Genomic DNA, 57,671 nt, shown 5'->3' on the forward strand with positions numbered 1-57,671 from the left:
TTCCTGCATAGTAGGGAAGCCATTTTGGGTCAAGGCTTATCGTTGGCTGCTGAACTGCCGAAAAAGGTACCTGCATACCCGAGCCAAGCTTGGCTACGGCAAATAATATGGCGAATATTATAAAAATGACAATCAAATCCGCCCAGCCAAATTTATTTTTTTGTTTTCCATTTGAGAAAATATTGAGTCGCATAGTGAACAGCCCCTTTTAAAAGCAAAATAAAAACTCCTGTCAAATGAGCAGGAGTGGTACCATTTTCTCTATATAGGGGGATAGGGGATCATTTCAGTCTAAGAAGGCTTAAAGGGCAGACTGAAAATAGACAGACCTAATCCGCAATAAAGGAATGGTAAATGTCCTACTTAGTATTAAAATAAATGAATTCCATAATCGACTGTGACTACTGTCCATTTACAGTTTTCCCTCCTTTTTTAATAAATATAAAAAGCCCCATAGGTTGGTCCTTTGGGGCATGAGTTCATAACAAAAACACCATTCCCCCGAGTTGAGCTTTGGCACTATACAACGTAAAGGAAATCCCTTAGCCACCTTAAGAAAAGCCTTAATCCGACAATTCCTGTTCTACCCATTGGCATCTTTCGATATTTCCGGGCAGTGGCCTTTGTTTGTATAGGAGCCTCACCTAACGAGGACCTATTCATTTATCATTAGAATGGTATCGTTATTAATTCCGTTTGTCAATTATATTTTTAAAATTAATGATTAAAAAAATTAGAGGATGCCCCAAAACAAAGTGTCAGACCCCGCAACATACAATATATAACTGAATTTATATATTGTATGTTGAAGTCAGACCGTTTTGGGACACCCTCTAAAGGGTATCGACAAGATCGTTTTTCTTGGCAAACATATATTGGCGGTGGTTTTTCCCTATCGATAAGACAATTCCCATTAACATCATATTGGAAAATAAGGAGCTGCCCCCATATGTTAAAAAGGGGAGGGAAATTCCTTTAACAGGCATTAAACCAACAACCATACCAATGTTTTGAAAAATTTGGACTGTCATACTAAATGCGATTCCAGCACATATATACGTGCCGAAATCTGTGTCCGATATATGCCCGATTCTAATAATTCGGAAGATGAGCAGAAGGAACAAAAGAATGACGAAGGAAGCAAAAAGGAATCCTCCCTCTTCAGCTACTGTTGCAAAAATAAAGTCAGTGTGCTTTTCAGGAATATAAACATTCCCCTTCATGTAGCCCTTCCCTAACATTTCACCGCTACCTACAGCCAAAAGAGATTTTGACGTTTGGTAGGCCTGATCACTGTTTTCCGACGGGTTCAACCACCCGATAATCCGCTCCTGCTGATGGGGTTTAAGTAATGGGACTAGATCTTTAAAAATAACATCAGGATTGTAAAAATATAAATAAACGAGTATTCCACCGATGATAGCAGGGACAATAACAAAAACAGCCACCAAACTCCTTTTTAATCCCGATAAATATAGCATGCTGGCAATAGCAATAAAATAGAGGAATACCATACCGGTATCCGGCTGCTGATAAACAAACAGTGAAGGTGGAGTGGCTACCAGGAGTATTTTCCCGATAAGCATTAAATCAGTTTTCACTGTTTTATTGACATGGATCGTATTATGTTTTGATATTATACTTGATACGAGAATAATTAAGGCAATTTTAAAATACTCAGATGGTTGTATTGAACCTAGGACAGGGATATTAAACCATCTTTTGGCCCCAAGGATTTCCGGAGCAATCGATTTTGGCGAAAAACGCAACACTATAATTGACAAGAACAATACAATATACGCAGGCCAAGCCAGTCTTTTGATTTGATCCATATCAAGATTAGCAACCAATATTAGCAGTACAAATCCAATCGCATAGTTAATTCCTTGCTTTAATGCGAAATTCTGCGCTCCATACTCGCCTGTCTGCTGACTGCTATAAATGAATAGTAAACTTACTATTAGAAATGCTACTAAGATCAGAATGATGGATCCATCTAATCTTTTGAGAAAATTGTTTTCTGTTTTCATCTTCTCACCAAACTTCATTTTATTAAACTGCAATGCTTATCATATAATATTTTCGAATTTTGGACCAGTGCCATGCTATCTTTTTTAATAGCAACTTTTTTCCAGTCGCTTTTGCGGTAAAGATAAAAACAAAAAAGCTGCTGATTTTTCAGCAGCTGAATGATTTATTTTTTTATTAAAGGTCAAATGATCCCGTAAGTTAATGTTTCATATTATTCATGTTCGTATTTGATGCTTGAGGCATCCCTTGGGCAGGTCCGTAGGCGTTCAGCATTTGATTCATATCCTGCTGGGCGAGCTGTGGCACTTGGTAATAATGATGTTTATTTTGATAGATAGAAAGCTCATATGCCATTTCAATGCAGTTTGGCACAGAATCTGCCAACACGCGGCGCACAACAGGATTTGTTGTTTCCAATGCTGCCATTGTTTTAGAGGATGCTCCGGATTTACAGGATGCCAGCATACAGCCTGAAATAAATTCATCAGATATTTCCGATAAAGTTTGCATCGGTTTTTTAGGTTGGGAAGGTTTTAACCCATACACGAAGTCATTACCTTGGTTCATTTTATAGCTTTGGGTTGGTTGGGAAGGATCTTGCCCTGTTTGGAAACATTCCACGGTAGTATTGTACTCACCCTGCATAAATTGGTATTGGCGGTCAAGAATATTCATTAATTCTTGGTCCTTCACATGTTGGCGCAGCATCATGTACTGATTCAAAGTACCTATAGAGCCAGATAACACTTCATGTAAGTCGAATACTTCATGACCCCCATGATTCATTTGCTGCGGTACCGCCCCTGTATGCATGTTTTGGTGCATTTGACCCTGTTGTTGGTTTTGCATCATTATAAATCTCCTCCTTGATGATAGTGGAAATTACCATTTTTATTTTGTATCAAGAAAAGAGAGTTATTCACAAAAATCAAATTAAAGCTTAATCACTTCTCCTAGTTTTAGTCCTAACCATCTGATAGTTCCAATAGGCAATTCGATAACCGAGTAGGCATTCTTGATAGGTTTTACAAATTGCCAAGGCTTAATTCCTTCTATTATTTTTACAATTCTTCCCTCTTTATTAAGGAATACAGCATCGATGGCAAAATGCATAAAACACATATGAATAGAATTACAAGGAATAATCCATAAACCCTCTGTCATCAATGGATCTTTCCTAAACATCAGGCCCTTGAATCTGGTAAAGAATGAATCTGCTATTTTAATAGAATAAGGAATCGTCTTTATTGTTAGAGTTTGCCCCATTTCACTATCTCCTAACCTCTAAAATGTTCTATATAATGAATATATAATAAACTAAATTCGTTCTCAATAGTGGATTTTGTAGAAATGCGTCGTTTTTTATTTAGAACATTTTTCCTAAAAACTATTTACTATTCACTAAATTACTAGTACTATTGTCTCAAAGGTTGTTCATTATATAGAACAAAATAGTAGATTGAAGCAAACGGTGGCGAATGTTGTTTGCTGTGACAATTCGTTCTATAAAATGAACTTATCTTTAAAAATAATTACCCATTATAGGAGGAAGTAAACATGTTGAAAAAAATCAAAAATCTAGTCGTACAAGAAGAAGGACAAGCTTTGACGGAGTATGGGTTGATTATTGCATTAGTTGCGGTTCTATTAGTTGGGTCGTTATTTGCATTAAAAACTCAATTATTAAATGTATTTACCAATATTGTAAGTGGTTTACAAAAAACATCTTAAATTATTTTTACTCGTCAACTTGAATGGTTAAAGTTCAATCCTGTGATATTACTTCATGAGAAAAAAGTATAGGAGGAAGAGAACATGTTGAAAAAAATTAAGAATCTAGTGTTGAAAGAAGAGGGACAAGCATTAACAGAGTACGGATTAATTATTGCATTAGTAGCGGTTTTATTAGTTGGATCATTAATCGCATTAAAAGAACAATTAATTACAGTATTTAAAAATATTGTAGACGGATTAAAAACTACAACAACCCCTTAAATAAGAAAGAAGTTTTATGACAAGCCGGCCCTACTCTTGAAGTAGGGCTTCAATTCTAAAAAAGAGGTTAAAATAAATGATTCTAATTACTATACTTCTTACAACTTTAATAATCTCATTGATTACTGATGTTAGGAAGAGAAAAATCCTTAATATAGTTACCCTTCCTACAATATTAGTGGCGTTTCTTTATTACTCTATTACTCTAGGATGGAGTGGCTTTTTGTATAGCGGAAAAGGCTTTCTTGTAGGCCTTGGTCTCCTTTTAATCCCCTATTTATTAGGCGGCATGGGAGCAGGCGACGTTAAGCTAATGGCAGCAATCGGTGCATTAATGGGACCTAGCTTTGTTTTTTACTCGTTTATTTACACAGCTTTAATCGGAGGAGCGATTGCTCTAATCTTGATTATTAAGAAACACGGTTTTATAAACATAACTAAATCCATATTTTTCAATGTTGTTTTTTTTAGAAGTAGTCTTGGTTCTATGACTATATCAAAAGATCAAAATAGCAGTATTTCATTCCCTTACGGAGTAGCCATAGTCTTAGGAACTTTATGTACACTTATCTGGGGTGGATTTTAATGAAATCAGAAAAAGGCCAATCACTGGTTGAGTTCGCACTGCTCCTGCCGGTGTTAGTTTTATTGTTGTTTGGAATTATCGATTTTGGGCGAATTTTTCATGCGTATTTAACAATTGACCATGCAGGCAGGGAAGCTGCACGCACGGCGAGTATTGGCAAAGATACAACTACTATTAAAAATACCGCTGTTAGTGATGCAAGCAGTATTAGATTAACAGCAGATCAGGTTGGTGTTACCCCAGGAACCCTTTCATCAGGAAGCAATGTCACTATAACCATCACTTATCCTATAAATTTTCTTACACCCGTAATAGGGAATATAGTCGGGCCGGTGACTTTAAAAAATACCACTGTAATGAGGGTGGAATAAATGAAGAGATTATTAAGATTGTTAAATTTGCGAGATGAAAGCGGTGCAGCATTGGTGATAGTGGCCATTTCTATGGTTGCTCTTTTGGGCTGTACTGCTTTAGTTATAGATGGAGGAAGAATATATTCAGAAAAAAGCAAACTCCAAAAGGCAATGGATTCTACGGTTCTTGCAGGAGCACAAGGACTTCGGACCAGTCAGGCACAGGCCATATCGATAGCAAAAGATGTCTCAGGTAAAAATGGTTATATGGTAACTGAAAGTGAACTTACAGTGACAAGCGATTCTATTAAAGCCACAAAACAAGTAAACGTTCCAATGACATTTGCAAAAGTAATTGGTATGAATAACGCAACAGTAAGTGCCACAGCAAAAGCAATAGTTGCTCCGCTCAAAAAAGCCAATGGGGTAGCTCCGATTGCGATTGAGCAGAGTGCTGTACCTAACTCAATTGTTTTAAATTGTGGACAAAGTAATCCAGGAGCTCATCATGGTAACTGCGGATATCTAGATTTAAATGGGAATGGAGCCAACGGTCTTGCAGATGGGATAATGAATGGAGCGACATTCGCAGTGGATACTAAAGTTGTTGAAACAGCTCCTGGGGGAAAAGTAGGAAAGGTGAGAGATGCAATTCAATACTTAATAGATAGTGATGCGTCTAAACCACAATGTCAAAGTGCTAGTACTGCTGATAATTCATGTAAAAGGGTAATAACCATTGTGGTCATTGATTCATGGGATGGTGCAAACGGAAAGAGTAATTTAAATGTTGTTGGATTAGCATCTTATTGGATTGAAAAATACAAAAACAAAACGATATATGGAAAATTCATCCGGAGTGTTGATCCTGGCGAAGTTGGCAATGAAACACCAATTGGGGAATATAACGTATACGGCGTCAAGCTTGTTGAGTAATACTGAGGGCCTATGAAATAGGGGAGGACAATATGAATACAAAAAAAATATGGATTATTTCATTAATACTGGGACTGGCAGTGGCGAGTATTACTTATCTGACCGTATTCTCAAAGGGAAAAGCTTCAACAGCTTCAGCTGTCGAGGTTAGTAAAGAAAAAGTAAAGGAAACAGCTGTGAATGCACAAGCAAAAGAAGAAAAAGTGCAGGGCAGGGATTTCAATAACCCCCTTGTCGAAGTAAGTAAAGGAAAAAGGGCAATCACGTTAAAAGTAAGTCTAGAACAAGGTGTTTCGGGTTATGTCGCACAAAATTCCAAAGTAGATGTGATTGCCTATTCAACAACTAAGGACGAAAAAACAACAAAAGAATATAAATCTGCAGAGATAGTACTTGAAAATGTAAAGGTTTTAACCTCTGGTAAATCTTCTGACAATAAGGAAGAGGCACTTCACTATGAAACTGTTACATTAGAAGTCACTCCAGAGGAAGGGGTAAAGCTAGGTTTAGACGCAAAAGATAAAGATGGATTCTATTTAATGCTTCGAAATAAAGAAGATTCAGAAACTGGAAAAGCGGGGATAAAGCAAACAAGAGAACTATTAAAAGAGGAGGGCAATTAAAAGAAATGAACGTAAACTGGGTTTATTTTTCTGATACAAATACTCCTCCTGGTGAAATAAAAACACTTTTAGAAAAGAAACAGTCTCATTTAACGGTGACCAATCAAATAGACAATCTTCACAGCCGCTTAATTAAGAATGATCAATCTGTACTATTTATTAAATCGCATATTTTGTATAACGTATTTGATCTTTGCCAAGAAATAGCCGTTCTTTACCCCCATGTTTATATCATTTTAATTGTTCCTGATAATATGGAGAACTTAAAAAAAGCAATGCTAATGGGGGCATCGGATACCCTTCGTTCTTCGTACACTACTGAAGAGCTTAGTGAAGCAATCGTTCACGCAAAAAAATATATGCAGCATCGGTCAAGGAAGGACAATGGTTCTATAAATTTAATAAAAGAAAAAAGTAAAGTCATTGCCGTTTCTAATCCAAAGGGCGGTGTTGGCAGGACGATTGTAACTGTTAATTTAGCTGTTGCGTTTGCAAAGCTCGGAAAAAAAGTCGCTGTCATCGATGGAAACCTCCAATTTGGTGAGGTAGCCATGTACTATAATGTAAAACCAAAAAGAACGATTTATGAATGGGTGAAGGAAGGGTATGGGCGAGCAAATTATGCAATCAATCAATATATGACTACAGTTGAGGGGGATGTATCGATTCTTGCTGCCCCAATCCGTCCAGAGTTCTTTGAAGGAATTTCAGAGGATCACATAAAAGCAGCCATTGAAGAAGCTAAGAAATTATTCGATGTTGTCTTAATAGATTTACCTGTTCATTTATCAGAAATTCATTTACGATGCCTTGATTTGTCAGATGATATTTTACTTTTAACGCAAAATGAAATTTCCGTTCTAAGATTAAGTCAGCTTTATTTAGATACGTTAGAAACTATCAAGTTAAAGGATCGAGCAAAGCTAATTTTGAATCGTTTTGTAAAAGGCCAGGGGCTCGACCTTAAAAAAATTGAGGAAATCTTAGGGATGGATGTTTATTACACCTTGCCGGATCAGGCAAACGTTGCGTCCTCTTCTATTAAAACAGGGCAGCCGTTTATTCTCTCGAACTCACGGAGTCACCTTGGTAAGGCGGTGTTAAAGCTGTCAGAGAAATTATTTGATCAGAAAACGGATGAGGTAAAGAAAATAAAAAAGGAAAAACGCTGGTCTCTATTAGGAAAGCGAGGGGAAAATAGGAATGTCACTATTTAAACGGTATAGAGAGGTAGCCACTGCACCTAGTATACCAACCAAAGATGTCCAAGAGTCTCCGATTCGAGAAAAGTCACAAGAATTTTGGAACATAGAAGCCAGTCTTCACAATTACCTTTTAGAAGAATTGAAAAAGTATCCTGGGCAGAATAAAGAACAGGAAAAAAAGAAAATAGTGGAATTGGGTGAGGCTTTTTTTAACGAAGAAGGCGGAAGGCTAACCTTTGAAGAAAAACAAGAAATTTTAGAATACGTAAAGGACGAATTGCTTGCTTATGGTCCGATTACTCCTTTGTTAGAGAACCCATTAATTAGTGAGGTCATGGTAAATAGCTATGATGAAATTTATTACGAGGAAAACGGTAAAATAGCAAGAAGTAATGTGAGTTTTATGGATAATCAGCATGTCATGCGAGTGATTGAGCGAATCGTTTCACCAATTGGCCGTCGTGTTGATGAAAGTTCTCCAATGGTAGATGCCCGCCTCCCAGATGGCTCGCGGGTAAATGCGATTATTCCTCCTCTTGCTTTAAAGGGACCGAGTTTGACTATCCGGAAATTCTCGGATACCCCTTTTACCATCAAAGATTTAATCCGCTTTGGAACATTAAGTGAAGAGATGGCAGAATTCCTTGATATCTGTGTTAAGTCCAGGCTTAATATTTTTATCAGTGGCGGTACAGGTTCAGGGAAAACGTCAACCTTAAATGTCCTATCTTCTTTTATACCAAATAGAGAACGAATTATTACCATTGAGGATGCTGCTGAGCTTAAGCTTCATCAAGAACACATTGTTTCGTTAGAATCCCGACCGGCGAATATCGAAGAAAAAGGGCAAATTTCCATTCGAGATTTAGTCCGAAACTCTTTACGGATGCGGCCTGACCGAATTGTAGTCGGCGAGGTTCGTGGTGCCGAAGCGTTGGATATGCTCCAAGCGATGAATACAGGTCATGACGGCAGCTTAAGTACTGGGCACGCTAATTCCCCTAGAGATATTCTTTCCCGTTTGGAAACAATGGTGTTGATGGCAGGCTATGAACTCCCAGTAAGGGCAATCCGTGAGCAGATTGCTAATGCCATCGATTTAATTGTTCATCAATCAAGAATGAAGGATGGTACGAGAAAAATTACCCATATTACCGAAGTACTAGGAATGGAAGGAGATACAATCGTTCTCCAGGATCTGTTTTTATTTAAGGAAAAGGGACATTCAGGTGATGGTCTTATTCAAGGAAGCTTTACTAGCACAGGTATTCGGCCAAAGTTCACGGAGCAGCTTGAATTGAATGGATACTCATTGCCTTCTTCATGGTTTGTCGGGGAGTGGTTTAAATGATAGTAGTGATTGAATTAGTTTTCATATTTTTGGTCGTTAGTATTTTGATGTATCTCTTCTTAAGAGGATTCTCAAATAAGGGTAGAATGGATCATCGAATCAAAGAATTTTTACCATCTCCTCAAATGGAGGATGGTACAAGCCAGAAAGCCAAAAAAGCCTCTATTTTTAAACGATTTTTTATTTCTCTTGCTACTCTTTTTAAAAATGTACAATTTAGTAAGAAAACGGAAGAAATGTTATTGGAAGCTGGAAGCATATTGAGGCCAGAAGAGTTTTTTGCTTTAAAAATCTTAGCTTCAGCAGGTATCGGACTAGTTACAGCTTTCTTAGGTGTAAAATGGTTTCTAACGATCTTAGCAGTAATTATCGGTTATGTCATTCCTAATTATGTTATGAAGCAAAAAAGAAAAAAACGGTTAACTCGATTGTCTTATCAGTTAATCGAAGTATTGGGAATGATGGCTAATTCTATGAGGGCAGGCTTCAGCTTTATACAGGCGATGCAGCTTGTTGGTAAAGAAATACCAGACCCGTTGGGACCTGAATTTGACCGAGTTGTCAGACAAGTAGGACTGGGAGTTCCGCTAGAAGATGTGTTTGAAGAATTAATTGACCGTTTGCCTAATAAAGAACTTGAAGTAGTCGTTCAGGCTATCCTTGCACAAAGGAAAAGCGGCGGAAATCTTGCCGCTCTGCTGGAAACAATGGAGGATACGATCAGAGGAAGAGTACGAGTTTTGGAAGAATTAAATACGCTGACGGCGCAAGGAAGGATGTCATCTTGGATTATTACCATGCTGCCAGTCGGGCTTGGTTTATATTTATCACTCGTAAGTAAGGAATATTTTCGTCCCATGCTTGAGCATCCATTAGGGTGGGCGCTGCTTTTTATAGGAAGTTGCTCCATCATCATTGGATGGGTGGTTATCCAGAAAATCATCCGAATTGAGGTGTAGGTTTTATGCTGGACATTGTTTTCATCTTTCTTTCAGCAGGGTTTGTGACGTTCGTTTCGGCAGGTATATTGTTAACTGTATTTAAAAAAGAAATTGCTTTTAATGAACGTGTTAGTAAGTTTTTTGGGGAACCAATCATAAATCAAAAAAAGGAATCTTTAAGGAAAAGGAATGATGATAGGTTAAGAGAACTTTTCAATCAATATTGGAATAAAGGAACCGATCTGTTAAATCAAAAAGTTTCCAAAGAAGAAAGAAAAAAACTAGATATTCTTCTAAGGGATGCGGGGTATCCTTTCAAGTCGGCAATTGATTTCAGGCTGTTCCAATTTGTGTTGAGTATTGGTCTAAGTGTACCAATCGTCCTTTTTCTATTGCCTGCTGCGGACAACAAAATGTCAGTGTGGATGATTGCCATTATAATGGCGATCTTAGGATTCCGGCTCCCTGTGTTCCAGCTTGGAAAGAAAAAGACAGCTAGGGTTAAAGAAATTAATAAAGCAATGCCTGATTTCTTTGATACTGTAACCCTTTTGTTAGAGGCAGGAATGGGACTTGATTTGGCAATCGCTGAAGTAGCTAAAAAAGGGAAAGGTCCCCTCTCGGAAGAGTTTCTTCAAACTTTAGAAGATATGAAACTTGGGAAATCGAGAAGGGAAGCTTTTTATGATCTTCGGAAACGGGTACCTTCTGATTCGTTTCAAAGTATTATAACATCATTAATTCAGGCAGATCAGTTAGGGATTGGTATGGCAAAGGCTTTAGGAAATCTTACAGTACGCGTCAGGGAGCAGCGACGCGAGGCAGCCCGGGAGCAGGCCATGAAAGCTCCGGTAAAAATGCTTTTTCCAATGGTATTTTTCATTTTCCCTTCACTATTTATTATTATTTTGGGACCATTGGTTATTCAGTTGGTAACAAAAGGTCTTGGTGTCTAAGACAATAGATAACAGTTAGTAGAAAGTTAAATTTAACGAATTCCCCTATTTTTGGATATCGTATTGATGATATGATGGAAATAATGAGGGGGTTGAGACCATGAAAATTAAAGTCATCATCGCTGACGATAACTCGTTTATTCGCGAAGGAATGAAAATCATTCTAAGTACGTATGAGGAATTCGACGTGATTGAAACCGTTAATGACGGGCTTGAAGCGGTGGAATATTGTAAAACTCACGAAGTGGACGTTGCTCTTTTAGATGTACGTATGCCGAACATGAATGGCGTCGAGGCGACCAAAATCCTCTCTGAGCAGACAAAGACTAAGCCATTGATTTTAACAACCTTTGATGATGATGAATATATTTTAGATGCCGTTAAAAATGGTGCCAAAGGTTATTTACTGAAAAATAATGATCCGGAACGAATTCGCGATGCCATCAAAAGTGTTTATAACGGTAATACAGTAATGCAGGATGTGGTGCTCGATAAAATAAAATCGAACCTGATTGAAAGTAAGCCTGAGAGTAAAATCGATACGAGCCTGTTTACGGAAAGGGAGCTCGATATCATGGGGCTGATTGCGAAGGGGCTGTCAAACAAAGAAATTTCAAAACAGCTCTATATATCTGAAGGAACAATTGCAAACTATATTACTTCGATTTTAGGGAAAACAGGCCTTCAGCATCGGACGCAAATTGCCATCTATTATTTAACCGGAAGAGTTTACTAATGGAATTATGGTTGATCTTTTCAAAGCTCATTTTAATCGGTTACTTGGCATTTAGTATTATCCATTCCGTAGTCCCTAATGCCTCATGGGTGGTATTTTCGATTCTTTTGTACCTTTGTATCAATGTATCCATTTATATTGTGAAAAAAGAGATTTTCAAAAAAATCATTTTGTTTCTTGCCATCATCCACATTCTCATTTCATTCTATATGGTCCATCCTTTGTTTATCTTGTTATTACCTCTTAATATTTGTGAATTAGCGACCTATTTTATACATAAGAAATTTGGCTTATTTATTCTCGTTACAATGCCAGTCCTGTTAATAGACGATCAGATTCGTTATCAATATGGACTGGCGGGAGCTTTTAGTTTACTCGTATTTATCATGGCCACCATGCTTGTGACAAAGATTGAAAACCAGGAGGCCCAGTTAGACAAGCTCCGCAAAGATTTACAAAAGCTATCGAAAAATTTAAATGAAAACAAAGAGTTTATCAAGCAGTCGGAGTACACGTTCAAATTGGAGGAACGAAACCGTCTCGCACAAGTATTTCACGATAAAATAGGCCATGCCATGACAGGGGCATTAATTCAAATGGAAGCAGCAAAGCGGCTGCTAAACACTGACCAAGGAAAATCAGGTGAACTGCTACAAAACGCGATTAACATTTCAAAAGAAGGAATCGAAAATATCCGCACTACCTTGAAAAATTTAAAACCGAAAGCGGAACAAATGGGGATTAATCGGCTGAAATTATTCATTGAAGAGTTTTCCGATAAACATTCCATTCAAATACCGTTGGTTTATCAAGGAAACATCGAAACCATCACTCCTATTCAGTGGAAGATTATTCAAGAGAATGTGACAGAAGCGTTGACGAATGCACTGAAATACGCACAGGCTACTGTCATTTCGATTGAACTTCAGGTGCTGAATACAATGATTAGAGTAGAAGTAAAGGATAATGGCAGGGGCGTACAGAAAATAACAAAAGGACTTGGCATTATTGGAATGGAGGAAAGGACGGCGGCAATTAACGGAACGATCATCGTCGATGGCACGGACGGCTTTTCCGTTACGATGCTGCTCCCTGTTAAATGAAATCGTTCATAATCAAAATATGAAATTTCTCATGTGAAAAGGATGAATTGCTGCACTTATGCAGATTCTTCCTTTTTTTTATAATGAAACCATAAATAAACAGTGAGGTGAAAAAGGATGAATATTTTAGAAATTAAAAACTTAACAAAGAAATTTGCTGATTTTATTGCAGTTGACAATATCTCATTATCTATTAGAGAAGGAGAAATATTTGGATTCCTTGGCCCAAATGGTGCAGGGAAAAGTACCACTATTAACATGATTGCGGGACTGTTGCGCAGCAATGAAGGAGAAATCAATATCCTTGGAAAAAATAGTGTGAAAAACAGTCGATTTGCCAAGATGAATATCGGTGTCGTCCCACAGGATTTGGCAATATACGAGGATCTTACCGCTTTTGAAAATGTAAAATTTTTTGCAGGACTTTATGGTTTACGTGGCTCAGAATTGGCAGAGAGGGTTCATGAAGCATTAGAGTTTGTAGGTCTCAGTGATAAGAAAAAAGAGTATCCAAAGAATTTCTCCGGGGGGATGAAACGAAGATTAAATATTGCCTGTGCGATAGCCCATCGTCCGAAGTTGATTATCATGGATGAGCCGACTGTTGGGATTGACCCGCAATCACGAAATTACATTCTTCAATCCATCCGCAATTTAAACGATATGGGATGTACAATTATTTATACGAGCCATTATATGGAAGAGGTTGAAGAAATCTGTACGAGGATTGCGATTATGGACCATGGGAAGGTTATTGCAGAAGGAACGAAGGAACAATTAATTGCCATCATCACAAATGCAAAGGATGTTTGGATTGAAGTAAAATCAAATGAAAAAATCGATACCAATCAAATCAAAGAATTTAATGGGGTTAAATCCGTTAAGATGGAAGAAAATGTATTGAAAATCAATTCGGAAATAGAGGTAAACAATCTTAATACAATCCTTCAGTATTTAATGAATCATCATATTGAAATTAGTTCTCTAGAAGAAAAGGCTCCGAATTTGGAAACGGTATTTCTCACTTTAACTGGAAGAAATCTTAGGGATTAGAAAGGGGGGCTATCCTTTGACTGTTTTTAATATAGCGTGGAAAGAAATCAAACAAAATTTTCGAGATTTCCATACCTTCGTCTTTATGCTAGCTTTTCCGATTGCCTTAATGTTAATTCTCGGAACGGCCTTATCAAACGCCTTTGATCAGAAAATAACCGTAAACGATATAAATGTCATCTATAAGGATACAGCTGGACCACAATTATCCTCCTCCTTCCAAGCCTTTGCAAAAGAAACTGGGAAATCAGGTGTCCATTTTAAAAAGGTGTCAGGCACAGTGGATGGAAAAAATGAAGTGAAGGAAAATAATGCGACTGCTTATGTGGAAATAACGGATAAAGGAATCGAGCTTTACGGCAATAACCGAAACAGTATTGAAGAAAGTATTACCCAAGGGATGCTCACCGCATTTGCCGATAAATATAATGTCGCTGTAGCGGTTGCTAGTGTCGATGCATCTAAGCTAGGTTCGGTTATGAAAGAAGGAAATAACAGAGATTTTATCAAAGAGAGATCACTAAAATCGGCAAATCAGCCAGGATCAATGGATTATTATGCCATTGCAATGTCAACGATGATTGCTCTTTACGGTGCGTTTTATGCTAACAGTCTCCTTCGTGCCGAAAGAGTACGGAATACAGCGCTTCGCTTAGTTGCTGCGCCTATCAGTAAAGGTGAAATTTTCCTTGGAAAAATACTTGGATGCCTTACTGCTAATTCTCTTTGTATATTAGCTGTGGTTGCTTTTAGTCACTTCGTTTACAAGGCCAACTGGGGTGAGCATATTGGGATTGTTCTCCTCGTTCTTCTGTCAGAAGTGATTTTGGCTGTTAGCTTTGGTCTTGGAATCAGCTATATTGCCAAAACAGGGGAATCTTCAAGAATGATTATTATGATTGTGATCCAGATTTCCTCCTTCTTTGGAGGTGCATACTTCAAGATTGAAAACCCAACGGGGATTATGAATGTCATTACCCATTTATCCCCACTTACATGGATAAACCAAGCGATTACGAAAATAGTTTATGCAAATGATCTCGGTGCCGCAATCACACCTATCGCGTTAAATATAGGGATATCTATTCTTTTTTTAGCGATCACCATCGTTTCACTCCAAAGACGGGAGGGATTATAATATGCAGGATATTCTTTGGTTAATCAAAAAAACACTTAGTGTCACATTCCGAAAAAAGACAAATATTATTTTGTATTTTGGAATACCGCTCATCGGGATCATTCTTTCCTTCCTTATCTATGGAAATATCGGCCAGACAACACTAAAGGTGGGGATCGTCAATCAGGACCGTCAGACCATTGCTAATGATACGGTAGAATTTATTAAACATCTTAACAACGTTCATGTAACACAAATTAGCGAAGATACCTTAAACGATCATATTACTTCAGGTGAAGTAGATTGTGCCATTGTTTTGAATCAGGGTTTTTCGCAAAGTGTTCTTAACGGAAACCCTGACCATATTGAACTGGTTTCAATTAAAGGTGCTCAAATCACTGGCTTTGTGAAATCTTATTTATATCAGTATCTTGACAATATTACTGCTCTTAGCAAAGCTGCTGGGGGAGATTCGCAAGCCTTTTCCAAAATGGTTGCTGACTATCAACAGTCCCACTTCAAGGTTTCCACCCAATCTTTGCAGGACACATCGAAAAATAAGGATATGACGAATCAAACGGTTGGCTTTTTGCTAATGATCATGCTACTTTCAGCAGGGAATTTTGCTGAAATTATTATTAAGGAAAAAGAGAATAGAACGTATTTTCGATTACTCTCAACGCCAATTAATGCTAGAAAATTTGTGTTGTCCAATATCGCCGTAAACATGATTGTCATGCTGGCACAAATAATTATCACGCTCATTTTTATCACAAATGTATTTCATATTGATATGCATGTTCCAGTTTGGCAAATGGGCATTATTTTACTCTTATTTGCCCTCATTGCCGTAGGATTATCGTTAATGATTGTTTCCTTTTCAAGGAGTTCGTCTTCAGCAGGCGCTTTACAAAACCTTTTTTTTACACCATCCTGCATGCTGGCAGGCTGCTTCTGGCCAGTGGAAATTATGCCAAAGTCGTTACAGAAAGTGGCGGATTTTATGCCGCAGCGCTGGATTTTAGATACGATTAGTAAATTACAGCAGGGAAGTCATTTTGGAAGTTTGTATCTCAACTTTTTAATACTGCTTGCCTTTGCCGGTGCCTTTTTCTTAATCGCCACCTATAAATTTGGAAAAAATAATAGTGTTAGGAATTTCGTTTAACTCACCCGATTATGGGGTGAGTTTTTTCTATTCTATCAATTTTACAAATACTTTAATAGATTTGTAATATTTTTAATGAAAACGAAACATTTTGCGGTTTGAAACGTCTATAATGGAGGAAAGAGTAATAAAAATTCAACAAAGAGGGATATAAAAATGGGGATGAGAAAGAATGGATGGATTATATGGGCCTCTCTGCTGATTCTGGCTGTCGGGGTATTGGTTACTGGTGCTTTTGCCAACCATTATTTTTATGCTAAAGCAACATCCAATGAAGCTATGAATCAGCAAAAACATGAAAAGTCAGGACAAAATCAATCGGCAGCTAATGCATTGACTCAAACTGTGAAAGATACGGCTGCTGAAAAAGAATCAATGCATCAAAAGCAGCAGCAAGCAGAGAAGGCTTATCGGCAAAATGCAGATAAAGAGATTACGAATTTAGTAGAAGAAAAGCCGGCTGCTAATGATACTGCCTCGGCACCACCAGATAATCAAGGATCTAATGCAGCAAAACCACAGGAGCAGTCGCCACAAAGGGATGAACAGCCACAGCCACAGCAGGAGAACAGCTCGAAAAGAACTGTTTATTTAACATTTGATGACGGGCCAGCATCTTTTTCTAAAGATATTATTGCCTTGCTTGAGCAGTATCATTTTAAAGCGACCTTTTTTATGATTGATGGAAATATTAGAAGATATCCGGACTCTGCAAAATTAATGGTTCAATCAGGAGAAGGAGTCGGTCTGCATAGCGTTTCACATGATGTTCATAAATTTTACGCATCGGCAAATTCAGTATTAGGCGAGCTTAGCCAGAATCAAGCCACTCTTAAGGAAATTACTGGAGTGGAGTCTATTTTAATTAGAACACCGTACGGAAGTCGCCCGTATATGAAAGATGAATATAAACAGGCTGTTTACTCTCATGGTTATCAGATGTGGGATTGGAATATTGACAGCAAGGATTGGTTTTATAAAGACGAACGCTATGTTAACAGCGTGATTGAGCAAATTAACCAAAAAGCAAATTATAACGGCCCAATCGTAATTCTTATGCATGAAAGAAGGGAAACGCTTGCCTCCTTACCAAAGCTTCTTGATTATTTAAGTAAGCAAAATTTTGACTGTAGGGCGATTGACAGCAGCATTCCTCCTGTTCATTTCTGATTTGTCAATTTTTATCCATCCAAACCTAACGAATAATGGTATAATGGAACTAAAATTAATGAGGTAGAATAATATATATGATAAATAAACTTATACAAAGTAGTGGTTTTAAAAGAATTCTAATCTTTGTTCTTATTGCTGTTGTTTTATACTTGATGAAGGACATGATTAACTTAATTTTACTAACCTTCATTTTTACTTTTTTAATGAATCAAGTTGTTCAATTTTTTGAAAAACGAATTCCAATCAATCGAAAGCTGATTGTCGTGATTTCGTATGCCGTTATCGTTGGCCTGCTATTATTTGGGTTGATTAAGTACTTGCCAATAATTACATCTGAAATAAAGGAATTAATCAGGCAGTTAATCGCATTTTACTCAAAAAAGCAAGATAATGAAGTTTTGAATTATATCGTCAGCAGAATTGAAAAAATCCAGATTTCTAACTATTTGGAGACGGGTGTAGCCTCCATTGTAAAATCCCTTTCAGGTATAGGTCGAGTGGGCTTACAAGTGTTTTTAGCGGTGATAATGAGCCTACTTTGCCTGTTGGAAAAACCTCGTTTGATTGCATTTACTAAGAAATTTAAAACAAGTAAAGTGGCATCCATTTATGTAGAAATTGAATATTTTGCAAGTAAATTTGTGAAAACCTTTGGAAAGGTAATTGAAGCCCAAATCATTATTGCGATTGTCAATTGTACCCTGACCACGATATCGCTTAAGATTCTTGGGTTCCCGCAGTTAGGTGGACTTGCGATCATGGTCTTCATCCTAGGTCTTATTCCTGTAGCTGGGGTGATTATTTCGCTAATCCCGCTTGCTATCATTGCTTATAGTATTGGGGGATTAGCAAAGGTTCTTTACGTCGGAATTGCGATTATGATTATTCACGGCATTGAGTCCTATATATTAAATCCCAAGTTAATGTCTTCGAAAACCAATCTGCCCGTTTTTTATACCATCATTGTTTTGATTTTTTCAGAGCATTTCTTTGGAGTCTGGGGTCTTATTGTGGGGATTCCCATCTTCGTCTTCCTATTAGATGTATTAGAAGTAACAGATAGCAAAAAGGTGTAAAGATGAAACCCCGTCCGCAAAATGAAGGACGGGGTTTTTGGGTTATATTTAAATAAATTATATGAATTTTTATCATTAGACTTCGAGAATTGTCCAGCTCCACAAGAGTAAGCTTCGGAAGCGATACATCGCACGCTGAAAAACGTGAGTTTTTCGGCGGAGCGCCTAGCCCATCGGGGCATAAGCCACTCCCAAAATGAAGGCAAAAAGCGCCTTCTTTTTGGGAGCGTCTAGACTCACGGGGCTGAACAAGGCGCTTCCGCTTTTAAAATTCCCAAGGCTTTTTTGTTGTAAAGTACGCGGCTAGTTCTTTACTGTTTTTTCGATGGGTCTTCCGTGCTTCAGCACGCTCTTTTCCACTTTCAAAAAGTTTTATTTCTTCTTCCGTTTCCGGTATCACTCTTGGAACCTTTGTTGGCTTTCCATCATCGTCTAAAGAGACAAACGTTAAAAAGGCAGTGGCAGCAATCTTTCTGTCACCAGTAATGAGATTCTCTGCAATGATTTTTACAAAAACCTCCAACGATGTGTTACCAGTCCAGGTAACAAATGATTCAAAACAAACGGCTTCTTTTGGCGTAATTGGGCTTAAAAAATCAACGGAGTCCGTTGAGGCTGTCACACATTCTTTTCGGGTATGTCTTTGTGCAGAAATTGAAGCAATCATGTCGACATCGCTCATCAACTTCCCGCCAAACAAGGTATTATGGTTGTTTACATCATTTGGGAAAATCCTGCCCGTTCTTATAACTCTAGATTCTTTACATGTTCTTTCTTCCATAATAGCCTCCTAATTTATTGAAATATATCTGATTAAAATCAGAGCTATTTTAATGTCACACCTGTATAGTTTGCCAAAAAATAATACAATAAACAACTCTGGTGATTAACGTTTATTCTTTCAATGCATAATAATGGTACCTACACATTAGGCTGTGTTAAACTTGCCTGTTGATTTGCACTCAAGAAGTGAGCATCCGCGGGCTTCCCTGCCCCGTACTCCCACAGGACGTTGAATCAGCATCTTTGAATCAACACCGCACGAAGGAAATGCGATAGCATTTTCGAGGATCTCGCGCCTTCCGCTCCAATCAACATAGTTTCAACTTATCAACAATGACTTTTAACACAGCCAAACATTAAAGAAAGATGGTTATCATCGTGAAAATAAAGACTATTTTATGTTTCTTGATTTTCGCCATTTTTGTCGAAACACAGAATAACTTTCCGAATTATATTGAAACAAAGAAAGCTGCCCAAAAGATGGCTCTAAATGAACCGACGCAAAAAAAGCTGCGCCAATATTTGCTTTCCAAGCATGTGAATGGCAGCGTCGCAGTAATAAGAGAGACACAGATTCTTTTTAATGAAGGGATTGGCTTTGCGGATATAAAAAAAGGCAGGGCGAATCTACCTTCGACTACTTTTCCAATAGGCTCCATTACGAAAGCCATTGTTGCTACTAGCATCATGCAGCTTCAGGAAGACGGTAGGCTTTCTATTCAAGATCCCGTGTCCAAATATATTCCGCATTTTCCTCCTGGAAAGAAAATAAAACTGATCCATTTATTAAACCAAACCTCCGGTATCCCATCTCCTCGTTGGTACAGAGGAGATTTCAAACCGGCTGATATTATAAACAGACTTAAAGAAAAACCTGTTAAGTTTTCTGCAGGTAGCAAATGGGACTATAATGACATTAATTACTTTATCCTCAGCTATATAGTAGAAACGGTGTCAGGCACCACATTACATGACTATATTCAAAAAAATATTTTTAATAGGGCTTCGATGGTTCATTCCGGGTTTATGACTCATAAGAATCCTATCCCGTATAGTTCGAAGGGGTATATAAGGCTTGGGAATAAAGTAATACAGGCAAAGCCCAATCATATTGATCAGTTGTTTGGCTGCGGTGATATTTATAGTACTGCCTATGACTTATACTTGTTTGATGAAGCAATGGTGAGTGGAAAACTAGTGTCAATGCAAAGTTTACAGACTATGTTGACTCCGAGTAATAAATCAAAGTATGGCGCAGGCCTCTATATTGATGGGGAGAAAGTCTATAGCAGAGGGGTCCTCAGCGGGTGGGAGTCGCTCCATGTTTTCTATCCTGATCAAACCGCAATTGTGATTCTACTCAATATCCATGACAAAAACTTCAATATTCATCAGGCGGCAAAGGATATTTATAAAATGATTGATACAAAAGGCGAAAATGTTTCTTATAAAGCAAATTGAATATGATTGTGGTACATTACATAATTAGAAGGGAAAATAGTTAGGAGGCTTTTGAAATGAGCATGCAGCAGCAAATTATGAAAGAATTAAATGTAAATTCCACGATTGAACCAAAAGCGGAATTACGCAAGCGGATTGATTTTTTAAAACATTATTTGCTTTCTACAAAGGCAAAAGGCTTTTGTTTAGGAATAAGCGGGGGACAGGATTCTACCCTTGCAGGACGTTTGGCACAGCTTGCGGTGGAGGAATTGCGAAACGAGGGGACAGAGGCGTTGTTTATTGCTGTCCGGCTTCCGTATGGTGTACAGCAGGATGAAGAGGATGCAAAACGGTCACTAAGGTTTATTCAAGCAGACAGAGAGGTTGTTTATAATATTAAAGCTGCTGTTGATGAAGTGGAGAAGGAGTATAATTTCGCTTCGCAAACAGATCCTTTGAGCGATTACCAAAAAGGAAATGTTAAAGCACGGATGAGAATGATTGCACAATATGCAGTCGGCGGCATGGAAGGCCTGCTTGTTATTGGAACAGACCATGCAGCCGAAGCGGTAACCGGCTTCTATACAAAGTTTGGTGATGGCGGCGCAGACATTTTACCATTATCCGGCTTAACAAAAAGGCAGGGGAAAGCACTATTGAAGGAGCTTGGTGCAGATGAGCAGCTCTACTTAAAAATACCGACTGCGGACCTGCTTGACCAAAAGCCTGGACAGGCGGACGAAACAGAATTAGGTATCACCTATGATGAGCTCGATGATTATCTTGAAGGCAAGACTGTTTCAAAGGAAGTAGCAGAAAAGATTGAAAATCGCTATATCGTCACAGAGCATAAACGAAGACTTCCAACGACAATGTTTGATGACTGGTGGAAGTAAGTCCGCTTTGCGGATATAGAAGAAAAAAATTGATTCTAGGTCTATAGTATGGCCGGAATTAATCGTGAACTGTTTCACTATTAAAATGAGCGGATCGACATGAAGCCTATCAGAAATTTCTCTGATAGGTTTTTTTAATAAAAGGGCATAATAAATTAAATCTTTCTTTTTGACAGAAAAGATGAGTTGTATTATGATAAATAAATCCGAGAAAACAACTGTGAATAAGGGGGAATTCGTTGAATGAAAAGACTAACTGCCGTTTTCGTACTTTTACTTAGTTCTATGGTTTTGTTGTCTGCCTGCGGTACCAGTACGAAAAATAAACAAAATGCTGAAAAACCGAAAAGTCAGGATTTATTGCAACAGATTAAGTCTAATGGGAAAATTCTTATTGGTACAGAAGGGACGTATGCCCCGTTCACCTTCCATGATGCTAGCGGCAATTTAACTGGGTTTGATGTAGACATCGCCAAAGAAGTTGCCAAGCGCTTAGGTGTTAAGGCAGAATTCAAGGAAACCCAATGGGATGCCATGTTTGCAGGCTTAGATGCGAAGCGATTTGATATGGTTGCGAACGAGGTTGGGATTAGACCAGACCGCCAGGCAAAATATGATTTTTCCGATCCGTATATTACTTCAGCTGCCGTCCTTATTGCTAATAAGGATAACGACAAGGTGAAGAAATTTGAAGATATTAAAGGATTGAAGTCTGCACAATCGTTGACAAGCAATTATGCTGATCTTGCAAGAAAATATGGTGCAAACATTGTTAGTGTGGATGGCTTCGATCAATCCATCGAGCTCATCACTTCTAAGCGAGCAGATGTTACCATTAACGATAAGATTTCGTTTTTAGATTACACAAAGAAAAAGCCTGATGCTCCTATTAAGATTGTTGCAACAAGCTCAGATGCCTCCCAAAGCGGTTTTATGTTTAGAAAAGACAACAAAACGCTTGTGGACGCCGTGAATAAAGCGCTAAAAGATATGATTGCCGATGGCACATACAATAAAATCTCTGAGAAATGGTTTGGTGAAAATGTACTTAAATAGTATTTTGCCTAGTCCGGATAGATTAACGCATTTAATCGACATTGCTCAAAGTTCCTTTCTGCCTCTGTGGAAAGGGGCTATTTTTTATACTATTCCGTTAGCACTCATTACTTTTGTGATTGGATTGATTTTGGCCATCTTAACGGCATTGGCACGGATTTCTCATAATAGGATTCTCCAATGGATTGCTAGAATATATGTTTCCGCCATTCGCGGAACACCTTTGCTGGTTCAGCTCTTTATCATTTTTTATGGACTTCCAAATATCGGGATTACACTAGATTCATATGTAGCGGCTATCATCGGCTTTTCACTTAATGTAGGCGCATATGCATCAGAAATCATCCGTGGGGCGATTTTATCGATGCAGAAAGGACAGTGGGAGGCTGGCTACTCGATTGGAATGTCTTATTCTCAAGTTTTAAGAAGAATTATTTTGCCCCAGGCAGCTAGAGTTTCAATTCCGCCATTAGCGAACACGTTTATTAGTCTAGTAAAGGATACATCATTAGCTTCGCTTGTTTTGGTAACGGAAATGTTTCGTAAAGCTCAAGAGATTGCTTCTACAAATTATGAATTTTTATTGGTATACACAGAAGTAGCTCTCTTCTACTGGGTCATCTGCTTTTTCCTATCCATCCTGCAGCAGTACTTGGAAAAAAGACTGAGCCGCTACGTCCATTAATAAGGGAGTTTGATTATGATTTCAATTAAAGGACTACACAAACAATTTGGTCAATTAGAGGTCTTAAAAGGAATTGATTTAGAGGTTGAAAAAGGAAGTGTCGTGGTTGTCATTGGTCCGTCAGGCTCGGGAAAAACAACGATGCTCCGCTGTTTAAATGTCTTGGAAACACCAACAAAAGGAGCCATTTCAATCGAAGGGCAGACCTTAGATTTTTCAACATCCGTTTTGAAAAAAAATATCGCCTCCTTTCGCCGCCTGACAGGAATGGTTTTTCAAAGCTATCATCTCTTCCCACATAAAACCGCAATTGAAAATGTAATGGAGGGCCCAATTATTGTAAAGGGTGAGAAAAAAGATGTTGCCCGAAAAAAAGCCCAGGCACTACTGGAGAAAGTTGGACTTGGTGAAAAGTTGGATTCCTATCCTGCGCAGCTTTCAGGCGGACAGCAGCAGCGTGTCGGCATTGCTCGTGCTCTCGCGATGGAACCAAAGGTGATGCTGTTTGATGAGCCAACCTCTGCCCTTGACCCTGAACTCGTCGGTGAGGTATTAAAAGTCATGAAGGATCTTGCTGAGGAAGGAATGACCATGATTGTCGTCACCCATGAAATGCGTTTTGCTAGAGAAGCCGCTGATGAAGTCATCTTTATGGATCATGGTGTGATTGTAGAAAGAGACACGCCTGAAGCAATTTTCACCAACCCGAAGGAAGAACGAACAAGGAAATTTTTAAATTTACTACAATAAAGTGCTATGGCCAAAGGCCATGGTACTTTTTTTCTATGGAAATGTGAAACCTTTCCATTTTTTTTGCGTATTACAGATATATACATAAAGAAAGGAGAAGGATGTTGGCTTTAAAAGGTATCTATTAAATTGGGAGGGGTGTTTGTGGAGCCTTTTAGCATTCCTTTAGAAACGATTTATTTATATGGATTAATCATAGCGGGCATTTTCACAGTTTTATATGTTTTATTCGCGGATGTATTTCATTTTCATGGAGCAGGGGATGGGCTTCATTTCCTAAATCCTGTTCTGATCTTCGCTTTCATAACCGTACTTTCAGCATGCGGTTATTTACTGGAACGGCTTACTTCGCTTCATCACTTACTGATTTTTGGAATTGGAGCCGTTGCAGCATTCATTATCGTGTCATTATTAAATGTGTTTGTTCTCGTTCCAGTGTCATCGGCTGAAGAGTCGCTCGTCTATAAAGAATCCGATTTAAAGGGGAGAATTGGCAAAGTGATTACCGCTGTCCCTGAAGACGGATTCGGTGAAGTGATGATTGACAGCAAGAGTGGGAGAATTGCGAAACCAGCGTCAAGCTTTGACAAGGTGGCGATTCCAAATGGTACCGACGTGCTTGTGGTGGACGTGAAAAATGGCGTCCTACAAGTGGTGGAACGAAATGAATTAGAGAAATATTTTTCTAGGGGGTAGAGGAATGGAATTCAACATGATTTGGGTCGTTATCGGAATTGTTATATTAATTTTGATTGCTTTAATTGGGGTCTTCGTCACGAAGTATAGAACGGCAGGACCTGATGAAGCTCTGATTGTAACAGGTAGCTTTTTGGGGAATCGAAACGTACATGTTGATGAGTCAGGTAATAAAATCAAAATCATCCGCGGTGGCGGTAGCTTTATTTTGCCGGTTTTCCAGCAGGCAAAACCGCTTAGTTTGCTTTCAAGCAAACTTGAAGTAACCACACCTGAGGTTTACACCGAGCAGGGTGTTCCGGTTATGGCTGACGGCGTCGCGATTATAAAAATTGGCGGCTCCATCAGTGAAATTGCGACAGCTGCTGAACAGTTTCTTGGAAAGCCAAAGGATGATCGAGAAAATGAAGCAAGGGAAGTTCTAGAAGGGCATCTTCGTTCCATCCTCGGCTCGATGACAGTTGAAGAAATTTATAAAAACCGTGATAAGTTTTCTCAAGAGGTTCAGCGAGTTGCCTCACAGGACCTTGCAAAAATGGGCTTAACGATCGTTTCGTTTACGATTAAAGATGTACGTGACAAGAATGGCTATCTTGATTCTTTAGGTAAACCGCGTATCGCACAGGTGAAGAGAGATGCTGATATCGCAACGGCTGAAGCGGAAAAAGAAACTCGTATTAAAAAAGCTGAAGCTGCGAAAGAAGCAAAACGCTCTGAATTAGAGCGGGCAACCGAGATTGCTGAGGCAGAAAAAATCAACCAATTGAAGATTGCTGAGTTCCGCCGTGAGCAGGATATCGCCAAGGCGAAAGCCGATATGGCATATGACCTTGAAAGTGCACGATCCAAGCAGGATGTTACCGAGCAGGAGATGCAAATTAAGATTATTGAACGGCAAAAGCAAATTGAGCTTGAGGAAAAAGAAATTCTTCGCCGTGAACGTCAATATGATTCTGAGGTGAAGAAAAAGGCCGATGCCGACCGTTATTCCGTTGAGCAGGCTGCAGCTGCGGATAAGGCAAAACAAATCGCTGAAGCAGAAGCCAATAAATATCGAATCGAAGCATTGGCGAAAGCTGAAGCGGAACGGATCCGAATCGATGGAATCGCGAAGGCAGAAGCACAAAAAGCGCAGGGTCTTTCTGAAGCTGAAATTATTCGGATGAAAGGTTTGGCGGAAGCGGAAGCAAAGGAAAAAATCGCAGAAGCATTCGAGCAATTCGGCCAAGCGGCTATTCTCGACATGATCGTCAAAATGCTACCTGAATATGCGAAACAAGTGGCCAGTCCGCTTGCTAACATTGATAAAATTACGGTGGTGGATACCGGCGGTTCCGGTGAAAATGGCGGTGCCAATAAAATCACCAGCTATGCAACGAACTTAATGGCGAGCCTTCAAGAGTCACTCAAAGCATCAAGCGGAATTGATGTGAAAGAATTGATTGAAAACTATTCTGGAAAAGCAAATGTGAAAAGAAGTATTGAGGATCTAACAGAAGAAGTTAAAAAGTCAGCACAATAAGGTAAAAAATGAGGATTCTTTTAAAAATGTCTGACATTCTTGTAAATTTCAATTCTACCACAATGAATGAAAAATTCCGCTTTTGGTACGTAGAAAAGACCCGAGTTTAGGGTCTTTTTTTCAATTATTCGTTAAATAAGGTGCATTTTTAAATGGGACAAGAAAGTTTTACAAAACTGGTGCGGAAATCCTTACTCAAATTGGACAAATTTGAGGCATTTCAAGGCGAAAATAATCTATTTTTCTTCGAATCTTTAATTATATCTGCGTATCAGCGCTATTTATCTGCGAATTTCAATGGTATAGTCCATGTTTGTTCGCGGATAACTTAGTTCTTTACACGAAGAATCAACTTATGCGCGAATTGAACTGTTTTATGCGCGAAAAAACAAATATATGCGCGAATCTAATGCATATATACGCGAAAAATTAAATATATGCGCGAATCAAAGTTGGCAGCTGATTTTGCTACAAAATTAAAAAAATATGGTGCCCCGCAACATGGGACACCATTTGTATAATAGAGAGGTTTTTTGAGATGAGTAAGATAGTTTAGAAGTGGACAATGTCCGCTTCCTTCATCACACCACCATCATAGCGAGAAAGATTGAAGATGTTATGAAGAAGTTATGATGAATTTGTGAAGTTACAAAAATCACAGACTATAAATGCTATATTTATGGTGTGGGGAGTGAGAATATATGAAGATTTTACTAGTAGACGATGAAAAAAGAATTACTGAAGTCCTTGAAGCCTACCTCGTGCGGGAAGGCTATGAAATTTATAGCTCCGATAATGGCCTTGATGCCTTAAAAAAAGTAAAATTGCTTAGCCCGGACCTAATCATCTTAGACCTCATGCTCCCAGATATTTCAGGTGAAGAAGTGTGTCGATTAGTTCGAAAAGAATCCGATGTTCCAATTTTGATGCTTACAGCAAAGTCTGTAGAGGATGACCGCATCAACGGAATCGTGATTGGGGCTGATGATTATTTAACAAAGCCATTTAGTCCACGTGAAGTAGTAGTAAGGGTTCAGGCTATTCTCCGCCGTGTGAAAAAAACAGAGAAAACAGAACGGCTTGTGTTCAATAGCAAAAAGCTTGTGATCGATTTGATGAAAAAAGAAGTAAATGTAAGCGGTCTAGATGTAACTTTGACGCCAATTGAATATAAGCTGTTAACAAATATGGCCTTGAATCCCGGACGAGTTTACAGCCGTACGGATTTACTCGAAAAAATTCAGGATGAAGGCATGTTTTATGAAGGCTATGAACGCAGTGTTGATACGCATATCAAAAATCTCCGTAAAAAAATTGAGATCGATTCAAGGCAGCCAGATTTTATTGTGACTGTTTTTGGAATGGGTTACAAATTCGGAGGGGTTCTAGATGCTGCAAACGCTCCGGTCTAAGATTCTCTTTTATTTACTGCTTATTGCTATGATTGCCATCCTTTTAGTCAGTTTTTTTATTCAGTATGGATTTGGACAAAGCTTTAAGAGCTATTTAGATCGGAACCGTGATAAAAAGATTGAACGAGTTGTCGTTGAAATTGAAAAGGATTACAAAAAAAATGGCCATTTTTCAAGTTCCGCTGTCTTAGGTCTCTTGCATGATAATGCGATGACTGATCAACTCTACTTTCAATTATACGATCGCTATGGCGTTCTACAGATGGATTCATCAAAGATTCGAGGCATGTTGAACAGCTTCGGGCTGACAGAGCCAGAACCGAAGGGAGAAAAATGGCACTCCAAATCGTATACGCTAAAGGTAGATAATACTATGGTTGGTAAGCTTGTTGCTATCTACCCGGAAGGCTTAATTGATGATGAATATACGTTTATTCAAACGATTCAACTATATATTTTAGCAGCTGTTTGTTTAACCATTGTGCTGGCCATCCTATTTAGTATGATTTTTTCCAAAAAATTAACCTCCGGCTTAAAGAAGCTATCTTTTGCGGCGAATGAACTGCAGCAGCATAATTTGGATATTCGTATTCCTCTATCTGGCCTGCCAACCGAGGTAAAACAGATTGCGATTTCCTTTAATAATTTAGCAGAGTCCTTAGCTAAAGAAGAAATGCTGAGGAAGCAATTTACTGGAGACCTCGCACATGAACTTAGGACCCCACTGGCAACGCTTCGAAGCCAGATTGAAGCTTTTCAGGACGGGATTTGGGAGCCAACACCACAGCGTTTACAGACTAGCCATGAGGAATTAATGCGCTTAGTCAGGCTTGTCAATGAACTTGAAAAGCTGCTGGCGGCAGAAAATCCACAAATCAAGCTCGAAAAAATCGAACTGGAAGCAGGTAGCGTATTAGAAGCGTTATGGGAAATGTTTTTGCCGTTGTTTACCGAAAAGGGAGTAGAGCTTCAAATGGAGGAACTGCCTCAAGAAGAGTTATTTGAAGCGGATAAGGATCGCCTGATACAAATCCTGTCTAATATTCTGAATAATGCCCTGAAATATACTCCTAAAGGAAAAAGAGTTACGATTTCGGTTTCAACCGAAAAAGAGGACTATGTAGGTTTCGTCATCCAAGATGAGGGCTTAGGTATGTCTGAGGAGGATCTTCCATTTATTTTTGAACGCTTCTACCGAGGAGACAAATCGCGCGACCGAAAAACAGGCGGTATCGGAATCGGCCTATCCATTGTCAAGGCTTTAATGGATGCCCATAAAGGAATCATTAAGGTCAAAAGCAAGTTGAATAAAGGCACAAGGATAACATTGTGGTTTCCCAAGAATGATGAAGAGAGGGTGTCTCATAAGCAAAGGGTAAGCCCCCATTAAAGACTTTATGTCTCGTTTCGAGGAGTGCTTACCCCCTTTTGAGACATCCTCAATTTATTAAATCACTTATATGATAAGTCCTGCCACTCTCCGCTTTTCCACAAAGAACCAGGTCTACTAAGGCACCTGCAACAAGATCAGCACTTAACAGTTTGCCATTCTCTTTATATTCTTTAAATATTTCCAGATCCTTGAAGGATTCCTTGGAGGAGGAGCGGATGGTTTCCTGCATTTTGGTATCCATGATTCCAGGACTAAAGGTGATGATTTTATTTTTCGTCTTCAACTCCGCCTGTTCAAGGGCTGTTGTTTGCGTAAACATATTTAATCCGGCCTTGGCACTGCAATAGACGCTCCAGCCTTCAATCGCACGCGTGGCTGCCCCCGAGGAAATGTTAACAATTTGAATGGACGAGTTGGTGATGCTGGCTTTTTTTAAGAAGATATTGGTTATTAAAATTGGCGCCACTAAATTTACTTTGATGTTTCGAAGAATCGGGGTTTGGTCCAACTCCCCAACTGTATGGATTGGCTCAATCATGCCGGCATTGTTAAAAAGAAGAATTTCTTCCGGATTTTTAAGAAAAATGCGATGGGAAATCTCCATAAAAACTTCCTGAACTTCTTTTTCCAGCGAAAGATTACAGGAATAATGTTGATAGTAAAGGTCATTGGTTATGGCTAGTTTTTTTAGTTCCTCATTCTCGGTCCGTGATACGGAAATCACGGCAATTTGTTCTTGAATTAACCTTTTGGCTATTGCTTCACCTAAACCTCTTGAAGCTCCGGTAATAACAGCATATTTCAATTTTACTCCCCCTGCTAGCTCTCATTATTTACCTTCATTCTAGCCCTCTAAAAAACTTTAAGCAACCAATTTTAACATAAAAAAACGACCCCTAATGGGGCCAAAAACGTTGCGATGCAGCATTGTTACAAATTGATTCCAGCAGTTTTAAGTTTTGATTCGGGGAACTGAGAGCTGGATAGTTCCGGATAGAATTTCTTCCATTTATTCAGGAAAGAAGAAGCTGCTGCATTAGGGTGTTGCAGGACCCTTTTAGTTGGTCCCGATTGCTGTACCTCTCCATTTATCGTAATCGCAAGCCGGTTGGTTAAGAAATGAATTTCCATTAAATCGTGGCTGACAAAAACAGCGGTCGTGCCTGTCCCTTCCATTATTGCTTTAAAGTCTTCCATTAATTTTATTTTAGTTGGGAAGTCTAAGGCAGAAAACGGTTCATCGAGAAACAGGATTTCTGGTTCGACAATCATCGCCCTAGCGAGATTGACTCGCTGTGCCTCCCCCCCTGACAGGGTAGCGGTATTCTTTTTCGCTAAATGGCTGATTTGAAATCGGTCCATCCAAAGCTCAACTTTTTCCTTTATTGTCTTTCGAGGTATTTTTCGTATCTTCAGGCCAAGTGCGATATTTTGAAAAACGGTTCCATCTAATAATAACGATTGCTGCAGCGCAATCGAAAATTTCCTCCGCAGATCAAGCGGGGCATTACCTGGTGGAACCAGTTTGCTTCGATAGAGGATGTTCCCGCTTGTTTGTTTGTCAAGGAAAGACATCAGCTTTAGTAAGGTACTTTTGCCCGCTCCATTTGGTCCGATGATGCCAAGAAATTCACCAGGGTACACTTGAAATTCAGGAATTTGTAAGATTGATTTATCTTGTTTTTTATAGGTGATGTTTTCCAATTCAATCAATGGGTTCATGATATCCCCTGCCTTTGCTGGAGGAAGGTTAAGGCCGCTGTAATCATCAGGGCAACGGAGATGAGTATAAAGGAAAGAGCCAGGGCAATATCGAAATTTCCTTTTGAAACTTCCATCACAATCGAAGTTGTTAATATTCGCGTCTCCCCTTGAATATTTCCGCCAACCATCATCGCTGCGCCCACCTCGGCAATTACACGGCCGAAGCCTGCCATTATCGCAGCCATAATCGCGATTTTTGATTGGTTTAAAAGAATCATCCAAGTTTGCAGCTTTGTTGCTCCAAGCGCTTTAATTTGCAGGAGCATTTTGTCGTTTATTTGTTGAAAGGCGATGCAGGTTAAGCTCGTGACGATTGGCAATGAAACCAATATTTGTGCCATAACAATCGCTGTTGGGGTATAGAGTAATGATAAATGTCCTAATGGGCCGGAGCGCCATAATAGCATTGTAATCCAAAGCCCGGCAACAACAGGCGGTAAGCCCATTCCAATATTGACGAATACGAGCAGTAACCGCCTACCTTTAAATCTTGTTAAACCAAGAAACATGCCAAGCGGCAAGCCGAGGAGGGTGCTAATCAAAATTGAGCACAATGAGACTCTTAATGTCAGCAAGGTAATACTATAAATCTCTTGATTACCAGAGAAAATCATCTCAAATGCTTTCTTTAGTCCGTCGATTAGCAGCTCCACTTGCTCCACCCCGCATTCTTGTTAAAATTATTCTGTATACTTATTGAATAATGGTTGACCATATTTATCTTTACCAAAGTTAGCAATCACTTCTTGGATTTTAGGGTCTACCATAAAGTCGACAAATTTCTTTGCATCTTTACCATTTATATTTTTAAACTTATCTGGATTTACTTGCATAACGTGATAAATATTCATTAAATCCTTGCCGCCTTCCACGACAATTTTTAGATCAGATAAGTTTTTCTTCTGAGCAAGCCAAGTACCGCGGTCTGTAAGCGTATAGCCTTTTTTCTCGTTGGCAATTTGCAATGTTTGTCCCATTCCTTGTCCGGTTGAAACATACCAAGAGCCGGCAGGTTTCATGCTAAGGGCAGTCCAAATAGAGAGTTCTTTTGTATTGGTTCCGGAGTTATCTCCTCTTGAAACAAAGATGGAGTTTGTATCAGCTATTTTTTTGAAGGCGGCATTGATATCCTGCCCGCTAACACCTGCTGGGTTATCAACAGGACCAACTAGAACAAAATCATTATACATGACGCGTTTATAATTGATGGCATCGCCACTGTCAACTACGGCCTGTTCGGATTTAGGAGCATGAACAAGCAAAACGTCGGCTTCCCCTTTTTGACCCATTGCTAATGCTTGTCCTGTACCAACGGCAATCGTTTTTACTTTCACATTGTTTTGTTTTTCAAACATCGGGATTAACGTATCCAATAAACCGGTGTCGCTTGTACTTGTTGTGGTGGCAAGAATCAATTCGGTTGGCTTTGCTGCTGTCTTATTAGTATCCTTGGCTGCCGCCTTTTGGGGTGTATCTGCTTTTCCACAGGCTGCTAAAACAACTAGCATGAAAACCATTAAAATAGCAAAATAGTGTTTTTTAAACATAATGTTCCTCCTAATATTGATAAATAATTTTTCCTAAGTCTTCAATCGAATAGCCTTCTAAATCTATTAAGCTTTTTTTGAAGTCCTTGGATTGTAAGTAGGTGATAAGTTCTTTTAAGCTTTGTTTCTTTTCATCAGTGAAGCGAAAGACAAGGTCGAAATGTTCTTTAGCAACCGGAATAAAGTCCAGTCCTAGATGACTAGCAGCCGATTTGATTCCAAAAGCCACATCAGCCCTGCCTTTTGAAATATAAGAGGCGGTTGACAGGTGGTTCCATTCTTCGTTTGCATAGCCGTTAATATTTTTTGGATCGATTCCCTTCTGAGACAACTTAGAATCCAGTAAAAAACGGGTGCCTGCTCCCTTTTGCCGGTTGATAAATTGGATGTCTTTCCGTGTCAAATCGTTAAAATCTTGAATTTGTTTTGGGTTGCCTTTTGCAACAATAAATCCCTGCTCTCTTGCAGCAAATCTTACGACTGAAATGGATTCATGCACAAAAAGCTGATGAATAAATGGAAGATTGTATTCTTGGGATAATGGATCTAATAGATGAATGGCTGCAATATCACAATGGTTGCGATAGAGCATCATCAACCCCTCCAAGCTGCCAACATAGGAAGGCTGAATATGTAATTGTAATGATGTCGCTTGTTTTATAAAACGTTCAACAAGAAAATCATGACTTCCTGATAGACGAATGGGTTCAGTTAAATGATGGATAGAATCAGTTTGTTCCGTTCGAGTTTTCCTTGAAGGCGCTTTTGTGATTTCTTTAAATCTTTCAAGCTCAGAATGTTCAATTCTCATTTTATTGCCGATTTTGAATGCCTGCAGCTCACCTCGTTTGATGAGCTCATATACCGTATGTTTTGAGATTTGAAAGATCTTCGCTACCTCATCAGGTGTGTAAGCCTTATCATCCATTTTGACACTTCCAATCGTAAGAATGTTTAAAATATAGCCCATGTAGGACGATATAACTGTGACTTTTGTTATGTATTATTAAGTTTCGTTAAGTTATGTTAATAATTGTCATGAATTTTTCAAAAATGGAAGGATTTGAGATAAGTTTTTTAAAATCATTGGCTGTGTTAAAGGTCATTGTTGATTTTTGAAACTATGTTGATTGGAGCGCAAATCAACAGGCAAGTTTAACACAGCCAAATTATTTAAAAATTTCACCGATTGTTCAATAGTGAGCAATTTGTTTTGTAGTAGTATAGAAGTTAGGAGAAATAACTGTAAAAAAGGTAGGGATGAAAATGTCAAAGCTTTTGTATATTACAGCAAATCCGAAGAGTGACATAAAGCTATCAAAAGGGATGCAAATCGGGGAAGTGTTTCTTGAAGAATTTAAAAAGGAAAAACCAGATGTAGAAATTGTCCGTATGCATTTATACAGTATGGACATTCCTGAAATCGACATGGACTTATTGTATGCCAGGGCAAAGCTATCCTTCATGGGATATACAATGGAGCAATTGTCAGAGGCGGAACGGACAAAAATCACAAAAATGCACGAGCTCGCCGACCGTTTTATTGATGCTGATTATTATGTGTTTGTGACACCTATTTGGAACCTTGGTGCACCAGCTATTTTAAAATCATTTATGGATAACCTGTTTATAGCCGAAAAAACCTTTACGAACACTGCTGACGGACCTAAAGGACTTCTTACTGGAAAGGCGGTTCATATTCAAACCCGCGGCGGCATCTATTCGACTGGTCCTATGGTTGATTTCGAAATGGGAGACCGTTACTTAACAAAGGCGCTTGGCTTCCTCGGATTTGAAGTAATGGATACGATTGTCGCGGAAGGAATGGATCATTTTCCAAAAATGGTGCCTGAAATTATGGCAAAAGCAAAAGGAAAAGCAGCTGAAACAGCACGAGAAATGGCAAAATCACCTGTTAATGTGTAAAAAAAAGCGACTCGAACCAATTCGAGTCGCTTTTTTCATAAAATTAGGTTCTATCAGCGAATATTGCATGTCTATCAGCGAGTTTCACCTGTCTATCAGCGAATCGATTTTTCACGACTTAAAATCGCCCTGTAAATTGAAAAAATAGCACTGCTATCCCTAACAACCACACATAAATGGCAAATGGCTTTAAAGAATGTTTTTTCAAAAAGTTAATCATCCATTTAACGGCAATATATCCAAACACACCCGAGGCTGCGATGCCAACTAATAGGGCAGATAAAGTAATTTCCTCACCATTGCCTTTGAACAGATCGAATGATTGCAGAACGACGGCTCCAGCGATGGCGGGCGTTGATAAAAGAAACGAAAAATATGCGGCGGTTTGGCGATCTAATTTTCTCCAAAGGGCAGCAACAATCGTCATCCCGGAGCGGGAGATCGCTGGAAAGATGGCGACAGCCTGGAAGGAACCAATAATAATGGCATCGGTATAACTAATGTCATCCATCTTTTTATAGCCATTTTTAGCGGAATCGGCCACCCAAAGAAAGACTCCGGTAATGAGAAACTCCCAGCCAATGGTGACACCGGTTTTGGAAATTTCCTCGAAATAGTCTTTAAATAAGAGCCCAATAACGACAGCGGGGATGGTTCCAGCAATTAACAAGAACGTTAGCTTGCTGAATGGCTTTTTGATGATGTACGAAAATTCATTTTTATAAAAGACAAGCACGGCAATTAGTGTGCCAAGATGGAGCATTGTATCGAGAAGTAGTCCCGCTTCCTGTAATCCAAATAAGTGTCTGCCTAAATAAAGATGGCCTGTACTGCTGATTGGCAAAAATTCCGTTAGACCTTGAATGATCCCGAGAATGAGTGCTTCTAATTTTGTTAACATACCGTCCCTCACATTCTAGCGTAATATGAAGCTTGTACTATTAATAAATATGCATGACATGATTTTCTAAAACAAAAAAGTACAAAAGAAACAAGCTCTCTCATAAAATAGAAGTAGAACATGGGGAAGGAGACACAATCTTGAATAATAGCCATCTAATTTTCAATACTTCAATTGGAGTTAAAAAACCGGAAAACTATCGAAATAAAGCACAGTCTTGTCCATTTTGCGACCGGGACCAACTAACCGACATTTTGGATTCTGAGGGACCGATGATTCTTTTGAAAAATAAATATCCTGTTTTAGAGAATGCTTATCAAACGGTTTTGATTGAAACGGATGATTGCAACGCTGAATTTTCAACTTATGAACCCGAGCATCTACATAGATTGCTTAGGTTTGGCATTAAGCATTGGTTAAAAATGGAGGAAAGTGGCAGATATAAGTCTGTTATTTTTTATAAAAATCATGGGCCATTATCAGGGGGGACGATTGCCCATCCCCATATGCAAATCATTGGATTATATGATCTTGACTGTGAGGCGAAAATCGAAGAGGAAGTTTTCCAAGGAATTGTCTTGAGTGAAGAAAACGGGGTGCGGTTCACTCTTTCTAATATGCCAAGAATTGGCTTTTATGAATTCAATATCGAAATGTCGGATTCTGATTATGTAGAAACGTTTGGAAAGTACGTGCAAATTGCCGTGCACTATATAATGAATCATTTTCAATTCAAAGCTTCGAGCTACAATCTCTTTTTCCATCATATTGATGGGAAAATTTATGCAAAGGTTGTGCCTCGGTTTGTGACGACTCCTCTCTATATTGGCTATGGCATTCCGCAGATTCCGAATAATCTTGAAGGGATGGCATCCGAGGTAAAAAAAATTTACTTTTAATGTTAATACCACCAACCAATGGTTGAAAGTTGTGATTTACTTTTATAAAAAATATAATGAAGAAATATAGTTATTTTCTATGGAGAATGATTAATTATGACTTCAACTAAAAACACAACTTCTAAACTTGATTATAGTCTCTTATTTATTCTGTTATTACTGTTTTTTTCCAGCTGTATTGCGATTTATAGTGCACAAACAACCGGCCAATACAAAGAGAACTTTTTATTAAAGCAAATTATTTGGTATATCATAAGCGGTGTTATTGTTGCGGGTGTTATGAGGCTTGATTCAGACCAATTACGAAAAATAACTTGGTACGCTTATGGTTTTGGAATGTTATTACTATTGGCCGTAATCGTGGCGCCATCTAGTATTGCTCCGACCATTAATGGTGCCAAAAGCTGGTTTAAGATTCCGGCATTGGGGTCATTGCAGCCGTCCGAGTTCATGAAGGTATTTGTCATTTTAGCGCTAGCCCGAGTAATCGATGACCACCACCAAAAAAACCTTGTCAAAACGATTAAAACTGATTTCTGGTTATTAGTGAAGTTATGTCTTGTGACAATGGCTCCAATTCTGCTGATCATGAAGCAGCCAGACTTTGGGACATCGCTTGTTTTTATTGCAATTTTGTTAGGGATGATTTTTATTTCCGGAATTAGCTGGAAATTACTATTGCCTCTTTTTTTAAGTGGAGTTGTCATTATTGGGACCACCTTTTATCTCGTCTTAGTACATCCGGATGTACTTGAGAAATATTTAGGTGTTAAGCAATATCAATTTGGTCGTATTTATTCTTGGCTTGATCCATATAACTACCAAAGCTCGGAAGGGTATCAACTTACGAAATCCCTGCAAGCAATTGGCTCGGGACAGACCACTGGTAAAGGCTTTAATCACCGTGATATTTATTTACCAGAGAGCCAAACTGACTTTATCTTCAGTGTGATTGGTGAAGAGTTCGGTTTTATTGGTTCAAGTGTGTTAATCGGTTTGTTTTTTTTGTTAATCTACCATATTACCAGGGTCGGTTTGGAGACGAAAAATAATTATTATTCGTATATATGTGTCGGGGTCATTAGCATGATCACCTTCCACGTATTTCAAAATATTGGAATGTGCATTGGCCTTTTGCCGATTACAGGAATTCCACTGCCCTTTATCAGCTACGGGGGTAGTGCGTTATTGGGGAACATGCTCGGGGTTGGATTAATCTTTTCAATCCGCTTCCACTCTAAAAAATATATGTTCTCGACAACTTCGTAATTAAATTAGGGGGGTGTCTTTATGGAAAAGGAGTTTGGCCAACAACTTGAAGCTTTGCTGGAAAAATTCAGTGAGTTACTAGTTGGAGATAGCAGCGAGGATACCAAGGAAAAAGTGAAGGCGTGGGCATTGTACTCACATATTGCTAAAACCATGCCAGCTTTAATCAATCATTGGAGTGCGCTTTACCCAGATGCCAGGGGAGAAATGAAGACCATCATAAATGAAATCAAGCAATTAAATGAAAAACATCGAAAATCCACAAATAAATAACAAAACCGGAGGCATCCTCCGGTTTTTGTTATATCAGAATTAATATTAATGAACTTTGAGAATTGTCCAGCTCCATAAGAGTAAGCTTCGGAAGCGACCAAGGCGCTTCCACTTTTCTTAGCTAATAGGAAAGTATAAATTTTCACCAATTTATACTTTCCTATGTCGCATAAATTCAACTACGCCTCTGTCTTCGTCCTAACGGACTCGCCAATCGGCGAGTTTTCATTTATTGAACCCCTCCGCCAGCCGGAAACTGATTTGTATATCCCTGGAATTGCTGGTACGATTGCTTTAGCTTTTGTTGGTCGGCAGCCTCCACGGAGTACCAGCCTTTCTTGAACATGAGGTCGTAAAGATCACGCTGGCATTTCTGGGTTTCAGTAAAAATGCTAAGGATATCTTGATATAAACCTTGATGGCTTGCTTCATGCAGTGCTTGACTGTAGGAGGTTGTCATATATTTTTCCGTTGTCAATAAATCATTAATAAAATCACGCTCATTCATTTGCGGTGTCTGTGGTACCTGCGTTTCTGGGTTTTGGATTTTTTGTTGGTTTTGGAATTGGTTCATTTTTGCTTCCCCCTATTGCATATTATTAAGTGGCTGCTGTTGGTTCGCATGCTGTCCTAAATGATTTAATAGTGTTTGGTAATGCCGCTCGTGCATTTGCCCGCATTTTTCTGCTTCCGCTTTTAGCTCCTGGTCCTGACATTGCTGAGCAAAAAAATGCGCTTTTTTCGCAGAAAGTAAATTCCAGGACATCATATCTGTAAGATAAAGGGCATCTTTTGTAGAAACGACTCCTGGGGGCTGCTGCATCATGCCCTGCTGATTTTGCATATTCATATTTTGCTGCTGCATAGTTAACCCTCCTAAAAAAATATTTACGACATTATCGTCTCTCAAACAGGAATTTTTATACAGAACGCAATTAAATGTTAACGTAATCGTCAATGATTATGTTTGTCAACGACCGAAAGCAACATAAAAAGAAGAAAAAGGTCGTTGAGGAAGCATATCAACGACCAAACGCAGTTGAAAAAGAAGAAAAAGGTCGTTGAGGAAGCATATCAACGACCGAAAGCAGTTGAAAAAGAAGAAAAAGGTCGTTGAGGAAGCATATCAACGACCGAACGCAACATGAAAAGAAGAAAAAGGTCGTTGAGGGCTCATATCAACGACCGAACGCAGCTGGGAAAGAAGAAAAAGGTCGATGAGGGCTCATATCAACGACCGAAAGCGGCTGAAAAGAAGAAAAAGGTCGTTGACCGATCTAGTCAACGACCAAATTGGGAACCATGTTCACCTTTTCTTAAACTGATTATTTTGGCTGTTTCTTTTTCCGCCGCCGTCATTTTCGACGGTCGGTCCGGCATCGCCCTTGACACTAGCAGCACTGATTCCGGCTTTGGAAGGTTCCTTCTTAATCTTAGCCATATTATCACCTCCTGTTTAGCATACCCAGTACATTTGATAAGAATGATTTGTCAAAAAAAATTCAAAATTCCACGTTTATTGATTGCGGAATTTTTTGAAATATCTTATAGTTAAAAGTAGGAAAACTCATTTGTGAGTCAAATTTTTTTAGCGGGAAAATGAATGAGCGTTCATTCAAAGTGATGAAAGGGGAGACAATGTTGAACCAACTTATAAAAAAAGCAGCTGTTTTAGGATCTGGAGTCATGGGTTCAGGAATTGCCGCACATCTAGCAAACATCGGTATTCCAACACTATTATTAGATATTGTGCCGCGCGAATTAACAAAAGAAGAGGAAGCAAAAGGACGAACATTAGATGATAAAGAAGTACGCAACCGAATCAGCGCAACATCAATCCAAAAGCTATTGAAGCAAAAGCCGGCTCCACTGTCATCAAAGCAAAATCTTGCATTAATTGAAGCTGGAAACCTTGAAGACGATTTAGTAAAACTGAAGGACGTAGATTGGGTTATTGAGGTCGTTGTCGAAAACCTCCATGTTAAAAAACAAGTGTTTGAAAAGGTTGACCAATACCGTAAGCCTGGAAGTATTATCAGTTCCAATACATCAGGAATCTCAGTGGAAGCAATGGTAGAGGGACGCTCTGAAGATTTTAAAAAGCACTTCCTAGGTACGCACTTCTTTAACCCGCCGCGCTACCTAAAGCTGCTGGAAATAATTCCAACGAAGTATACTGGTTCAGAAGTTCTCACCTTCATGAAAACATTTGGTGAGGATGTGCTCGGTAAAGGTGTAGTCGTTGCAAAGGATACGCCAAACTTTATAGCAAACCGTATCGGTACATACGGTCTCCTTGTAACTGTTCAAGAAATGTTAAAGGGCGGCTACAGCGTTGGTGAAGTCGATTCTATCACCGGTCCGTTAATTGGTCGTGCAAAAAGTGCAACCTTCCGCACTCTTGATGTCGTTGGATTGGATACATTCTACCATGTTGCAAATAACGTGTATGAACAAGTCGAGGGAAGAGAAAAGGATGTTTTTGAAGTACCTGCTTTTATAAAGACAATGGTCGAAAAAGGCTGGCTTGGAAGCAAATCAGGACAAGGATTTTTCTTGAAACAAGGGAAGGACATTCTTGAATTAGATCCAAATACATTAGAATATGTCCCGCGGAAAAAGCTCTCAACTCCAGCAGTAGAGCTTGCGAAGCAGGAAAAAGGCACAGCGAATAAATTGAAAGCGCTTGTTTATGCTGATGATCGTGCGGGACAATTTTTATGGAATACATTCACAGCCTCTTTTGTCTACTCTGCACAGCTTTTAGGCGAAATTGCCGAGACAATCGTGGATATTGACCGTGCTATGAAATGGGGCTTCGGCTGGGAAATGGGTCCGTTTGAAGCATGGGATGCCATTGGGTTACAAAAGTCCGTGCAAAAGATGAAAGAATCTGGCGTGGAAATTCCTGTATGGGTGGAAGGAATGTTGGAGAAAGGCTTTACCTCTTTTTATAAAGAAGAAAATGCAGAGCTATTTTTCTATCAAAATGGTGAGTATAAGCCAGTAGAATTTAACACAAAAGTGATTGACCTGAAGAAAATCAAGAATCAAAAAGGCGTTATTAAAAAGAACAGCGGTGCTAGTTTAATTGATATTGGCGATGGAGTGGCAATGCTTGAATTCCATTCACCAAACAATGCCATTGGTCTTGATATCGTACAAATGATTAACTATGCCGTCGATGAAGTAGAGAAAAATTACAAGGGTCTTGTCATCGGCAACCAAGGTAAGAACTTCTGTGTCGGTGCCAACCTTGCGATGATGCTGATGGAAGCACAGGATGATAATATTTTTGAACTTGAAATGGTGGTTCGCCAACTCCAACAGGCCTTGTTAAAAGTCAAATACAGTTCTAAGCCTGTTGTTGCAGCACCATTTGGGATGACGCTAGGCGGCGGTGCAGAGGTTTGTTTACCGACATCACATATCCAGGCATCTGCTGAAACCTATATGGGACTTGTTGAAGTCGGTGTAGGATTACTCCCAGGTGGCGGCGGAAATAAAGAGTTATATATTAAACACTTAGAAGGCATTCCGAACGGTGTTCCATTTGATTTGCAAAATGTTGCGAATAAGGTATTTGAAACGATTGCCATGGCAAAGGTTTCAACATCGGCAGAGGAAGCCCGTGAAAATAATTTCTTAAATGCTGCTGATGGCATTAGCGTAAATAGCGACCATTTGCTTTACGATGCGAAGCATGCTGTACTTTCCTTATCTGAAAAAGGATATAAGCCAAGAGTACGCAAAAAGGTACCGGTTGTAGGTGAAACAGGCTATGCGACCCTGCTGCTTGGTGCGGAAGCAATGCGCTTATCCGGCTATATCTCTGAGCATGATTTAAAAATTGCGAAGAAGATTGCCTACGTGATTGCTGGCGGAAAAGTACCATTTGGAACGGAAGTCGATGAGCAATACCTATTAGATCTGGAAAGAGAAGCATTCCTAAGCCTCATTAGAGAGCCAAAATCACAGCAACGCATGCAGCACATGCTTTTAAAAGGTAAGCCGTTAAGAAACTAGAACACGGGGACTCACGAGTAAAAGGCAAAAACTCGCGAGTAAAACCTCAAAACCCGCGAGTAAATCACAAAGCCCGTGATACCTCGCCACAAGAATAATAGAATCCTATTTTTAATATGTAAGAAAGAGAGGGAACGAAATGAGAGAAGCGGTAATCGTAGCCGGTGCTCGGACCCCGGTAGGTAAGGCAAAGAAAGGAACGCTCGCCCATGTTCGTCCTGATGACTTGGGTGCATTAGTAGTAAAAGAAACTTTAAAACGTGCCGGAAATTATGAAGGAAATATTGATGATTTGATCCTGGGTTGTGCAATGCCGGAGGCGGAACAAGGAAACAATGTGGCCCGCAATATTGGTGCACTCGCTGGATTACCATATACGGTTCCTGCAATCACTATTAATCGTTTTTGTTCTTCAGGATTGCAGGCCATTGCCTATGCCGCACAGGGCATTATGCTAGGAGCTACAGATACAGCCATCGCTGGTGGGGTGGAGTCGATGAGCATGATTCCAATGATGGGGCATGTCATTCGTCCTAATATAAAGCTGGCCGAAACAGCACCGCAATACTATATGGGCATGGGTCATACCGCAGAACAAGTGGCCTTAAAATACGGTATTACACGTGAAGAACAAGATGCCTTTGCTGTCAGAAGTCACCAGCGAGCAGCAAAAGCCTTACAAGAAGGCAAATTTGTTGATGAGATTGTTCCGGTAGAAGTTACCTTCCGCACTGTCGGAAAAGACAATAAGCTGGTAGAAAAAACAGTTCAATTTACCCAAGATGAAGGTGTCCGCCCTGATACGAACCTTGGAACATTAGCAAAGCTTCGCCCAGCATTCTCGGTGTCAGGCACCGTAACGGCAGGTAATGCTTCGCAAACAAGTGACGGGGCTGCTGCTTTAATGGTGATGGACCGTGAAAAGGCAGAATCGCTTGGACTCAAGCCATTAGCAAAATTCCGCTCCTTTGCCGTTGGTGGAGTACCACCAGAAATCATGGGAGTAGGTCCGGTTGTTGCCGTACCTAAAGCCGTGAAGCAGGCTGGCTTAGAGCTATCTGATATCAGCTTGTTTGAATTAAATGAAGCATTTGCTTCCCAATCCATTCAGGTTATTCGTGAATTGGGGCTTGATGAAGAAAAAGTGAACGTAAACGGTGGCGCTATTGCCCTCGGTCATCCGCTTGGTTGTACTGGCGCAAAGCTAACGTTATCACTGATCCATGAATTAAAACGGAGAAATGAGCAATTTGGTGTTGTCACAATGTGTATCGGTGGCGGAATGGGTGCTGCCGGAGTATTTGAACTTCTTTAGTAATAGGAGGGCGTAATCGGCCCTTTAAATCCATACTTGACAATGATAGGAGGAAACTCTCATGACAAATAAGACTGAAAAAATTATAAAAGGCGGAAGCTTTCTAATTGAAGATATTTCTTACGACCATGTTTTTACTCCAGAAGACTTTAATGATGAGCAACTAATGATTGCCAAAACGACGGCTGATTTTATCGAAAATGAAGTACTTCCACAAGTAGAATATCTGGAAAAACATGAATTTGACCGTACTGTAAAGCTTTTAAAGCAAGCAGGAGAGCTAGGGCTTTTAGCTGCTGATGTACCAGAAGAGTATGATGGATTAGGCTTAGATAAAGTAAGCTCATCCTTGATTACGGAAAAAATGTCAAAGGCAGGCGGTTTCTCGCTTTCACATGGTGCGCATGTAGGGATCGGTTCATTGCCAATCGTTTTATTCGGAAATGAAGATCAAAAAAGAAGATATTTACCAAAGCTTGCATCTGGTGAAAAAATTGCAGCGTATGCCTTAACTGAGCCGGGTTCTGGCTCCGATGCCCTTGGTGCCAAAACAACAGCAAAATTAAATGCAGAAGGAACGCATTACATCCTAAACGGTGAAAAACAATGGATTACAAATGCCGGCTTTGCCGATGTATTTGTCGTATATGCGAAGGTTGACGGTGAACACTTTACGGCATTTATTGTTGAAAGGGAATTCCCTGGCGTTTCCACTGGTGCAGAAGAAAAGAAAATGGGAATTAAAAGTTCATCCACTCGTACCTTAATTCTTCAAGATGTTCCTGTACCAAAAGAAAACCTCCTTGGTGAATTTGGCAGAGGCCATGTCATTGCCTTTAATATCTTAAACATTGGCCGTTATAAGTTAGCCGTTGGTGCTGTTGGTGGTTCGAAAAATGCATTTGAATTAACTGTAAAATATGCAAATGGTCGTCAACAATTTAAAACGCCAATTTCCCAATTCAATTTAACAAAAGAAAAATTTGGAACATTGGCTTCAAAGATTTACGCTGCGGAAAGCTCCGTTTATCGCACAATAGGATTATATGAAGAAAACCAAGGAGCGCTTTCTACTGAAGAAGCAAAGGATATTAAATTAGTGGCTAATTCCATCGCTGAATATGCAGTCGAATGTTCCATTAATAAATTTTTTGCCAGTGAAGTATTATCCGATGTAGTAGACGAAGGTGTACAGATCCATGGTGGATATGGATTTATGCAGGAATATCCAATTGAAAGAGCTTATCGTGATGCCCGTATTAATCGCATCTTTGAAGGAACAAATGAAATCAACCGCCTGTTGGTGCCTGGCACCCTCGTGAAAAAAGCGATTAAAGGCGAGCTGCCATTATTCCAAAAGGCAATGGCGCTTCAAGAGGAATTAATGATGTTAATGCCAGAAGAGCCTGGTGATGAGCCGCTTGCTCAAGAAAAATATTTAGTGAAAAATGCGAAGAAGATCAGCTTGCTTGCTGCCGGTTTAGCTGCTCAAAAATATGGCAAAGCCCTTGAAAGAGAGCAAGAGGTTTTAGCAAATATTGCTGATCTCGTTTCCAATGTTTACGCAATGGAATCTGTCGTCTTGCGTACGGAAAAAGCCATTGCCAATGCCGGTCTTGAAAAGAGTAAGCAAAAGCTTCTTTACACGCAAATTTTCTGCCAAGAAGCTTTTAACGAAATAGAACAGCTTGCGAAAGAATCATTAGTTGCGATTGAACAAGGAGATATGCTTCGAATGATGCTGTCATCACTACGTAAATTTACTCGCCACACGCCAACAAATGTGATTGCAAAAAAACGTGAAGCTGCTGACGTGATAATCACAGCTGAGCGCTATATTGTGTAAAGAAGCGAGCTCCTTTCTAGTTAGAAGGGGCTCTTTTCTTTATTTAAATAATTATTTTTTATAATCAGGAGGATTTTTACGAAAAAAGTCGAATCCTTTCTTGGATCGATTTTTTCTGTTCTACTATTAGGATTTTGCTGAATGATATGGTAAGATTCAGATGGACGGATTTTGTCCTGATTTTAGGTTAGAGGGCGGTGAAACGAAGATGGCATTGACATTCTACTGGTATCCAAAATGCGGTACATGCCGAAAGGCGAAAAAATGGCTGGATGATCACTATCTTCCCTATAAAGAAATACATATAGTTGAGAATCCCCCATCACGCAATGAATTGAAGGGATTCTATCAGAACAGCGGCCTCGATTTAAAGAAATTCTTTAATACCAGCGGTCAAAAATATCGCGAATTAGGGATGAAGGATAAAATCAACACTGTTTCAGAAGACGAACTACTGGACCTCCTTGCCTCTGACGGTATGCTGATTAAAAGGCCTATTGTATCAGATGGAGAAAAGGTAACAGTTGGCTTTAAAGAGGAAGAGTTTCAGGATAAGTGGCTGTAAACGCTTTTTTCTGGCTTTTCGACTCTATCATTTCGGGTAATCGATATTATCGATAATAGATTTAGAATAACTATTGGAGGGATTTTCTATGACTACACCAAAGGAATTATTGTATTCAGAAGAGCATGAATGGGTAAAAGTTGAAGGTGAAAGAGTGCGCGTTGGGATTACGGAATTTGCCCAGCACGAACTAGGTGATATTGTTTTCGTTGAGCTTCCTGAAGTTGGTACAGAGGTAGCTGCCGATGAGCCGTTTGGCAGTGTTGAGTCAGTTAAAACTGTCTCTGAGCTATATGCACCTGTCAGTGGTAAGGTTGTGGAAGTGAACGAAGACTTAAATGATAGTCCTGAGTTTGTAAACGAATCACCATATGAAAAAGCATGGATGATTGTGATCGAAGTGTCTGACAGCAGTGAACTAGATCAGCTTTTATCTGCTGAAAAATACGAAGAAATGACCAAAGAAGATTAATCTAAAACAGGAGAACACCCTTTTAAAAGTGTTCTCTTTTTTTCTCCTTTAAATGGGGGGAAAGAGAGCTTCTTTATGCCCATTTAAAAAGCAAAATCCTATTTTTAACATGGAAATCATGATATAGTTAACATAATTAGGAGAGAGGGCACACACTTATTGAAGGCTCTCGAATATGTTAATAGAAAACACAACTTCTTTTTATAGGTGATCAATTATGAATGATTCGTATCCAAACAAGGTCCTCATTGTCGAAGGAAAATCGGATAAACAAAAGGTAGGGAGTATTGTTAAGGAACCTATCGAAATCATTTGTACGAATGGAACCATCAGCGTGACAAAAATGGATGAATTGATTGATTTTCTTGAAGATAAAGATGTTTATATTCTCGTCGATGCTGACGAAGCAGGTGAAAAGCTGCGAAAACAGTTTAAAAGGGAGCTTCCTCAAGCGGAGCACTTATATATTGACCGAATGTATCGGGAGGTTGCGACGTCACCGGTAAAGCACCTTGCCACCGTTCTGTTAGGGGCAAACATCGATGTGCATACGGAAGTGTTAGAAATGGGTAAACAAATAAATGGATGAATGGACGGATAAGGAATTAGCTTCCTTTTTAAAAAATAAAACTTCAGGTCTTGTCTACTTCTATACGCCTCTGTGCGGGACCTGCCAAGTAGCTTCGAAAATGCTTTTGATAATAAAAGAAATGGTCAAGATCGAAATTGGAAAGATGAATTTGAATTTTTATCCCGATGTTGCTAGGGATATTGAAATTGAAAGTGTTCCATGTCTTAAACTGGTTCGGGAAGGGCATGTAGTCGAAACCATTTACGCCTTTCATTCCATCCCGTACTTGCTGGAAAAAATACATGAACATATAATGTAAACAGATGTTGCGGCATCTGTTTTTTTTTGGAAAAAATTCAACACAATTTGACTTATTTCTCCGGAATGGGCGCCCTTTTTGCTGGTAATTGTCGAGGGAAATGAAAAGGTATTCTATTAATTATACAGAATATAAAGGTATACGCATGCAGACCGGAGTGGTGAAAATGGATGAAGCTGTTCAAACCTTTATAAATGAACTTAAAGGGCGTGAGGATCTCCTACAATTAGTCACTAACACGGAATTCCAGCTTAGTTTTTTTTGCGGTAACCAGATTTTCAGGATGGCGTTTCAAAATGGGGATGTATTTTTGCTTTATGAAGAAGATGAACTGCTTATGAACAATAAAATAAGCGGCAAGCAAAAGGAACTTGAAGAACTACTTGAGGGCAAGGAAACACTAAGATCTTTGATGCGAAAAAAACAGCTGATGGTTTCAGCACCATTTCGAACGATTTTATTACTAGAATCGATTTTTTACTTAACAAAAGCAAGTGGGAGTTTGCGAGAAATAATTTAATAAAACCTATTGACGACTTTTCCTGCTTTCCTGTATTATTTATTTTAAATATTCTATTAATACTAACAATTCCATAAACATTCTTATCAAGAGTGGCGGAGGGACTGGCCCTAAGATGCCCGGCAACCGGTTTGAAACACGGTGCTAAATCCAGCAGAGCATGAAGCTCTGAAAGATAAGAAGAGCGGGCCCCCTCTTCTTATGAAGTGGGGTTTTGTTTGTGGGTTTGTTTGAAAAGTGGAAGCGCCTTGGTCAGCCCCGACAAGCATAAGTCGCTCCCAAAAAGAAGGCGTTTTTTGCCTTCGTTTTGGGAGTGGCTTATGACTCTCGAGGGGCTAGGCGCTGGAGCTAGACAATTCTCGAAGTCTAATTTTGTATGCTTATCTCATAAAAAGGAGTGAATGAAATGGCGGAAAAGCAAAAAAAGTATCGATTTGAAACGTTAAGTGTTCATGGAGGTTTGTCACCAGATCCTGTAACAGGTGCTCGTGCTGTACCGATTTATCAAAACAATGCCTACCAGTTTAAGAGTACGGAACATGCGGCAAACTTGTTTTCCCTAGCGGAGCCTGGATACATCTATACCCGAATTCATAATCCAACCACCACTGTTTTTGAAGAAAGGGTTGCCCTTTTGGAAGGCGGGGTCGGTGCACTAGCAGTTGCTAGCGGAATGGCAGCGATTACGCTAGCCGTTTTAAATCTTGCTCAAGCTGGAGATGAAATTGTCTCTGCGACTACTCTTTATGGAGGAACCTATAATTTATTTGCCGTCACGCTTCCTAAATACGGAATTAACGTAAAATTTGTTGATCCGGAAAATCCGGATAATTTCCGTGCTGCGATCACAGAAAAAACAAAAGCTGTTTTTGCTGAGACGATTGGAAATCCAAGTTTACAAGTATTAGATATTGAAAAAGTGGCTGAAATCGCTCATGAAGCGGGTGTCCCCTTGATTGTTGATAATACGTTTGCAACACCTTACCTTTGCCGCCCCATTGAACATGGTGCCGATATCGTCGTTCACTCTGCAACAAAATGGTTGTTAGGAAATGGAACGACAACGGGAGGCGTCATAGTTGATGGCGGCAAGTTTGATTGGAATTCACCGAAATTCCCTGGGTTCACGACTCCAGATGCTAGCTATCATGATCTTGTTTATGCTGAAGCTTTAGGTGCGATCGCCTATATTATTAAGGCGCGGGTGCAGCTGTTAAGGGATCTTGGACCATCTTTAAGTCCGCAAAATGCGTTTCAGTTTGTACTTGGTCTTGAAACCCTTCATGTTCGTATGAAAGAGCATGTGGCTAATACGAAACAAGTAGTGAAATATTTGAAAAATCATCCTGCAGTTGAGTGGGTATCCTATCCGGGGGATCAGTCTCATCCTGATTATGATTTGGCTCAGAAGTATTTACCAAAGGGTGCCGGATCGATGGTCGTATTCGGGATTAAAGGCGGGAAAGAGGCCGGAGCGAAATTAATCAATGCGATTACACTCTGGGCCCATGTTGCCAATGTCGGTGATGCCAAAAGTTTAATTATTCACCCTGCGAGCACTACCCATCAACAGCTTGATGCGGAAGGACTAAAGGCATCAGGCGTCACAGAGGATCTCATTCGTCTTTCGATTGGAATTGAAAATGTAGAGGATTTAATCGAGGATTTGGAATATGCGATCGAAGTAGCAACAGGACTATCTTCATTAAAAACAAATGCATAAATTTCCACCTGTATTTTTTGATTATATAGATTATTTTCATTGACACCCCTTTTTATCCGTGATACCATAGCTTTTGTAATTAAATTTTAGCTTACAATAATTTTTCAATTGAATATAGGATGCGATAGCTCTTATCAAGAGAGGTGGAGGGATGTGCCCGATGAAGCCCGGCAACCGTCAATGTAAATTGAAATGGTGCCAATTCACACAAAGCTTAGGCTTTGAGAGATGGGAGAAAGGTCTTGATTTATTATGCCTTTCTGCCTGTGCAGAAAGGTTTTTTGTTTTTCCAAAATAGAATTCTTAAAACCATCAAACCCTATATTCAATGATTGGATAAAAAGGAAGGCGATTCAATGATTACCATCAAAAATGTCAAAAAGATCTTTCCTTCGAAACAAGGCCAACTGAAAGCGGTTGATGATGTAAATGTAGTCATCAATGAAGGAGAAATCTTCGGTATCATCGGCTACAGCGGTGCTGGGAAAAGCACGTTAATCCGAATGCTAAATGGTCTGGAAATTCCTACAGAGGGATCTATCACGGTAGGAAAAAGAGAAATCTCTAAAATAAAAGGCAGTGAGCTGAGAAAAGCTCGACAAGAGATCAGCATGATTTTTCAGCATTTCAACTTACTGTGGTCAAGGACGGTAAGTGAAAATATTGCCTTTCCATTAGAGATTGCCGGAGTAAAGGGTGCTGAGCGGCAAAAACGTGTAGGTGAACTGATTAAGCTTGTGGGCTTAGAGGGAAGGGAGAATGCCTATCCTTCGCAGCTAAGCGGCGGCCAAAAGCAAAGGGTCGGGATAGCAAGGGCACTGGCCAATAATCCTAAGGTATTGCTTTGCGATGAGGCAACATCAGCACTTGATCCACAGACAACTGATTCGATTTTGGATTTGTTAGTTGATATTAATAAAAGACTTGGACTTACGATTGTGTTAATCACTCATGAGATGCATGTGATCCGTAAAATCTGCCATAGGGTAGCGGTTATGGAAGGCGGCCGAATGGTCGAGCTTGGCGCTGTCTTGGATGTATTTAAAAACCCGCAGCAGCCAATTACGAAAAGATTCGTGCAGCAGGTTACCGAGCCTGAGGAAACGAAAGAAACAGCAGAGCATTTACTTGAACGTTATCATTCCGGGCAGGTAGTCCAGTTAACTTTTATCGGGGATTCGGCTGAACAGCCGGTCATTACGAATTTAATTCGTCAATATCCTGTCACGGTTAATATCTTACAGGGGAAAATTTCACAAACCCAAAGCGGTTCCTATGGTACCCTCTTCATTCATCTCGATGGTGAAAATGATGAAGTGAACAAAGCGGTGGACTTCATTCGTTCGCAGCAGGTTGGTGTGGAGGTGGTAACAAATGGATAATTATCATGCTTTCAAAGATATTGATTGGCAGGCAATGTGGGAGGCTACACTTCAAACCCTTTATATGTCAGGAATTTCTGTGGTAGCTACCTTTGTTCTTGGAATTTTCCTTGGATTAATTCTATTCTTAACATCGCCGGGGAATATGTGGCAGAATAAGCCGGTGAACATAGTAATAAGTGCAATTGTGAATATCTTTCGTTCTGTTCCTTTCATTATCTTAATTGTCTTATTAATCCCATTTACGAACATTTTGTTTAAGACGATGATTGGAGAAAACGCTGCTCTGCCTGCATTGATTATTGGGGCCGCCCCGTTCTATGCCAGAATGGTGGAAATCGGGCTTAGAGAAATTGATAAAGGTGTAATCGAGGCAGCTAAGTCGATGGGGGCGACGACAGGTACCATTATCTTTAAGGTCTTGCTTCCGGAATCGATGCCGGCACTTGTTTCAGGAATTACGGTTACGGCAATTGCACTTATCAGTTACACGGCAATGGCGGGTGTAATTGGAGCTGGGGGCTTAGGAAACCTTGCTTATCTGCAAGGCTTCGAACAAAACCGAAATGATGTCACTTTTGTCGCTACGATTATCATTTTGGTCATTGTGTTTGTGATTCAGTTTATTGGGGATGCTATTACCAAAAAATTAGATAAACGGTAAAAGGAGAGGTCAACATGAAAAAATGGATTAGTTTATGTTTAGCATTATCGCTTGCCCTTGTTTTAGGTGCTTGCGGAACGTCAACAAATACAGCAAAAGGAACCAGTGACAAAGGAGTAACAAAACTAGTGGTAGGGGCATCGAATATTCCTCACGCACAAATTTTGGAGCAGGCCAAACCAATTTTAAAGAAAAAAGGTATTGATCTCGAGATTAAAACATTCCAAGATTATGTGTTACCAAACAAAACCTTGGCATCGAAACAACTGGATGCTAACTACTTTCAAACTATCCCTTACTTAGATTTACAAAATAAACAGTTTGGTTATAATTTTGTTAATGCTGGCGGTATTCATATCGAGCCAATCGGAATTTATTCCAAGAAATACAAAAAGTTAAGTGACCTTCCAGACGGCGCCCATATCATCATGAGCAACTCTGTATCTGACCATGGCCGTTTGCTAACATTACTTGAAAATTCAGGTCTAATCAAATTAAAACCAGGAATTGAAAAATCAAAAGCAACTATTCAGGATGTTGTTGACAATCCAAAGCATCTTAAATTTGATGCCAACTATGATGCAGCATTATTGCCAAAAATTTATCAAAACGGCGAAGGCGATGCTGTGTTAATCAACTCTAACTTTGCACTTCAAGCTGGATTAAATCCAATGAAGGATGCGATTTCACTCGAAGATAAGAATTCACCATATGTAAACGTCGTTGCTGTTCGCAAAGGTGATGAAAACAAACCAGCCATCAAAACTCTTGTTGAAGTACTTCAGTCTAAAGAAATCCAAGATTGGATTATTCAACAATACAAAGGTGCAGTCGTACCAGTTTCTAAGTAGTCTATATATATAGGTAGAAAAAGGGCAGTCAGCGGAACATTCGCTGGCTTTTCTTGTTTGATAAGAAAGCATAAATTTGACTTCGAGAATTGTCCAGCTTCAGGCGCCCAACGACTAGTGGACTTCGCTCTTCTCCCTACGATAAGTCAACATCGGATCGCTACGCTCTCCGTGTTTCCTTTATCTCAGTCGAAAAGCTCCAGTCCATACGTCGCTGAACGGGCGCCTTGCGCTTTTCTTTATTTTTAATGTGATTAAATATAAATTTGCTAGCATACTAAAAATAGCCTTCGGATAAGAGCGAATAAACTTGGCAAATGATAAAAAAAAGCGGTATTATTTTAATTGGGTGTGACAAAAATCACATGGTTCTATTTTAAAATTTTCAAGAACGTTTATTTAAATGCTATATATATCTTTTCTTATTCTCAATTGGCCAATAATTAGTGAAAATCATTTCCTTGTTATGACTGTTTAGGAGTTGATAATACATTTCATTTGTTATAAGATTGTAATGAGAATAGATTGAGAATTGCATTTTAGGCCAACCTTGGTCTATAGGATACAATAATGATTTACGGAGGTATAAATATGTCTGGATCAACTTTAACGGTCAAAGATTTACATGTAGAAATTGATGGGAAAGAAATTTTAAAGGGTGTTAATCTGGAAGTAAAGGGCGGCGAAATCCATGCCATCATGGGTCCAAACGGTACTGGTAAGTCAACGCTTTCTTCTGCTATCATGGGACATCCAAAATATGAGGTAACAAGTGGCAGCATTATGTTAGATGGACAAAACGTTCTTGAAATGGAAGTGGATGAGCGTGCACGTGCCGGTCTGTTCCTTGCTATGCAATACCCTAGTGAAATTAACGGTGTAACAAATGCCGATTTCCTACGTTCTGCTATCAATAGCCGTCGCGGTGAGGGTAATGAAATTTCCTTGATGAAATTTATCCGTAAAATGGATGAGAAAATGGAATTCCTGGAAATGGATCTTGATATGGCACAACGTTACTTAAATGAAGGTTTCTCAGGCGGGGAGAAAAAACGTAACGAAATTCTGCAATTAATGATGATAGAACCGAAAATTGCTATCCTCGATGAAATCGACTCAGGCCTTGATATTGACGCCTTAAAAGTGGTTTCAAAGGGAATCAATGAAATGCGCGGCGAAGATTTCGGCTGTTTAATGATTACACACTATCAACGCCTTTTAAATTATATCACTCCTGACCATGTGCATGTTATGATGCAAGGCCGTATTGTGAAGTCTGGCGGACCTGAGCTTGCACAACGCTTAGAAGCAGAAGGATATGACTGGATCAAGAAAGAACTTGGAATTGAAGATGAAACAGTTGAGCAAGAAGCGTAAGCAGTTAGGAGGATTACAATGACAACAGAAACAAAATTACCTTTTGACAAAGAGTCTGTTCGTTCCTTCTCCAAAGAAATGGGCGAACCTGCATGGTTTGAAGAGTTTCGACTTCAAGCATTAAGCCAGTTCGAAACACTACCAATGCCTAGACCGGATAAAACAAAAATCGACAAATGGAATTTTACCCATTTTAAACATTTGAATGTAAAAAGCAATCCTTTCACTTCTCTATCTGAATTACCAGAAGAAGTGAAATCATTAATTGATCTTGATGCTGAGAATAAAAATCTATATATTCAACGTAATCAAACACCTGCTTTTCTTTCTTTGTCAGAGGATCTGAAGAACAAGGGTGTCATTTTTACTGATATTTTGACAGCCGTTCGTGAACATGCTGCCCTCGTGCAGAAATATTTTATGACACAAGCCATCAAGGTTGACGAACATCGTTTAACTGCACTAAACGCAGCACTTGTTAACGGCGGAGCTTTTCTTTACATTCCGAAAAATGTAGAGATTAAAGAGCCGATTCAAGTAGTTTATGTGCATGATGACGCAGAAGCAAGCCTTCTGAACCATGTAATTGTGGTTGCAGATGATAATAGTTCTGTCACATATGTAGAAAACTATATTTCAACAGTGGATACAACAAGCAGTGTATTCAATATTGCAACTGAAGTAATTGCGGGCACAAATGCCAAAATTCAATATGGTGCGGTTGATCATCTTGCCAAAGGGGTTACCACCTATGTAAACCGCCGCGGAATTGCTGGAAGAGACGCCAGAATTGAATGGGCGCTGGGCTTAATGAATGAAGGAAATACGATTTCCGAAAATACAACAACCCTAATCGGCGATGGTTCAGTTGGCGATACAAAAACTGTTGTCGTTGGACGCGGCGAGCAAACGCAAAACTTCACGACAAAGGTTGTTCATTTTGGTAAACATACACAAGGAAACATCTTAAACCATGGAGTTGTAAAGGACAGTGCGACTACCGTCTTTAACGGAATTGGTAAAATTGAACATGGTGCATCTAAATCTGATGCTGAACAAACATCACGCGTATTAATGCTTAGTGAAAAAGCACGCGGTGATGCCAATCCTATTTTGTTAATTGATGAAGATGATGTAATGGCAGGTCACGCTGCTTCCGTTGGTCGTGTCGACCCGGTTCAGTTGTATTATCTAATGAGCCGTGGAATTCCGAAAAAGGAAGCAGAGCGCTTAGTCATTCATGGCTTCCTTGCGCCAGTTGTCGATCAACTGCCAATTGAAGGAGTTAAAAAGCAATTAACAGAAGTGATTGAAAGGAAAGTACGATAATGGATATCAAAGATATTCGTCGTCAGTTTCCAATCTTAAATCAAGAGGTAAACGGTAACCCGCTTGTTTATTTGGACAGCTCTGCCACCTCGCAAAAGCCGGTTCAAGTCATTGAGGCAATTGAAAAATATTATCGCGAAATCAATTCCAATGTCCACCGCGGTGTGCATACCCTTGGTACAAAGGCAACCGATGCCTATGAGGGAGCAAGGGAAAAGGTTCGCAAATTTATTAATGCAAAATCAATCCAAGAAGTTATTTTTACAAGAGGAACAACGACCTCAATCAATACAGTGGCGTCAAGCTACGGGGCGGCTAATTTAAACCCCGGTGATGAAATCGCCATTACTCACATGGAGCATCATAGTAATATTATTCCGTGGCAGCAGGTTGCCAAAAAAACCGGCGCGGTATTGAAATATATCCCGCTTCAAGAAGATGGAACAATTTCGCTTGATGACGTCCGTGCTACTGTGACACCTAACACTAAAATTGTTTCTGTCATGCAGGTCTCAAACGTACTTGGCAGCATCAATCCTGTGAAAGAAATTGCTAAAATTGCTCATGAAAATGGCGCTATCATGGTCGTCGATGGCGCTCAAAGTGCTCCACATATGAGAATAGATGTTCAAGATTTGGATTGTGATTTCCTAGCTTTTTCTGGCCACAAGATGTGTGGTCCAACCGGAATCGGTGTTCTTTATGGAAAAAAACATCTGCTTGAAAAAATGGAGCCAATTGAGTTTGGCGGTGAAATGATTGATTTTGTTCAACTGTATGAGTCGACATGGAAGGAGCTTCCTTGGAAATTCGAAGGCGGAACGCCAATCATTGCCGGTGCTATTGGACTTGGTGCTGCCATTGACTTTTTAAGTGAAATAGGTTTGGAAAATATTGCAGAGTACGAGCATAAGCTTACTGGCTATGCCTTGGATAAGCTTTCTTCGGTAGAAGGGCTAGCCATTTATGGCCCGCTTGTTCCGGAAAAACGTGCCGGTCTCGTTACCTTTAATATAAATGATGTTCACCCACACGACGTTGCCACTGTCTTGGATGCAGAGGGGATAGCTGTCCGTGCCGGTCATCATTGCGCTCAGCCGCTAATGAGATGGCTGAATGTGTCGGCTACAGCAAGAGCAAGTTTTTACCTCTATAATACCGAAGAGGATATTGATAAATTAGTTGAAGGGCTTGTTAAAACAAAGGAGTATTTCAGCGATGTCTTCTAATAATTTAGACGCACTTTATCGCCAAGTCATTATGGATCACTATAAAAGGCCGCGGAATCGCGGAATTTTGGAAGATGGCAGTCATACAATTAATATGAATAACCCTACATGCGGTGACCGAATTCAATTATCCTTGAAAGTCGAGGATGGAGTAGTCACAAACGCAAAATATGAGGGGGAAGGCTGCTCCATTTCGATGTCGTCAGCCTCGATGATGACCCAGGCGATTAAAGGAAAAAAAGTAGATGAAGCACTAAAACTAGCCAAAATCTTTTCTGAAATGATACAAGGAAAAGACTATGATGATGATATCGATTTAGGAGATATTGAAGCACTCCAAGGTGTTTCCAAATTTCCGGCAAGAATTAAATGCGCCACTTTAGCGTGGAAAGCAATGGAAAAAGGGTTAACAGAAGAGGAATAACGATAAAATACTGAAAACGTGATGTGAAGGCTATTGTCTAGCTCTAGCGCCTTGTAGTCATTAGCCGCATCTACCTTGAGGGCAGGCGACGTTTTATGGATGTCGCCCTAACCAAGGTGCTCTAGTTTTCTAAAAAGGAGGAACACGACGATGGCGAAAAAAATGCCGGAAATCGGTGATTATAAATATGGTTTTGCCGATAAAGACGTTTCCATATTCCGTTCAAAGCGTGGATTGACACGTGAAATTGTTGAAGAGATTTCAAAAATGAAGAGTGAACCTCAGTGGATGCTTGATTTCCGCTTGAAATCACTTGAGCATTTCTATAATATGCCAATGCCACAATGGGGTGGAGACTTAAGTTCATTAAACTTTGATGAAATTACTTATTATGTAAAACCATCTGAGAAATCTGAGAAATCATGGGATGAAGTTCCAGAGGAAATTAAAGCGACCTTTGATAAGCTTGGAATTCCAGAGGCCGAGCAAAAATATCTTGCCGGGGTTTCTGCTCAATATGAGTCAGAGGTTGTTTACCACAACATGAAGGAAGACCTTGAAGAATTAGGAATCGTCTTTAAAGATACCGACTCTGCTCTTAGAGAAAATGAAGACATTTTCCGTGAGCATTGGGCAAAAGTAATTCCACCAACCGATAATAAATTTGCAGCGTTAAACTCTGCAGTTTGGTCAGGCGGCTCTTTCATTTATGTACCACCTGGAATTAAAGTGGATACACCATTACAGGCGTATTTCCGCATTAACTCAGAAAACATGGGACAATTTGAAAGAACGTTGATCATCGTGGATGAAGGTGCCCATGTACACTACGTAGAAGGTTGTACAGCACCTGTTTATACAACCAACTCCCTACACAGTGCGGTTGTAGAAATTATTATTAAGAAAAATGCTTATTGCCGTTACACAACGATTCAAAACTGGGCAAACAACGTTTTTAACCTTGTAACAAAACGTGCTGTTTGTGAAGAAAATGCTACGATGGAATGGATTGACGGTAACATTGGTTCTAAGCTTACCATGAAATATCCTGCTGTTATTTTAAAAGGAGAAGGTGCCCGTGGTTTGACATTATCGATTGCCATTGCCGGTAAAGGTCAGCACCAGGATGCTGGAGCAAAAATGATTCATTTAGCTCCAAACACCTCTTCTACAATCGTTTCAAAATCGATTTCTAAACACGGCGGTAAAGTTACCTATCGCGGTATCGTCAAATTTGGACGCAATGCCGAAGGCGCTCGTGCCAATATCGAATGTGATACGTTAATTATGGATAATCAATCAACATCTGATACGATTCCATACAACGAAATCTTAAATGACAATATTTCGCTTGAACACGAAGCGAAGGTTTCCAAAGTTTCTGAAGAGCAGCTTTTCTACTTGATGAGCCGCGGTATTTCCGAGCAAGAAGCAACGGAA

At 39.5% G+C, this 57,671-nt stretch carries 61 protein-coding genes and 3 riboswitches (2 of these 64 running past the window's edge); of the genes, 47 read left to right on the plus strand and 14 right to left on the minus strand.

The annotated features are described in order from the left end of the window. The 4 genes from BN1082_RS07030 to BN1082_RS07045 form a co-directional block, all read right to left on the minus strand. Positions 1-193, minus strand: the 5' end (the start) of a protein-coding gene (locus tag BN1082_RS07030) for an ABC transporter permease (RefSeq protein ID WP_090632703.1). The gene continues 1,532 nt to the left of window position 1, outside the view; only the first 193 of its 1,725 coding nucleotides appear in the window; it begins with the start codon at positions 191-193; the stop codon falls past the left edge of the window. A 299-nt stretch (positions 194-492) separates the two neighbouring features. Continuing rightward, a riboswitch (M-box (ykoK) riboswitch) is annotated at positions 493-659 on the minus strand. A 174-nt stretch (positions 660-833) separates the two neighbouring features. Further along, a complete protein-coding gene (locus tag BN1082_RS07035) occupies positions 834-2,030 on the minus strand; it encodes an FtsW/RodA/SpoVE family cell cycle protein (RefSeq protein WP_090632705.1) in 1,197 nt (398 codons plus the stop codon). Positions 2,031-2,229: 199 nt separating this feature from the next. Next, a complete protein-coding gene (locus BN1082_RS07040; protein ID WP_090633221.1) occupies positions 2,230-2,880 on the minus strand; it encodes a spore coat protein in 651 nt (216 codons plus the stop codon). 84 nt (positions 2,881-2,964) lie between these two features. Next, positions 2,965-3,297 (minus strand): DUF192 domain-containing protein, encoded by a 333-nt coding sequence (locus BN1082_RS07045; protein ID WP_090632707.1) that lies wholly within the window; start codon positions 3,295-3,297, stop codon positions 2,965-2,967. 291 nt (positions 3,298-3,588) lie between these two features. Here BN1082_RS07045 and BN1082_RS07050 point away from each other — a divergent pair, with 291 nt between their 5' ends. The 17 genes from BN1082_RS07050 to BN1082_RS07130 all read left to right on the plus strand — a co-directional run bounded on the left by BN1082_RS07050 (position 3,589) and on the right by BN1082_RS07130 (position 18,403). Beyond that, a complete protein-coding gene (locus BN1082_RS07050) occupies positions 3,589-3,762 on the plus strand; it encodes a Flp family type IVb pilin (RefSeq protein ID WP_090632709.1) in 174 nt (57 codons plus the stop codon). Positions 3,763-3,846: 84 nt separating this feature from the next. Beyond that, positions 3,847-4,026, plus strand: a complete 180-nt coding sequence (locus BN1082_RS07055) for a Flp family type IVb pilin (protein ID WP_090632711.1) — start codon at positions 3,847-3,849, stop codon at positions 4,024-4,026. Positions 4,027-4,102: 76 nt separating this feature from the next. Then, positions 4,103-4,612, plus strand: a complete 510-nt coding sequence (locus BN1082_RS07060; RefSeq protein WP_245640338.1) for an A24 family peptidase — start codon at positions 4,103-4,105, stop codon at positions 4,610-4,612. Further along, the gene (locus BN1082_RS07065; RefSeq protein WP_176699676.1) at positions 4,612-4,983 is read left to right on the plus strand and encodes a TadE/TadG family type IV pilus assembly protein; all 372 of its coding nucleotides are present in this window, start codon (positions 4,612-4,614) and stop codon (positions 4,981-4,983) included. The genes BN1082_RS07060 and BN1082_RS07065 overlap by 1 nt, the downstream gene beginning before the upstream one ends. Before the next feature lie 18 nt (positions 4,984-5,001). After that, on the plus strand, positions 5,002-5,901 hold the full coding sequence (locus BN1082_RS07070; protein WP_176699677.1) for a TadE/TadG family type IV pilus assembly protein: 900 nt from the start codon (positions 5,002-5,004) through the stop codon (positions 5,899-5,901). A 32-nt stretch (positions 5,902-5,933) separates the two neighbouring features. Beyond that, the gene (cpaB, locus tag BN1082_RS07075) at positions 5,934-6,524 is read left to right on the plus strand and encodes a Flp pilus assembly protein CpaB (RefSeq protein WP_090632716.1); all 591 of its coding nucleotides are present in this window, start codon (positions 5,934-5,936) and stop codon (positions 6,522-6,524) included. Between the two features lie 5 nt (positions 6,525-6,529). Then, complete coding sequence (locus BN1082_RS07080; RefSeq protein WP_090632718.1) at positions 6,530-7,741, plus strand: CpaE/TadZ family protein; 1,212 nt, start codon at positions 6,530-6,532, stop codon at positions 7,739-7,741. Further along, positions 7,728-9,080: a TadA family conjugal transfer-associated ATPase gene (locus tag BN1082_RS07085; RefSeq protein ID WP_090632720.1), complete on the plus strand. Its 1,353-nt coding sequence runs from the start codon at positions 7,728-7,730 to the stop codon at positions 9,078-9,080. The genes BN1082_RS07080 and BN1082_RS07085 overlap by 14 nt, the downstream gene beginning before the upstream one ends. Next, on the plus strand, positions 9,077-10,039 hold the full coding sequence (locus BN1082_RS07090) for a type II secretion system F family protein (protein ID WP_090632722.1): 963 nt from the start codon (positions 9,077-9,079) through the stop codon (positions 10,037-10,039). Before BN1082_RS07085 ends, BN1082_RS07090 begins: the two co-directional genes overlap by 4 nt. 5 nt (positions 10,040-10,044) lie before the next feature. Further along, entirely contained in the window at positions 10,045-10,977 is a 933-nt protein-coding gene (locus BN1082_RS07095) for a type II secretion system F family protein (protein ID WP_090632724.1), read from the plus strand. A 100-nt stretch (positions 10,978-11,077) separates the two neighbouring features. Further along, entirely contained in the window at positions 11,078-11,713 is a 636-nt protein-coding gene (locus tag BN1082_RS07100; RefSeq protein WP_090632726.1) for a response regulator transcription factor, read from the plus strand. Further along, on the plus strand, positions 11,713-12,816 hold the full coding sequence (locus BN1082_RS07105; RefSeq protein WP_090632728.1) for a sensor histidine kinase: 1,104 nt from the start codon (positions 11,713-11,715) through the stop codon (positions 12,814-12,816). The genes BN1082_RS07100 and BN1082_RS07105 overlap by 1 nt, the downstream gene beginning before the upstream one ends. Before the next feature lie 117 nt (positions 12,817-12,933). Continuing rightward, a complete protein-coding gene (locus BN1082_RS07110) occupies positions 12,934-13,869 on the plus strand; it encodes an ABC transporter ATP-binding protein (RefSeq protein ID WP_090632729.1) in 936 nt (311 codons plus the stop codon). 16 nt (positions 13,870-13,885) lie between these two features. Continuing rightward, entirely contained in the window at positions 13,886-15,007 is a 1,122-nt protein-coding gene (locus BN1082_RS07115; protein WP_090632731.1) for an ABC transporter permease, read from the plus strand. A gap of 1 nt (position 15,008) precedes the next feature. Beyond that, positions 15,009-16,154, plus strand: coding sequence for an ABC transporter permease (locus BN1082_RS07120; RefSeq protein ID WP_090632733.1), 1,146 nt, complete (start codon positions 15,009-15,011; stop codon positions 16,152-16,154). A gap of 156 nt (positions 16,155-16,310) precedes the next feature. Beyond that, positions 16,311-17,324 (plus strand): polysaccharide deacetylase family protein, encoded by a 1,014-nt coding sequence (locus BN1082_RS07125; protein ID WP_090632735.1) that lies wholly within the window; start codon positions 16,311-16,313, stop codon positions 17,322-17,324. Positions 17,325-17,401: 77 nt separating this feature from the next. Then, a complete protein-coding gene (locus BN1082_RS07130) occupies positions 17,402-18,403 on the plus strand; it encodes an AI-2E family transporter (RefSeq protein WP_090632737.1) in 1,002 nt (333 codons plus the stop codon). A 265-nt stretch (positions 18,404-18,668) separates the two neighbouring features. On the opposite strand, the gene BN1082_RS07135 is transcribed toward BN1082_RS07130, so the two are convergent. Continuing rightward, positions 18,669-19,184, minus strand: a complete 516-nt coding sequence (locus BN1082_RS07135; protein WP_090632739.1) for an acyl-CoA thioesterase — start codon at positions 19,182-19,184, stop codon at positions 18,669-18,671. A gap of 380 nt (positions 19,185-19,564) precedes the next feature. Here BN1082_RS07135 and BN1082_RS07140 point away from each other — a divergent pair, with 380 nt between their 5' ends. The 9 genes from BN1082_RS07140 to BN1082_RS07185 all read left to right on the plus strand — a co-directional run bounded on the left by BN1082_RS07140 (position 19,565) and on the right by BN1082_RS07185 (position 29,036). Next, positions 19,565-20,647: a serine hydrolase domain-containing protein gene (locus BN1082_RS07140; protein WP_176699678.1), complete on the plus strand. Its 1,083-nt coding sequence runs from the start codon at positions 19,565-19,567 to the stop codon at positions 20,645-20,647. A gap of 56 nt (positions 20,648-20,703) precedes the next feature. Further along, entirely contained in the window at positions 20,704-21,525 is an 822-nt protein-coding gene (nadE, locus tag BN1082_RS07145; protein WP_090632743.1) for an ammonia-dependent NAD(+) synthetase, read from the plus strand. A 243-nt stretch (positions 21,526-21,768) separates the two neighbouring features. Then, positions 21,769-22,581 carry an amino acid ABC transporter substrate-binding protein gene (locus BN1082_RS07150; protein WP_090632745.1) on the plus strand — a complete coding sequence of 271 codons (813 nt, stop codon included), beginning with the start codon at positions 21,769-21,771 and terminating at the stop codon, positions 22,579-22,581. Next, complete coding sequence (locus tag BN1082_RS07155; RefSeq protein WP_176699679.1) at positions 22,568-23,266, plus strand: amino acid ABC transporter permease; 699 nt, start codon at positions 22,568-22,570, stop codon at positions 23,264-23,266. The genes BN1082_RS07150 and BN1082_RS07155 overlap by 14 nt, the downstream gene beginning before the upstream one ends. Before the next feature lie 15 nt (positions 23,267-23,281). Continuing rightward, positions 23,282-24,016: an amino acid ABC transporter ATP-binding protein gene (locus BN1082_RS07160; protein ID WP_090632749.1), complete on the plus strand. Its 735-nt coding sequence runs from the start codon at positions 23,282-23,284 to the stop codon at positions 24,014-24,016. A 144-nt stretch (positions 24,017-24,160) separates the two neighbouring features. Then, positions 24,161-24,712, plus strand: a complete 552-nt coding sequence (locus tag BN1082_RS07165) for an NfeD family protein (protein WP_176699680.1) — start codon at positions 24,161-24,163, stop codon at positions 24,710-24,712. Positions 24,713-24,728: 16 nt separating this feature from the next. Continuing rightward, positions 24,729-26,234, plus strand: a complete 1,506-nt coding sequence (locus tag BN1082_RS07170; RefSeq protein WP_425412133.1) for a flotillin lipid rafts scaffold protein FloT — start codon at positions 24,729-24,731, stop codon at positions 26,232-26,234. Positions 26,235-26,935: 701 nt separating this feature from the next. Beyond that, positions 26,936-27,646: a response regulator transcription factor gene (locus BN1082_RS07180; RefSeq protein ID WP_090632756.1), complete on the plus strand. Its 711-nt coding sequence runs from the start codon at positions 26,936-26,938 to the stop codon at positions 27,644-27,646. Further along, positions 27,624-29,036 carry a HAMP domain-containing sensor histidine kinase gene (locus BN1082_RS07185; RefSeq protein WP_090632758.1) on the plus strand — a complete coding sequence of 471 codons (1,413 nt, stop codon included), beginning with the start codon at positions 27,624-27,626 and terminating at the stop codon, positions 29,034-29,036. The genes BN1082_RS07180 and BN1082_RS07185 overlap by 23 nt, the downstream gene beginning before the upstream one ends. Positions 29,037-29,085: 49 nt before the next feature. Here the strand turns inward: BN1082_RS07185 and BN1082_RS07190 are convergent, their stop codons facing one another. From BN1082_RS07190 to BN1082_RS07210, 5 genes are all read right to left on the minus strand, one after another. Next, on the minus strand, positions 29,086-29,844 hold the full coding sequence (locus tag BN1082_RS07190) for a (S)-benzoin forming benzil reductase (RefSeq protein ID WP_090632759.1): 759 nt from the start codon (positions 29,842-29,844) through the stop codon (positions 29,086-29,088). 125 nt (positions 29,845-29,969) lie between these two features. Beyond that, entirely contained in the window at positions 29,970-30,761 is a 792-nt protein-coding gene (locus BN1082_RS07195; protein ID WP_090632760.1) for an ABC transporter ATP-binding protein, read from the minus strand. Then, positions 30,758-31,456: an ABC transporter permease gene (locus BN1082_RS07200; protein ID WP_090632762.1), complete on the minus strand. Its 699-nt coding sequence runs from the start codon at positions 31,454-31,456 to the stop codon at positions 30,758-30,760. The genes BN1082_RS07195 and BN1082_RS07200 overlap by 4 nt, the downstream gene beginning before the upstream one ends. Positions 31,457-31,483: 27 nt before the next feature. Beyond that, a complete protein-coding gene (locus tag BN1082_RS07205) occupies positions 31,484-32,350 on the minus strand; it encodes an ABC transporter substrate-binding protein (RefSeq protein ID WP_090632763.1) in 867 nt (288 codons plus the stop codon). 10 nt (positions 32,351-32,360) lie between these two features. Beyond that, positions 32,361-33,278: a substrate-binding domain-containing protein gene (locus tag BN1082_RS07210; RefSeq protein ID WP_090632765.1), complete on the minus strand. Its 918-nt coding sequence runs from the start codon at positions 33,276-33,278 to the stop codon at positions 32,361-32,363. Between the two features lie 338 nt (positions 33,279-33,616). Between BN1082_RS07210 and BN1082_RS07215 the strand changes: the two genes are divergently transcribed. Beyond that, positions 33,617-34,276, plus strand: a complete 660-nt coding sequence (locus tag BN1082_RS07215) for an FMN-dependent NADH-azoreductase (protein ID WP_090632766.1) — start codon at positions 33,617-33,619, stop codon at positions 34,274-34,276. Positions 34,277-34,394: 118 nt separating this feature from the next. On the opposite strand, the gene BN1082_RS07220 is transcribed toward BN1082_RS07215, so the two are convergent. Continuing rightward, complete coding sequence (locus tag BN1082_RS07220; RefSeq protein ID WP_090632768.1) at positions 34,395-35,177, minus strand: undecaprenyl-diphosphate phosphatase; 783 nt, start codon at positions 35,175-35,177, stop codon at positions 34,395-34,397. Positions 35,178-35,317: 140 nt separating this feature from the next. Here BN1082_RS07220 and BN1082_RS07225 point away from each other — a divergent pair, with 140 nt between their 5' ends. From BN1082_RS07225 to BN1082_RS07235, 3 genes are all read left to right on the plus strand, one after another. Then, entirely contained in the window at positions 35,318-36,076 is a 759-nt protein-coding gene (locus tag BN1082_RS07225) for a DUF4931 domain-containing protein (protein WP_090632770.1), read from the plus strand. A gap of 96 nt (positions 36,077-36,172) precedes the next feature. Further along, positions 36,173-37,345 (plus strand): rod shape-determining protein RodA, encoded by a 1,173-nt coding sequence (gene rodA / locus BN1082_RS07230; RefSeq protein ID WP_090632772.1) that lies wholly within the window; start codon positions 36,173-36,175, stop codon positions 37,343-37,345. 21 nt (positions 37,346-37,366) lie between these two features. After that, positions 37,367-37,618: a DUF2573 family protein gene (locus BN1082_RS07235; RefSeq protein WP_090632773.1), complete on the plus strand. Its 252-nt coding sequence runs from the start codon at positions 37,367-37,369 to the stop codon at positions 37,616-37,618. 229 nt (positions 37,619-37,847) lie between these two features. Here the strand turns inward: BN1082_RS07235 and BN1082_RS07240 are convergent, their stop codons facing one another. The 3 genes from BN1082_RS07240 to BN1082_RS07250 form a co-directional block, all read right to left on the minus strand. Beyond that, positions 37,848-38,192, minus strand: coding sequence for a spore coat protein (locus tag BN1082_RS07240; RefSeq protein ID WP_090632775.1), 345 nt, complete (start codon positions 38,190-38,192; stop codon positions 37,848-37,850). Between the two features lie 12 nt (positions 38,193-38,204). Continuing rightward, a complete protein-coding gene (locus BN1082_RS07245) occupies positions 38,205-38,483 on the minus strand; it encodes a hypothetical protein (protein WP_090632777.1) in 279 nt (92 codons plus the stop codon). 441 nt (positions 38,484-38,924) lie between these two features. Continuing rightward, a complete protein-coding gene (locus BN1082_RS07250) occupies positions 38,925-39,059 on the minus strand; it encodes a YuzL family protein (protein ID WP_090632778.1) in 135 nt (44 codons plus the stop codon). Positions 39,060-39,256: 197 nt separating this feature from the next. On the opposite strand from BN1082_RS07250, the gene BN1082_RS07255 reads away from it, so the two are divergent. From BN1082_RS07255 to sufB, 17 genes are all read left to right on the plus strand, one after another. Then, positions 39,257-41,644 carry a 3-hydroxyacyl-CoA dehydrogenase/enoyl-CoA hydratase family protein gene (locus tag BN1082_RS07255; protein WP_090632779.1) on the plus strand — a complete coding sequence of 796 codons (2,388 nt, stop codon included), beginning with the start codon at positions 39,257-39,259 and terminating at the stop codon, positions 41,642-41,644. A 139-nt stretch (positions 41,645-41,783) separates the two neighbouring features. Next, positions 41,784-42,959, plus strand: a complete 1,176-nt coding sequence (locus tag BN1082_RS07260; protein WP_090632781.1) for an acetyl-CoA C-acetyltransferase — start codon at positions 41,784-41,786, stop codon at positions 42,957-42,959. Between the two features lie 61 nt (positions 42,960-43,020). Then, the gene (locus BN1082_RS07265) at positions 43,021-44,805 is read left to right on the plus strand and encodes an acyl-CoA dehydrogenase family protein (RefSeq protein WP_090632782.1); all 1,785 of its coding nucleotides are present in this window, start codon (positions 43,021-43,023) and stop codon (positions 44,803-44,805) included. A 208-nt stretch (positions 44,806-45,013) separates the two neighbouring features. Beyond that, the gene (locus BN1082_RS07270) at positions 45,014-45,370 is read left to right on the plus strand and encodes an arsenate reductase family protein (protein ID WP_090633226.1); all 357 of its coding nucleotides are present in this window, start codon (positions 45,014-45,016) and stop codon (positions 45,368-45,370) included. An 88-nt stretch (positions 45,371-45,458) separates the two neighbouring features. Beyond that, a complete protein-coding gene (gene gcvH, locus BN1082_RS07275) occupies positions 45,459-45,842 on the plus strand; it encodes a glycine cleavage system protein GcvH (protein ID WP_090632784.1) in 384 nt (127 codons plus the stop codon). A gap of 217 nt (positions 45,843-46,059) precedes the next feature. Further along, entirely contained in the window at positions 46,060-46,431 is a 372-nt protein-coding gene (locus BN1082_RS07280; RefSeq protein WP_090632786.1) for a toprim domain-containing protein, read from the plus strand. Further along, positions 46,424-46,732: a thioredoxin family protein gene (locus tag BN1082_RS07285; RefSeq protein ID WP_090632788.1), complete on the plus strand. Its 309-nt coding sequence runs from the start codon at positions 46,424-46,426 to the stop codon at positions 46,730-46,732. Before BN1082_RS07280 ends, BN1082_RS07285 begins: the two co-directional genes overlap by 8 nt. A 100-nt stretch (positions 46,733-46,832) precedes the next feature. Then, positions 46,833-47,252, plus strand: a complete 420-nt coding sequence (locus BN1082_RS07290; protein ID WP_176699681.1) for a hypothetical protein — start codon at positions 46,833-46,835, stop codon at positions 47,250-47,252. A gap of 80 nt (positions 47,253-47,332) precedes the next feature. Next, positions 47,333-47,434, plus strand: a riboswitch (SAM riboswitch). Between the two features lie 224 nt (positions 47,435-47,658). Then, positions 47,659-48,975 (plus strand): O-acetylhomoserine aminocarboxypropyltransferase/cysteine synthase family protein, encoded by a 1,317-nt coding sequence (locus BN1082_RS07295; protein WP_090632791.1) that lies wholly within the window; start codon positions 47,659-47,661, stop codon positions 48,973-48,975. 128 nt (positions 48,976-49,103) lie between these two features. Then, positions 49,104-49,210, plus strand: a riboswitch (SAM riboswitch). Positions 49,211-49,331: 121 nt separating this feature from the next. Beyond that, on the plus strand, positions 49,332-50,357 hold the full coding sequence (locus tag BN1082_RS07300) for a methionine ABC transporter ATP-binding protein (protein ID WP_090632793.1): 1,026 nt from the start codon (positions 49,332-49,334) through the stop codon (positions 50,355-50,357). Next, positions 50,350-51,021 carry a methionine ABC transporter permease gene (locus tag BN1082_RS07305; protein ID WP_090632794.1) on the plus strand — a complete coding sequence of 224 codons (672 nt, stop codon included), beginning with the start codon at positions 50,350-50,352 and terminating at the stop codon, positions 51,019-51,021. Before BN1082_RS07300 ends, BN1082_RS07305 begins: the two co-directional genes overlap by 8 nt. A 14-nt stretch (positions 51,022-51,035) precedes the next feature. Then, positions 51,036-51,872 carry a MetQ/NlpA family ABC transporter substrate-binding protein gene (locus BN1082_RS07310; protein ID WP_090632795.1) on the plus strand — a complete coding sequence of 279 codons (837 nt, stop codon included), beginning with the start codon at positions 51,036-51,038 and terminating at the stop codon, positions 51,870-51,872. A 591-nt stretch (positions 51,873-52,463) separates the two neighbouring features. After that, positions 52,464-53,249 carry a Fe-S cluster assembly ATPase SufC gene (gene sufC / locus BN1082_RS07315; protein ID WP_090632797.1) on the plus strand — a complete coding sequence of 262 codons (786 nt, stop codon included), beginning with the start codon at positions 52,464-52,466 and terminating at the stop codon, positions 53,247-53,249. Between the two features lie 18 nt (positions 53,250-53,267). Then, a complete protein-coding gene (gene sufD, locus BN1082_RS07320; protein WP_090632799.1) occupies positions 53,268-54,578 on the plus strand; it encodes a Fe-S cluster assembly protein SufD in 1,311 nt (436 codons plus the stop codon). Then, a complete protein-coding gene (locus BN1082_RS07325; protein ID WP_090632801.1) occupies positions 54,578-55,807 on the plus strand; it encodes a cysteine desulfurase in 1,230 nt (409 codons plus the stop codon). The genes sufD and BN1082_RS07325 overlap by 1 nt, the downstream gene beginning before the upstream one ends. Continuing rightward, positions 55,797-56,231, plus strand: a complete 435-nt coding sequence (gene sufU / locus BN1082_RS07330) for a Fe-S cluster assembly sulfur transfer protein SufU (RefSeq protein WP_090632802.1) — start codon at positions 55,797-55,799, stop codon at positions 56,229-56,231. Before BN1082_RS07325 ends, sufU begins: the two co-directional genes overlap by 11 nt. Before the next feature lie 150 nt (positions 56,232-56,381). Next, positions 56,382-57,671: the 5' portion of a Fe-S cluster assembly protein SufB gene (sufB, locus tag BN1082_RS07335; protein WP_090632804.1), read on the plus strand. It continues 108 nt past the right edge of the window; the window shows 1,290 of its 1,398 coding nt (coding positions 1-1,290); its start codon is at positions 56,382-56,384; its stop codon lies off the right edge, out of view.

Origin of the sequence: Neobacillus massiliamazoniensis, assembly GCF_001048695.1 — a bacterium.
Taxonomy (GTDB): domain Bacteria; phylum Bacillota; class Bacilli; order Bacillales; family Cytobacillaceae; genus Neobacillus; species Neobacillus massiliamazoniensis.

Bases quoted from the DNA above. Each gene is read 5' to 3' on its own strand.
- BN1082_RS07035 (WP_090632705.1), bottom strand. From the start codon at position 2,030: ATGAAAACAGAAAACAATTTTCTCAAAAGATTAGATGGATCCATCATT.
- BN1082_RS07040 (WP_090633221.1), bottom strand. From the start codon at position 2,880: ATGCAAAACCAACAACAGGGTCAAATGCACCAAAACATGCATACAGGG.
- BN1082_RS07045 (WP_090632707.1), bottom strand. From the start codon at position 3,297: ATGGGGCAAACTCTAACAATAAAGACGATTCCTTATTCTATTAAAATA.
- BN1082_RS07050 (WP_090632709.1), top strand. From the start codon at position 3,589: ATGTTGAAAAAAATCAAAAATCTAGTCGTACAAGAAGAAGGACAAGCT.
- BN1082_RS07055 (WP_090632711.1), top strand. From the start codon at position 3,847: ATGTTGAAAAAAATTAAGAATCTAGTGTTGAAAGAAGAGGGACAAGCA.
- BN1082_RS07060 (WP_245640338.1), top strand. From the start codon at position 4,103: ATGATTCTAATTACTATACTTCTTACAACTTTAATAATCTCATTGATT.
- BN1082_RS07065 (WP_176699676.1), top strand. From the start codon at position 4,612: ATGAAATCAGAAAAAGGCCAATCACTGGTTGAGTTCGCACTGCTCCTG.
- cpaB (WP_090632716.1), top strand. From the start codon at position 5,934: ATGAATACAAAAAAAATATGGATTATTTCATTAATACTGGGACTGGCA.
- BN1082_RS07080 (WP_090632718.1), top strand. From the start codon at position 6,530: ATGAACGTAAACTGGGTTTATTTTTCTGATACAAATACTCCTCCTGGT.
- BN1082_RS07085 (WP_090632720.1), top strand. From the start codon at position 7,728: ATGTCACTATTTAAACGGTATAGAGAGGTAGCCACTGCACCTAGTATA.
- BN1082_RS07090 (WP_090632722.1), top strand. From the start codon at position 9,077: ATGATAGTAGTGATTGAATTAGTTTTCATATTTTTGGTCGTTAGTATT.
- BN1082_RS07095 (WP_090632724.1), top strand. From the start codon at position 10,045: ATGCTGGACATTGTTTTCATCTTTCTTTCAGCAGGGTTTGTGACGTTC.
- BN1082_RS07100 (WP_090632726.1), top strand. From the start codon at position 11,078: ATGAAAATTAAAGTCATCATCGCTGACGATAACTCGTTTATTCGCGAA.
- BN1082_RS07105 (WP_090632728.1), top strand. From the start codon at position 11,713: ATGGAATTATGGTTGATCTTTTCAAAGCTCATTTTAATCGGTTACTTG.
- BN1082_RS07110 (WP_090632729.1), top strand. From the start codon at position 12,934: ATGAATATTTTAGAAATTAAAAACTTAACAAAGAAATTTGCTGATTTT.
- BN1082_RS07120 (WP_090632733.1), top strand. From the start codon at position 15,009: ATGCAGGATATTCTTTGGTTAATCAAAAAAACACTTAGTGTCACATTC.
- BN1082_RS07125 (WP_090632735.1), top strand. From the start codon at position 16,311: ATGGGGATGAGAAAGAATGGATGGATTATATGGGCCTCTCTGCTGATT.
- BN1082_RS07130 (WP_090632737.1), top strand. From the start codon at position 17,402: ATGATAAATAAACTTATACAAAGTAGTGGTTTTAAAAGAATTCTAATC.
- BN1082_RS07135 (WP_090632739.1), bottom strand. From the start codon at position 19,184: ATGGAAGAAAGAACATGTAAAGAATCTAGAGTTATAAGAACGGGCAGG.
- nadE (WP_090632743.1), top strand. From the start codon at position 20,704: ATGAGCATGCAGCAGCAAATTATGAAAGAATTAAATGTAAATTCCACG.
- BN1082_RS07150 (WP_090632745.1), top strand. From the start codon at position 21,769: ATGAAAAGACTAACTGCCGTTTTCGTACTTTTACTTAGTTCTATGGTT.
- BN1082_RS07155 (WP_176699679.1), top strand. From the start codon at position 22,568: ATGTACTTAAATAGTATTTTGCCTAGTCCGGATAGATTAACGCATTTA.
- BN1082_RS07160 (WP_090632749.1), top strand. From the start codon at position 23,282: ATGATTTCAATTAAAGGACTACACAAACAATTTGGTCAATTAGAGGTC.
- BN1082_RS07170 (WP_425412133.1), top strand. From the start codon at position 24,729: ATGATTTGGGTCGTTATCGGAATTGTTATATTAATTTTGATTGCTTTA.
- BN1082_RS07180 (WP_090632756.1), top strand. From the start codon at position 26,936: ATGAAGATTTTACTAGTAGACGATGAAAAAAGAATTACTGAAGTCCTT.
- BN1082_RS07185 (WP_090632758.1), top strand. From the start codon at position 27,624: ATGCTGCAAACGCTCCGGTCTAAGATTCTCTTTTATTTACTGCTTATT.
- BN1082_RS07195 (WP_090632760.1), bottom strand. From the start codon at position 30,761: ATGAACCCATTGATTGAATTGGAAAACATCACCTATAAAAAACAAGAT.
- BN1082_RS07205 (WP_090632763.1), bottom strand. From the start codon at position 32,350: ATGTTTAAAAAACACTATTTTGCTATTTTAATGGTTTTCATGCTAGTT.
- BN1082_RS07210 (WP_090632765.1), bottom strand. From the start codon at position 33,278: ATGGATGATAAGGCTTACACACCTGATGAGGTAGCGAAGATCTTTCAA.
- BN1082_RS07215 (WP_090632766.1), top strand. From the start codon at position 33,617: ATGTCAAAGCTTTTGTATATTACAGCAAATCCGAAGAGTGACATAAAG.
- BN1082_RS07220 (WP_090632768.1), bottom strand. From the start codon at position 35,177: ATGTTAACAAAATTAGAAGCACTCATTCTCGGGATCATTCAAGGTCTA.
- rodA (WP_090632772.1), top strand. From the start codon at position 36,173: ATGACTTCAACTAAAAACACAACTTCTAAACTTGATTATAGTCTCTTA.
- BN1082_RS07235 (WP_090632773.1), top strand. From the start codon at position 37,367: ATGGAAAAGGAGTTTGGCCAACAACTTGAAGCTTTGCTGGAAAAATTC.
- BN1082_RS07240 (WP_090632775.1), bottom strand. From the start codon at position 38,192: ATGAACCAATTCCAAAACCAACAAAAAATCCAAAACCCAGAAACGCAG.
- BN1082_RS07245 (WP_090632777.1), bottom strand. From the start codon at position 38,483: ATGCAGCAGCAAAATATGAATATGCAAAATCAGCAGGGCATGATGCAG.
- BN1082_RS07250 (WP_090632778.1), bottom strand. From the start codon at position 39,059: ATGGCTAAGATTAAGAAGGAACCTTCCAAAGCCGGAATCAGTGCTGCT.
- BN1082_RS07255 (WP_090632779.1), top strand. From the start codon at position 39,257: ATGTTGAACCAACTTATAAAAAAAGCAGCTGTTTTAGGATCTGGAGTC.
- BN1082_RS07260 (WP_090632781.1), top strand. From the start codon at position 41,784: ATGAGAGAAGCGGTAATCGTAGCCGGTGCTCGGACCCCGGTAGGTAAG.
- BN1082_RS07265 (WP_090632782.1), top strand. From the start codon at position 43,021: ATGACAAATAAGACTGAAAAAATTATAAAAGGCGGAAGCTTTCTAATT.
- BN1082_RS07270 (WP_090633226.1), top strand. From the start codon at position 45,014: ATGGCATTGACATTCTACTGGTATCCAAAATGCGGTACATGCCGAAAG.
- gcvH (WP_090632784.1), top strand. From the start codon at position 45,459: ATGACTACACCAAAGGAATTATTGTATTCAGAAGAGCATGAATGGGTA.
- BN1082_RS07280 (WP_090632786.1), top strand. From the start codon at position 46,060: ATGAATGATTCGTATCCAAACAAGGTCCTCATTGTCGAAGGAAAATCG.
- BN1082_RS07285 (WP_090632788.1), top strand. From the start codon at position 46,424: ATGGATGAATGGACGGATAAGGAATTAGCTTCCTTTTTAAAAAATAAA.
- BN1082_RS07290 (WP_176699681.1), top strand. From the start codon at position 46,833: ATGAAAAGGTATTCTATTAATTATACAGAATATAAAGGTATACGCATG.
- BN1082_RS07295 (WP_090632791.1), top strand. From the start codon at position 47,659: ATGGCGGAAAAGCAAAAAAAGTATCGATTTGAAACGTTAAGTGTTCAT.
- BN1082_RS07300 (WP_090632793.1), top strand. From the start codon at position 49,332: ATGATTACCATCAAAAATGTCAAAAAGATCTTTCCTTCGAAACAAGGC.
- BN1082_RS07305 (WP_090632794.1), top strand. From the start codon at position 50,350: ATGGATAATTATCATGCTTTCAAAGATATTGATTGGCAGGCAATGTGG.
- BN1082_RS07310 (WP_090632795.1), top strand. From the start codon at position 51,036: ATGAAAAAATGGATTAGTTTATGTTTAGCATTATCGCTTGCCCTTGTT.
- sufC (WP_090632797.1), top strand. From the start codon at position 52,464: ATGTCTGGATCAACTTTAACGGTCAAAGATTTACATGTAGAAATTGAT.
- sufD (WP_090632799.1), top strand. From the start codon at position 53,268: ATGACAACAGAAACAAAATTACCTTTTGACAAAGAGTCTGTTCGTTCC.
- BN1082_RS07325 (WP_090632801.1), top strand. From the start codon at position 54,578: ATGGATATCAAAGATATTCGTCGTCAGTTTCCAATCTTAAATCAAGAG.
- sufU (WP_090632802.1), top strand. From the start codon at position 55,797: ATGTCTTCTAATAATTTAGACGCACTTTATCGCCAAGTCATTATGGAT.